General features: G+C 75.3%; 50 protein-coding genes (2 of these 50 only partly in view). 23 read left to right on the top strand and 27 right to left on the bottom strand.

Annotated features, from left to right (window positions below):
* The 4 genes from ACFVVU_RS01195 to ACFVVU_RS01180 form a co-directional block, all read left to right on the top strand.
* Nucleotides 1-245, top strand: partial view of a TerD family protein gene (locus ACFVVU_RS01195; RefSeq protein WP_387787728.1) — the 3' portion only. Its footprint begins 1,855 nt before the window's first position; the window shows 245 of its 2,100 coding nt (coding positions 1,856-2,100); its start codon lies beyond the left edge, outside the window; its stop codon occupies nucleotides 243-245.
* A gap of 168 nt (nucleotides 246-413) precedes the next feature.
* The gene (locus tag ACFVVU_RS01190) at nucleotides 414-596 is read left to right on the top strand and encodes a hypothetical protein (RefSeq protein ID WP_380683727.1); all 183 of its coding nucleotides are present in this window, start codon (nucleotides 414-416) and stop codon (nucleotides 594-596) included.
* On the top strand, nucleotides 593-2,977 hold the full coding sequence (locus ACFVVU_RS01185) for a heavy metal translocating P-type ATPase (RefSeq protein ID WP_387787467.1): 2,385 nt from the start codon (nucleotides 593-595) through the stop codon (nucleotides 2,975-2,977). Before ACFVVU_RS01190 ends, ACFVVU_RS01185 begins: the two co-directional genes overlap by 4 nt.
* On the top strand, nucleotides 2,974-3,525 hold the full coding sequence (locus ACFVVU_RS01180) for a copper chaperone PCu(A)C (protein WP_387787464.1): 552 nt from the start codon (nucleotides 2,974-2,976) through the stop codon (nucleotides 3,523-3,525). The genes ACFVVU_RS01185 and ACFVVU_RS01180 overlap by 4 nt, the downstream gene beginning before the upstream one ends.
* Nucleotides 3,526-3,669: 144 nt before the next feature.
* Here ACFVVU_RS01180 and ACFVVU_RS01175 read toward each other — a convergent pair whose 3' ends face one another.
* The 3 genes from ACFVVU_RS01175 to ACFVVU_RS01165 form a co-directional block, all read right to left on the bottom strand.
* Nucleotides 3,670-4,452: a VOC family protein gene (locus ACFVVU_RS01175; protein WP_380687859.1), complete on the bottom strand. Its 783-nt coding sequence runs from the start codon at nucleotides 4,450-4,452 to the stop codon at nucleotides 3,670-3,672.
* Nucleotides 4,453-4,622: 170 nt separating this feature from the next.
* A complete protein-coding gene (locus ACFVVU_RS01170) occupies nucleotides 4,623-5,654 on the bottom strand; it encodes an Acg family FMN-binding oxidoreductase (protein ID WP_387787461.1) in 1,032 nt (343 codons plus the stop codon).
* An 843-nt stretch (nucleotides 5,655-6,497) separates the two neighbouring features.
* On the bottom strand, nucleotides 6,498-7,370 hold the full coding sequence (locus tag ACFVVU_RS01165) for a universal stress protein (RefSeq protein WP_387787459.1): 873 nt from the start codon (nucleotides 7,368-7,370) through the stop codon (nucleotides 6,498-6,500).
* Between the two features lie 586 nt (nucleotides 7,371-7,956).
* Between ACFVVU_RS01165 and ACFVVU_RS01160 the strand changes: the two genes are divergently transcribed.
* Nucleotides 7,957-9,681, top strand: a complete 1,725-nt coding sequence (locus ACFVVU_RS01160) for a GAF domain-containing protein (RefSeq protein WP_380687865.1) — start codon at nucleotides 7,957-7,959, stop codon at nucleotides 9,679-9,681.
* 49 nt (nucleotides 9,682-9,730) lie between these two features.
* Here ACFVVU_RS01160 and ACFVVU_RS01155 read toward each other — a convergent pair whose 3' ends face one another.
* From ACFVVU_RS01155 to ACFVVU_RS01125, 7 genes are all read right to left on the bottom strand, one after another.
* Nucleotides 9,731-10,153: a pyridoxamine 5'-phosphate oxidase family protein gene (locus ACFVVU_RS01155; RefSeq protein WP_380714822.1), complete on the bottom strand. Its 423-nt coding sequence runs from the start codon at nucleotides 10,151-10,153 to the stop codon at nucleotides 9,731-9,733.
* A gap of 266 nt (nucleotides 10,154-10,419) precedes the next feature.
* Nucleotides 10,420-11,154, bottom strand: a complete 735-nt coding sequence (locus ACFVVU_RS01150; protein ID WP_380714824.1) for a response regulator — start codon at nucleotides 11,152-11,154, stop codon at nucleotides 10,420-10,422.
* A 114-nt stretch (nucleotides 11,155-11,268) separates the two neighbouring features.
* On the bottom strand, nucleotides 11,269-11,733 hold the full coding sequence (locus ACFVVU_RS01145) for a nuclear transport factor 2 family protein (protein WP_387787456.1): 465 nt from the start codon (nucleotides 11,731-11,733) through the stop codon (nucleotides 11,269-11,271).
* A 105-nt stretch (nucleotides 11,734-11,838) separates the two neighbouring features.
* Entirely contained in the window at nucleotides 11,839-12,372 is a 534-nt protein-coding gene (locus ACFVVU_RS01140) for a hypothetical protein (protein ID WP_355371756.1), read from the bottom strand.
* Between the two features lie 178 nt (nucleotides 12,373-12,550).
* A complete protein-coding gene (ctaD, locus tag ACFVVU_RS01135; RefSeq protein WP_387787451.1) occupies nucleotides 12,551-14,356 on the bottom strand; it encodes a cytochrome c oxidase subunit I in 1,806 nt (601 codons plus the stop codon).
* A gap of 385 nt (nucleotides 14,357-14,741) precedes the next feature.
* Complete coding sequence (locus ACFVVU_RS01130; RefSeq protein WP_380684619.1) at nucleotides 14,742-15,233, bottom strand: pyridoxamine 5'-phosphate oxidase family protein; 492 nt, start codon at nucleotides 15,231-15,233, stop codon at nucleotides 14,742-14,744.
* A 44-nt stretch (nucleotides 15,234-15,277) separates the two neighbouring features.
* On the bottom strand, nucleotides 15,278-16,132 hold the full coding sequence (locus tag ACFVVU_RS01125; protein WP_387787449.1) for a sigma 54 modulation/S30EA ribosomal C-terminal domain-containing protein: 855 nt from the start codon (nucleotides 16,130-16,132) through the stop codon (nucleotides 15,278-15,280).
* 209 nt (nucleotides 16,133-16,341) lie between these two features.
* Here ACFVVU_RS01125 and ACFVVU_RS01120 point away from each other — a divergent pair, with 209 nt between their 5' ends.
* The 4 genes from ACFVVU_RS01120 to ACFVVU_RS01105 all read left to right on the top strand — a co-directional run bounded on the left by ACFVVU_RS01120 (nucleotide 16,342) and on the right by ACFVVU_RS01105 (nucleotide 24,165).
* Entirely contained in the window at nucleotides 16,342-16,986 is a 645-nt protein-coding gene (locus ACFVVU_RS01120) for a class I SAM-dependent methyltransferase (protein ID WP_387787446.1), read from the top strand.
* A 571-nt stretch (nucleotides 16,987-17,557) separates the two neighbouring features.
* Nucleotides 17,558-20,512: a type 2 lanthipeptide synthetase LanM family protein gene (locus tag ACFVVU_RS01115; RefSeq protein WP_387787444.1), complete on the top strand. Its 2,955-nt coding sequence runs from the start codon at nucleotides 17,558-17,560 to the stop codon at nucleotides 20,510-20,512.
* 197 nt (nucleotides 20,513-20,709) lie between these two features.
* On the top strand, nucleotides 20,710-20,901 hold the full coding sequence (locus tag ACFVVU_RS01110) for a hypothetical protein (RefSeq protein ID WP_380684615.1): 192 nt from the start codon (nucleotides 20,710-20,712) through the stop codon (nucleotides 20,899-20,901).
* A 249-nt stretch (nucleotides 20,902-21,150) separates the two neighbouring features.
* A complete protein-coding gene (locus ACFVVU_RS01105) occupies nucleotides 21,151-24,165 on the top strand; it encodes an AAA family ATPase (protein ID WP_387787441.1) in 3,015 nt (1,004 codons plus the stop codon).
* 34 nt (nucleotides 24,166-24,199) lie between these two features.
* Here ACFVVU_RS01105 and ACFVVU_RS01100 read toward each other — a convergent pair whose 3' ends face one another.
* Nucleotides 24,200-25,453, bottom strand: a complete 1,254-nt coding sequence (locus tag ACFVVU_RS01100; RefSeq protein WP_387787439.1) for an MFS transporter — start codon at nucleotides 25,451-25,453, stop codon at nucleotides 24,200-24,202.
* A 54-nt stretch (nucleotides 25,454-25,507) separates the two neighbouring features.
* Between ACFVVU_RS01100 and ACFVVU_RS01095 the strand changes: the two genes are divergently transcribed.
* The gene (locus ACFVVU_RS01095; protein ID WP_387787437.1) at nucleotides 25,508-26,254 is read left to right on the top strand and encodes an AraC family transcriptional regulator; all 747 of its coding nucleotides are present in this window, start codon (nucleotides 25,508-25,510) and stop codon (nucleotides 26,252-26,254) included.
* Between the two features lie 8 nt (nucleotides 26,255-26,262).
* On the opposite strand, the gene ACFVVU_RS01090 is transcribed toward ACFVVU_RS01095, so the two are convergent.
* From ACFVVU_RS01090 to ACFVVU_RS01055, 8 genes are all read right to left on the bottom strand, one after another.
* Nucleotides 26,263-27,135, bottom strand: a complete 873-nt coding sequence (locus ACFVVU_RS01090) for a virginiamycin B lyase (protein WP_387787435.1) — start codon at nucleotides 27,133-27,135, stop codon at nucleotides 26,263-26,265.
* Nucleotides 27,136-27,394: 259 nt separating this feature from the next.
* Nucleotides 27,395-28,543, bottom strand: a complete 1,149-nt coding sequence (locus ACFVVU_RS01085) for an AI-2E family transporter (protein WP_387787433.1) — start codon at nucleotides 28,541-28,543, stop codon at nucleotides 27,395-27,397.
* Nucleotides 28,544-28,677: 134 nt separating this feature from the next.
* A complete protein-coding gene (locus ACFVVU_RS01080) occupies nucleotides 28,678-29,109 on the bottom strand; it encodes a hypothetical protein (protein ID WP_387787430.1) in 432 nt (143 codons plus the stop codon).
* Between the two features lie 126 nt (nucleotides 29,110-29,235).
* Nucleotides 29,236-30,360: a winged helix DNA-binding domain-containing protein gene (locus ACFVVU_RS01075; RefSeq protein ID WP_387787428.1), complete on the bottom strand. Its 1,125-nt coding sequence runs from the start codon at nucleotides 30,358-30,360 to the stop codon at nucleotides 29,236-29,238.
* Complete coding sequence (locus ACFVVU_RS01070) at nucleotides 30,357-31,088, bottom strand: glycerophosphodiester phosphodiesterase (protein WP_387787426.1); 732 nt, start codon at nucleotides 31,086-31,088, stop codon at nucleotides 30,357-30,359. Before ACFVVU_RS01070 ends, ACFVVU_RS01075 begins: the two co-directional genes overlap by 4 nt.
* 101 nt (nucleotides 31,089-31,189) lie before the next feature.
* Nucleotides 31,190-31,624 carry a hypothetical protein gene (locus ACFVVU_RS01065; RefSeq protein WP_387787424.1) on the bottom strand — a complete coding sequence of 145 codons (435 nt, stop codon included), beginning with the start codon at nucleotides 31,622-31,624 and terminating at the stop codon, nucleotides 31,190-31,192.
* Between the two features lie 23 nt (nucleotides 31,625-31,647).
* On the bottom strand, nucleotides 31,648-32,064 hold the full coding sequence (locus tag ACFVVU_RS01060) for a molybdopterin-binding protein (protein WP_380688157.1): 417 nt from the start codon (nucleotides 32,062-32,064) through the stop codon (nucleotides 31,648-31,650).
* A 221-nt stretch (nucleotides 32,065-32,285) separates the two neighbouring features.
* The gene (locus ACFVVU_RS01055; protein ID WP_380714828.1) at nucleotides 32,286-33,494 is read right to left on the bottom strand and encodes an ROK family transcriptional regulator; all 1,209 of its coding nucleotides are present in this window, start codon (nucleotides 33,492-33,494) and stop codon (nucleotides 32,286-32,288) included.
* Nucleotides 33,495-33,646: 152 nt separating this feature from the next.
* Between ACFVVU_RS01055 and ACFVVU_RS01050 the strand changes: the two genes are divergently transcribed.
* The 12 genes from ACFVVU_RS01050 (at nucleotide 33,647) to ACFVVU_RS00995 (ending at nucleotide 43,179) form a co-directional block, all read left to right on the top strand.
* Nucleotides 33,647-34,906 (top strand): MFS transporter, encoded by a 1,260-nt coding sequence (locus tag ACFVVU_RS01050; protein ID WP_387787421.1) that lies wholly within the window; start codon nucleotides 33,647-33,649, stop codon nucleotides 34,904-34,906.
* Nucleotides 34,907-34,999: 93 nt separating this feature from the next.
* Entirely contained in the window at nucleotides 35,000-35,797 is a 798-nt protein-coding gene (locus ACFVVU_RS01045) for a dienelactone hydrolase family protein (protein WP_387787418.1), read from the top strand.
* On the top strand, nucleotides 35,794-36,345 hold the full coding sequence (locus tag ACFVVU_RS01040; protein WP_380690111.1) for an RICIN domain-containing protein: 552 nt from the start codon (nucleotides 35,794-35,796) through the stop codon (nucleotides 36,343-36,345). Before ACFVVU_RS01045 ends, ACFVVU_RS01040 begins: the two co-directional genes overlap by 4 nt.
* 77 nt (nucleotides 36,346-36,422) lie before the next feature.
* Nucleotides 36,423-36,986 carry an RICIN domain-containing protein gene (locus ACFVVU_RS01035; RefSeq protein ID WP_380690109.1) on the top strand — a complete coding sequence of 188 codons (564 nt, stop codon included), beginning with the start codon at nucleotides 36,423-36,425 and terminating at the stop codon, nucleotides 36,984-36,986.
* A gap of 67 nt (nucleotides 36,987-37,053) precedes the next feature.
* Nucleotides 37,054-37,590, top strand: a complete 537-nt coding sequence (locus tag ACFVVU_RS01030) for an RICIN domain-containing protein (RefSeq protein ID WP_387787414.1) — start codon at nucleotides 37,054-37,056, stop codon at nucleotides 37,588-37,590.
* Nucleotides 37,591-37,648: 58 nt separating this feature from the next.
* A complete protein-coding gene (locus tag ACFVVU_RS01025) occupies nucleotides 37,649-38,191 on the top strand; it encodes an RICIN domain-containing protein (RefSeq protein WP_380689273.1) in 543 nt (180 codons plus the stop codon).
* Nucleotides 38,192-38,247: 56 nt separating this feature from the next.
* A complete protein-coding gene (locus ACFVVU_RS01020; RefSeq protein ID WP_380689275.1) occupies nucleotides 38,248-38,787 on the top strand; it encodes an RICIN domain-containing protein in 540 nt (179 codons plus the stop codon).
* Between the two features lie 17 nt (nucleotides 38,788-38,804).
* Complete coding sequence (locus ACFVVU_RS01015; protein WP_380689276.1) at nucleotides 38,805-39,314, top strand: RICIN domain-containing protein; 510 nt, start codon at nucleotides 38,805-38,807, stop codon at nucleotides 39,312-39,314.
* 74 nt (nucleotides 39,315-39,388) lie between these two features.
* Complete coding sequence (locus ACFVVU_RS01010) at nucleotides 39,389-40,102, top strand: TVP38/TMEM64 family protein (RefSeq protein ID WP_380689277.1); 714 nt, start codon at nucleotides 39,389-39,391, stop codon at nucleotides 40,100-40,102.
* A 353-nt stretch (nucleotides 40,103-40,455) separates the two neighbouring features.
* Complete coding sequence (locus ACFVVU_RS01005) at nucleotides 40,456-40,848, top strand: cell division protein SepF (RefSeq protein ID WP_380689280.1); 393 nt, start codon at nucleotides 40,456-40,458, stop codon at nucleotides 40,846-40,848.
* A gap of 147 nt (nucleotides 40,849-40,995) precedes the next feature.
* The gene (locus tag ACFVVU_RS01000; RefSeq protein ID WP_380681020.1) at nucleotides 40,996-41,550 is read left to right on the top strand and encodes a TetR/AcrR family transcriptional regulator; all 555 of its coding nucleotides are present in this window, start codon (nucleotides 40,996-40,998) and stop codon (nucleotides 41,548-41,550) included.
* 51 nt (nucleotides 41,551-41,601) lie between these two features.
* A complete protein-coding gene (locus tag ACFVVU_RS00995) occupies nucleotides 41,602-43,179 on the top strand; it encodes an MFS transporter (RefSeq protein WP_380681017.1) in 1,578 nt (525 codons plus the stop codon).
* A 90-nt stretch (nucleotides 43,180-43,269) separates the two neighbouring features.
* Here the strand turns inward: ACFVVU_RS00995 and ACFVVU_RS00990 are convergent, their stop codons facing one another.
* The 8 genes from ACFVVU_RS00990 to ACFVVU_RS00955 form a co-directional block, all read right to left on the bottom strand.
* Nucleotides 43,270-45,735 (bottom strand): SpoIIE family protein phosphatase, encoded by a 2,466-nt coding sequence (locus ACFVVU_RS00990; RefSeq protein ID WP_387787407.1) that lies wholly within the window; start codon nucleotides 45,733-45,735, stop codon nucleotides 43,270-43,272.
* Between the two features lie 145 nt (nucleotides 45,736-45,880).
* A complete protein-coding gene (locus ACFVVU_RS00985) occupies nucleotides 45,881-46,504 on the bottom strand; it encodes a TetR/AcrR family transcriptional regulator (RefSeq protein ID WP_387787404.1) in 624 nt (207 codons plus the stop codon).
* A gap of 130 nt (nucleotides 46,505-46,634) precedes the next feature.
* Complete coding sequence (locus ACFVVU_RS00980) at nucleotides 46,635-48,227, bottom strand: 4-coumarate--CoA ligase family protein (protein WP_387787403.1); 1,593 nt, start codon at nucleotides 48,225-48,227, stop codon at nucleotides 46,635-46,637.
* A 340-nt stretch (nucleotides 48,228-48,567) separates the two neighbouring features.
* A complete protein-coding gene (locus ACFVVU_RS00975; protein ID WP_387787400.1) occupies nucleotides 48,568-49,740 on the bottom strand; it encodes an acyl-CoA dehydrogenase family protein in 1,173 nt (390 codons plus the stop codon).
* 13 nt (nucleotides 49,741-49,753) lie between these two features.
* Nucleotides 49,754-51,745: an acetyl/propionyl/methylcrotonyl-CoA carboxylase subunit alpha gene (locus ACFVVU_RS00970; RefSeq protein ID WP_387787398.1), complete on the bottom strand. Its 1,992-nt coding sequence runs from the start codon at nucleotides 51,743-51,745 to the stop codon at nucleotides 49,754-49,756.
* 11 nt (nucleotides 51,746-51,756) lie between these two features.
* A complete protein-coding gene (locus ACFVVU_RS00965) occupies nucleotides 51,757-53,355 on the bottom strand; it encodes an acyl-CoA carboxylase subunit beta (RefSeq protein ID WP_380680999.1) in 1,599 nt (532 codons plus the stop codon).
* Nucleotides 53,352-55,022 (bottom strand): acyclic terpene utilization AtuA family protein, encoded by a 1,671-nt coding sequence (locus ACFVVU_RS00960; protein WP_387787720.1) that lies wholly within the window; start codon nucleotides 55,020-55,022, stop codon nucleotides 53,352-53,354. The genes ACFVVU_RS00965 and ACFVVU_RS00960 overlap by 4 nt, the downstream gene beginning before the upstream one ends.
* A gap of 206 nt (nucleotides 55,023-55,228) precedes the next feature.
* Nucleotides 55,229-56,047, bottom strand: a complete 819-nt coding sequence (locus ACFVVU_RS00955; protein WP_380680996.1) for a hypothetical protein — start codon at nucleotides 56,045-56,047, stop codon at nucleotides 55,229-55,231.
* A gap of 271 nt (nucleotides 56,048-56,318) precedes the next feature.
* Here ACFVVU_RS00955 and ACFVVU_RS00950 point away from each other — a divergent pair, with 271 nt between their 5' ends.
* On the top strand, nucleotides 56,319-56,818 hold the start of the coding sequence (locus tag ACFVVU_RS00950; protein ID WP_380680993.1) for a hypothetical protein. It continues 745 nt past the right edge of the window; the window shows 500 of its 1,245 coding nt (coding positions 1-500); its start codon is at nucleotides 56,319-56,321; its stop codon lies beyond the right edge, outside the window.

Below are 56,818 nucleotides of genomic sequence, written 5' to 3'. Positions count from 1 at the left end.
TCACCGACGGCGAGGCGGCCGGTCCCCGCGGCACCCTGGAGAAGCTGCGGCCCGAGCCGGGCGACCTGCTGCCGAAGGACTCCTCGCGGATCACCGGCTTCCGGCTCTCGCTGTCCAAGAGCATGGGCAGCACCCGGGGCAACGCCGAGAGCGGGTTCATCCGCAGTGTGGACGCCGCCGTCGAGCGCTTCCACTCGGGTGTCCTGGTCCACCTCGACCAGCGGACCAGCCGACGGGCGCAGTGAGCCGGTAGGCGGAGGTCCTCGACGGGCCGGGGCGGGTGCGGGAGACCGTGCCCGCCCCGGCCCTTGCCGTGTCCGCGACGGCACGGGGTGGGGGTATGTGATTCGGGTCATACAGGGGTGTTCGGGAACTCCACGGGTCGGCGGGACGACTGGTGGGGGGTGAGTGGGATGTCGTCGCCGGGTAGCCGGCCGTTGAGTGTGCTGGCGGGGTTCGCCCTGCTGCTGGTGGTGGTGTTCGTGGTGGCCTTCGCGGTGGGGCGCGGGGCCGGGCCGGTGACGCCCGGGCTGACGCCCGGCGGCGGAGGCGGCGCCAAGCCCGGGATGGGCCACGACATGGGGGCGGGCCGATGACGTCCGTGACGGAGAGTGCAGGGAGCGGGGCGGGCAGCGGGGACACCGGCGCCCTCGTGAGCACCGATCTGGCGGTCGGCGGGATGACCTGCGCCGCCTGTGTCAGCCGGGTGGAGAAGCGGCTGGCCCGGATCGAGGGCGTGAGCGCCGGGGTGAACCTGGCCACCGGGCGGGCGCGGGTGCTGCACCCGGCCGCGGTGGGCCTGGACGAACTGGTCGCGGCGGTCGAACGGGCCGGGTACACCGCCGAGTTGGCCCCCGACGGGGTGCCGCCGTCCGGCCCGGAGGCGGAGGACGCCGGGGACCGCCGGCGGCTGCTGGTGACGGCCCTGCTGGCCGTGCCGGTCGTGGTGCTGTCGATGGTGCCCTCGCTGCAGTTCCCGGCCTGGCAGTGGGTCTGCTTCGGGCTGGCGCTGCCGGTGGTGAGCTGGGGCTCCGCCCCGTTCCACCGCCGGGCCTGGCAGGGCCTGCGGCACGCCGCGGCGACCATGGACACCCTGGTGAGCCTCGGGGTGGTCGCCTCGTTCGGCTGGTCCGCGTACGCGCTGCTGTTCGGCGGGGCGGGCGAGATCGGCATGCGGATGCCGTTCTCGCTGACCGCGGACGGCGGCGGCACCGCGCACGTCTACCTGGAGGCGGCCGTCGGGGTCCCGCTGTTCGTGCTCGCCGGGCGGCTGCTGGAGGGCCGGGTGCGGCGGCGCAGCGGTTCGGCGCTGCGGGCGCTGGCCGAGCTGGGCGCGAAGGAGGTCTGCGTCCGGGATCCGCGCAGCGGCGAGGAGCGGCTGCTGCCGATCGAACGGCTGCTGCCCGGGCAGGAGTTCGTGGTCCGGCCGGGCGAGCGGGTGGCCACCGACGGGGTGGTCGTGGAGGGCGGCTCGGCGCTGGACCTGAGCCTGCTGACCGGCGAGTCGGTGCCGGTGGAGGTCGGGCCGGGCGACCAGGTCGCGGGCGCCACGGTGAACGTCGGCGGCGCGCTGGTGGTGCGGGCGACGGCCGTCGGCGCGGACACCCAACTGGCCCGGATCACCGCCCTGGTGGCGGACGCCCAGGCCGGCAAGGCGCGGGCGCAGCGGCTCGCGGACACGGTCGCCGGGGTGTTCGTGCCCTGTGTGCTGACGGTGGCGGTCTGCGTGCTGGGCTTCTGGCTGGGCGCGGGCGCCGACCCGCAGGCGGCGGTGACGGCCGCGGTCGCCGTGCTGGTGGTGGCCTGCCCGTGCGCGCTGGGCCTGGCCACTCCGACCGCGCTGCTGGCGGCGACCGGGCGCGGCGCCGAGCTGGGCGTGCTGGTGCGCGGCCCGGAGGTGCTGGAGAGCCTGCGCCGGGTCGACACCGTGGTGCTGGACAAGACCGGCACGCTGACCACCGGCCGGATGGAGCTGGCGGCGGTGGCCGTGGCCGTCGGCGCCGGGGTCGACGAGGACCGGGTGCTGCGGCTCGCGGGAGCCGTCGAGCACCGGTCGGAGCACCCGATCGGGCGAGCCGTCGTGGGGGCGGCCCGGGCCCGGTGCGGCTCCGAGCCCCTCCCGGCGGTGGCCGGTTTCGCGGCCACCGCCGGAGTCGGGGTGTCCGGCGAGGTCGAGGGCCACCAGGTGCGGGTGGTCCGGCCGGACGACGCCGACGGGCCGCTGCCGGAGGAGCTGGAGCGGGCACTGGCGGACGCCTCGGCGGCGGGCCGCACGCCCGTGCTGGTCGAGCTGGACGGGCGGCCGGCGGCCGTCCTGGCCGTCGGCGACACGCTGCGCTCGGGCAGCTGGCGCGCGCTGCACCGGCTGCGCGGCATGGGCCTGGAGCCGGTGCTGCTGACCGGGGACGGCCCCGGCGCGGCGCGGGCGGTGGCGGCGGAGCTGGGCATCGAGCGGGTGCACGCCTCGGCCTCGCCAGAGCGCAAGGCCGAGGTGGTCGCGGAGCTGCGGGCCGCCGGGCGGACCACGGCGGTGGTCGGCGACGGTGTCAACGACGCCGTCGCGCTGGCCTCGGCGGACCTCGGGGTGGCGCTCGCCTCGGGCAGTGACGCGGCGATCGGCGCGGCCGGGCTGACGCTGGTGCGCGGGGACATCGAGGCGGTGGTGGACGCGGTCCGGCTGGCCCGGCGCACCCTGGCCACGATCCGGGTCAACCTGCTCTGGGCGTTCGGGTACAACGTGGTGCTGATCCCGCTGGCGGCGGTGGGGCTGCTGAACCCGATGCTGGCGGCGGTGGCGATGTCGCTGAGTTCACTGCTGGTGGTGGGCAACAGCCTGCGGCTGCGGACGTGGCGGCCCGGGCGGGGTGCCACGGACGGGCGCGGCGGCGGGGCGGGTGACGGCGGTCCCGGCGGCGGCCCGGCGGGCACGGCGCGGCGGCCGGCCCGGGCGCGGCGTTCGGCGGGTGCGGCGTGGTGAGCGGGCGGACGCCGGGGCGGCTGCGGACGTCGGAGCGGCTGCGGGCAGCGGGGCGGTCGGGGACGGCCGAGCGGCTGCGGGTGGTCGGGCCCCCGGTGGCGGCCGCCGTGGTGGCGCTCGCGCTGCTCTCGGGCTGGACGGCGATCGGCGGGGCCGGCACGGCCCGCCCGGTCGAGGTGGAGCCGGGCTGGCTGCTGCTGCCCTCGGCGGGCGGGGCACCGGCCACCGCCGCCTTCTTCACGGTCCGCAACCCCGGCGACATACCCGACGAACTCACCGCGGCGAGCTGGGAGTTCGGCGGCAAGGTGACGCTGAAGCGGCATCTGCACCAGGGCGCCTCGGGCCGCTGGGCGCCGGCCGCGACCCTGCCGGTGCCGGAGCGCGGAGAGCTGGCGATGTCCCCGGAGGACGCCGATCTGATGATCACCAACCCACCCCCGCTGAAGGTCGGGCAGTGGGTGGAGTTCACCCTCAGCTTCCGCAACAGCCCGCAACTGCGGGTCAAGGCGGAGGTCCTGCCGCCCGGCGGGCGACGCGGCAGCCGCTGAGCCGCCCGCCGGGCCGGCGGCCCGGGCGGGGCGCCGGTCACTGCTCGACCGGCGCCCCGCCCCGGAGCACGCTGTCGCCGCCGTCGTTGCCGTGGCCGTGGCCGGACGCGATCGGCGCCGGCCCTCAACGGGCCGCCGGACGGGCTACCCAGCGGCCTTGATCACCGCGAAGACGGCGCCCTGCGGGTCCTGGACGATGGCGATCCGGCCCGCGGCGTGGTCGAACGGCGGAACGAGCACGGTGCCGTGCGCCTTCACCAGCGCGTCCACCGTGCTGTCGGTGTCGTCCACCGCGAAGTAGGTGAGCCAGTGCGAGGGCACCCCGGGCGGAGCGCCCTCCAGGGTGGTCATGCCGCCGACCGGGCGATCGGCGACGCTGAGCACGTAGTAGTTGTCCGTGCCCTCCATCGGGGCGGAGCCGACGCCCAGGGCCTGCTGGTAGAAGCGAGCGGCCTCCGGGATGTCCGAGGTGTGCAGCTCGTTCCAGGTCAGCGCGCCGGGCTCGTTGACCACCTGGGCGCCGTAGAAGTCGACCGGCTGCCAGACTCCGAAGACGCCGCCGGTCGGGTCCGCCGCCACCAGCATCCGGCCGACGGTCAGCACGTCCATCACCGGGAACATCACCGTGCCCCCGGCCGCCGTGATCGCGGCCTGGGTGGCGTCCGCGCCGGCACTGGCCAGGTAGGTGGTCCACACCGTGGGCGGGGTCGGGTCCCCCTCCTTCATCGGCTGGGCCGCCATGATCCCAGCCACCGCCTTGCCGTTCAGGGTGCACATCGCGTACCCGCCGGTCTCGGGCGGGCCGATCTCGCCCTGCCAGCCGAACAGGTCCTTGTAGAAGTCGATGGCGGCCTGCTGGTCAGGGGCCATCAGATCGACCCAGCACGGCGTACCGGGCTGGTAGTGCTCAGCGGTCACATCAGGCATCTGCGGTCTCTCCCGTGCGGTACCGCCCCGGCTGCCCGGGGCGTGCGGTGGGCCCCCAAGGACTCACCATCACCGCCCCGGGCGGAGCCCGCCACCCGAACGGTCCCCGGGTAGCGTACGGGCTCCGCAGGGTCACGGAGCGTCACCCGCGTCGTGCTCTTCCCGGCTCCTCAGGGTCCGGCCGGGCCGAAGGGCGCCGACAGGTCCAGGACGTCCGCCGGCGGCCGGCGCGGAGTGGCGGCACCGGGCGGGCCGTAGCCCACCCGCAGCACCAGCTGGACGTGACCGGGCCCCTCGGCGGGGTCACGCAGGCGCCAGCGCAGATCGGGCCACTCGACCGCCTGGTGCAGCACCGTCAGCCGCAGCCCGTGCACGGTCGCCAGCAGCCAGACCCGCTCCAGCGCCTGACCGGTGCGCAGCCAGTCGGCCGGGCCGTCGCCGGTGGTCGCGAGCGTGCACAGCTGGGGCAGCGCCTCGAAGCGTTGGGACTGCTGCGGCGGGCCCTCGTGGAGCGGCGGGCGCCCGGCGAACTCGCGCATCGGCACCCGGGCGTCGTGGTCCTGCGGGCCGAGTACGGCGTACGGCAGACCGTCCGAGGCCTCGCCGTCGTCCGGCCGCAGCCAGGAGCGGGTCTCGACCTGCCGGGCGGGGTCGTGGGCGATCCGGTCCTCGGCCTCGGCGGTCACCTCCATCACCCGGCGCACGCCCTCCTCCTCCAGCACCGCGAGCGCCACGCCCTCGTCCCGCGCGGCCTCGATCAGCTCCGCGGCGACCGCCTCGGGGACGTCCCGGTTGGTGAACGGCAGGCGGCTGGAATGGCGCTCGGCGATCGCCGGGTAGAGGTCCCGTCCGAACGGACCGGGCCCCGGGGCCAGGGGCGCGGCGGCGGGGCTCGCGAGGTCGAGGACGGCGAGCAGGTGCGGGTCGGCCGGGTCGGGGAGCAGCCGGACGGAACCCTCCCGCCCCAACCTGGCGGCCGCGACCCGGAGGTTGAACAGGGCGGCGCCCGCCGCGATGTGCAGCGCGGCACCGTTGGCGTCCGCCAGCGGCACGGACCGCTCCGGGTCGGCCAGTACCTCCAGCCCGCCCCCGTCCGGGGTCGGGCGGAACCGCCAGGGCTGGCTGTTGTGCAGCGAGGGCGCCGCACCGCCGGCGGCGGCGAGCAGCCGCAGGTCGGCCGGTGTGAGGGCTGACTGGGACATGGTGATCCTCTCCTTGCCTCGACGCCCGGCACCGGTCACCCCGCCCGGCACGGCCGCGACTCCCGGTACTCCTGGTACTCCCGAGGGTGCGCCGGGCCTGCGGCCGGCGACAGGGTCCAACGACCCGGATGCCACGGGCGATCGGTCCCGCCCCGCCGCGCTGCCCGCGGCCGGCCGTCGGCGCCCGCGGCAGGCCGCCCCGGCCGCCCCCGGCCCGTGTCGTGCGGCACCTCGGCCGCGCGGCGCAGCCGTCCTCGGTGGGAAGTCGAACCACGCAAACGGCCGGCCCACCCGGCGAAGCCGCACCAGCGCGCGCACAGGATCATCACGAGCACGCCCCGGGTACGGCGAATTCCAGCCACCCGCCAACCGGCCGGGCCGCAACCGGGGACGGACGGGCGCAAGGCCCCGGGCATCGCGGCGGACGATCCGCCCCCGGCAGCACCACCACCCGCACCCCCCCATGTGGCACGAGGGCCGGCCTGACAGCGGCACAGGGCCGCGCCAGGGGCTCGGGGCAACATCAGCACCCGCACGCCCGACGCGGCGCGGCCCGGCCGTGCGGCGACGACCGACACCACCGCGCCGGGAGACACAACCGCACCCACGGCACGGCGTGATCCACTCAGCCGTGCGGAGCGACCGCCACCGGGGCCCGGGCGTGGTGAAGGACGGCGCGCGCAGTGCGGCCGCGCCGGGAGGCGCTACCGAACGCCCGGCCCGGCGAGACCCCGTCAGCCGTGCGGGACAACCACCACCGGGGCGTGAGCGTCGTGAAGGGCCACGCGGGTGACACCGCCGCGCCGGGAGGCGTCACCGCACCCCGGACGCGGCAAGACCCGGTCAGTCGTGCGGGACGACCGCCACCGGGGCCTGGGCGTGGTGGAGGACGGCGTGGGCGACGCGGCCCAGGCGGGGGCCGAGGTCGCGCGGGCGGCGCCGGCGGCCGACCACGACCAGGGCGGCGCCGGCGGAGTCCTCGACCAGGGTGCGGGCGGCGCCGAGGCGGACCCGCTCGACGACCTCGGTCGCCGGGTGGCGCTCGCGGTGGGCGGCGAGGGCGGCGGCCAGCGACTTCTCCTCCGCCGCCTGGAGCTGGGCCATCTCCACACCGGACGGCAGGAAGCCGACGACCGCGAAGGCGGGCGGCAGGTCCCAGCCGTGGACGGCGCGGACCCGGGCTCCGCGCAGGGCGGCCTCCTGGAAGGCGAAGTCGAGCACCGCGTCGTCGGGCGCGGTGGCGTCGACGCCGACCAGCACCTCCGGAACCTCCGGCTCGTCCGCCGGCCCGGCGTCCGCTTCCGTCGGCCGGACGACCACCACGGGCACGGCCGCGCGCCCGGCGACCGCCATGCTCACCGAGCCGACCAGCAGCCCGGTGAAGCCGCCCAGGCCGCGCGAGCCGAGCACCAGCAGGCCGGCGTCCTCGGCGGCGGCGACCATGCCGTCCACGGCGGCGTCCAGCACGACGTCGGTCCGGACGGTCAGGTCGGGGTACCGGGTCCGGACGTCCTCGGCGGCGGCGGCCAGCATCCGCTGGGCGGCGACCGGCAGCTCCTCGGGGTCGGCGTAGGCGGCGCGGCCGTCGGTGAGCCACGGCCAGGCGTGCAGCAGCCGCAGCGGGGCCCCGCGCCGCAGTGCCTCCTCGGCGGCCCAGTGGGCGGCGGCGGTGCTCTCGGGCGATCCGTCGACTCCGGCCAGGACTGCGGGCGTCATGGGAGGTTTCCTTCCGCTGCGGGTCCGCCGGTACGGGGCGGGCCTCGGTGGCTGCCGGTGGGGGCGGCCGGTCCGCGCTGACGCGCCGTCGGCCCCCTGACACCACCCTGGTCCCACGGCGGTCGGGCGGCCAGAGGCCGCAGGGCCCCTCGGGTGAGGGCCGTAGGTCCCGCGAACCGTCGAGTCGAATCGTCCGCGGGGGCGGCGCATCCGGCGCGCGAAAGGCGCGCGAGTGGCCGATTGCACCCCGTCCGGCGCGTTCATGACCGACCCCGGCGTTCCGCGCACATGCCCGCGGCACTAACGTGAATCCGACAATCCGACCGGTCGGACGACCGAGCTCGGGCCGGACCAGCAGCACGGAAACACAAGGAGGACGCCGGTGGGCGGCGCGGAGAACACGCGGGCGGACACCGACGGAGACCAGCGCGGACAGGCGGACGGCACCCCGCCGCCCGGCTGCCCGGCCCACACCGGAGCGGCACCGGCCGCGCCGGCCCCGTCCGCGACGGCACCGTCCGCGACGGCACCGAGCACGACGGCACCGAGCACGACGGTCCCGGCCGCCGCCCCGCGCGCCCGGGTCGTGAACGCCGCCCCCGGTGGGCCGCGGCTGCCGCAGCTGCGCCTGGACGAGCTGCTGGAGGAGCTCCAGTGGCGGATCGACGCGGCGCGCGGCACCCGTGACCGGGTGCACAGCCTGCTGGAGGCGGTGCTGGCGGTCGGCCGCGAGCTGGACCTCTCCCAGGCCCTGCACCGCATCGTCGAGGCCGCCGCCGACCTGGTCGACGCCCGCTACGCGGCGCTCGGCGTGATCGGCGCGGACGGCTACTCGCTGTCGCAGTTCCTGACCGTCGGGCTCAGCCAGGAGGAGATCGACGCGATCGGCCCGCCGCCGACCGGACAGGGCATCCTCGGCGAGCTGATCCGCGACCCGCAGCCGCTGCGCTGCCCGGTGCTCTCCGAGCACCCGGCCTCGGTGGGCTTCCCGCCGAACCACCCCCCGATGCACACCTTCCTCGGGGTGCCGGTGCGGGTGCGCGGCGAGGTGTTCGGCAACCTCTACCTGACCGACAAGCGCGGCGGCCTGGACTTCGACGCGGACGACGAGGCGGTCATCTCGACGCTGGCGGTCGCCGCCGGGGTCGCGATCGACAACGCCCGGCTGTACGAGGAGGCGCAGCGCCAGCACCGGTGGCTGCGGGCGAGCGCCGAGATCACCCGCAGCCTGCTGTCGGGCGCGCCGCGACTGGAGGTCGTGGAGCTGATCGCGCGCCGGGCGCGGGAGATCGCCGGCGCCGAGCTGGCCGACGTGTCCGTGGTGCTGTCCGATCCGGGCGAGCGGGCCGCCGAGCTGACCGTGGAGGTGGCGCTCGGCGGCCGGCCGGAGGGCCGCCTCGGGGTGACGGTGCCGGTGGACGGCACGCTCTCCGGTGCCGCGTACGCCTCGGGCTCGCCGGTGACCAGTGACGAGCTGGAGGGCGACGAGCGGTTCCCGGCCGGGCCGCCCGGGCGGTTCACGGGGCTGGGACCGGCCGTGGCGGTGCCGCTGGCCACCGGCGAGGGGTTCGGGCGCGGTGTGCTGCTGCTGGCCCGGGAGGTCGGACGCCCGCCGTTCACGGCCGAGGAGACGGGCCCGCTGCTCGGCTTCGCCGACCAGGCCGCGCTCGCCCTGGAGCTGGCCGAGCGGCGGCGGGACGCCGAGCAGCTGACCCTCCTGGAGGACCGCGACCGGATCGCCCGCGATCTGCACGATCTGGCCATCCAGCGGCTGTTCGCGACCGGTATGACGCTGCAGAGCGCGGGCCGGCTGATCGAGAGCCAGAGCGCGGCCGACCGGGTGAGCCGGGCGGTCGCCGACCTGGACGAGACCATCAAGATCATCCGCTCGACCATCTTCGGCCTGCGCGCGCACAGCGAGCCGGACCGGGGGCTGCGGGCCCGCGCGACCAGGGTCGTCGGCGAGGCGCAGGCCACCCTCGGCTTCGCGCCGCGGCTCAGCATGGAGGGTCTGCTGGACACCGACGTACCGCAGGAACTGGCCGAGCACGTGATGGCGGTGCTCGGCGAGGCGCTCAGCAACGCGGCGCGGCACGCCAAGGCGAGCCGCGTCGAGGTGGCGCTGCGCGCGGCCGGCGGGAACGTGACGCTCACCGTGACCGACGACGGCGTGGGTGTGCCCTCCGGCGGGCGCCGCAGCGGCCTGCGCAACCTCGCCGAACGCGCCGACCGGGCGGGCGGGAGCTTCGAGCTGCTCGCGGCCGACGGCGGCGGCACCCGGCTGGTCTGGCAGGCCCCGCTCGGCGTGTGACCTTCGCGGCAGCCGGGCCGTCGTGCGCCCGGCTGCCGCGAAGGGCGGCTCAGCAGGAGTCGGGTGCCAGGTGGCGTCCGACGACCAGTTCGGGGGCTATCCGGATCTCCACCCGGCTGCCGGGCGTCTGGGGCGGGTGGCGCAGTTCGGCGTGGCCGAGGACGGTGACGCACCAGCCGGTGCCGTCGGTGTCGTCGACCTCGTCGGCCTCGAAGGCGATCACCGCGCCGGCCACGGCCCGCGCCAGTTCGGATTCGGCCGCCGTGGAGAGCAGGACGCCACCGAGCGCGTCCAGCCGGAAGCGGATGGGGAGGACGGCGGGCAGGGCGCCCACGGTGTAGACCACGCGGCCCACCCCGGTGCGGCCCAGCAGCTCCAGCGCCCGGGTCTCGTCGAGTTCCCGCGTGTGGCGGTGCTGCGGCCGGACCCGTGGCTCGACCTGCACGGACGCGGCTTCAGGATCGGCGTTCATACCAGCGATGGTCGCCCCTGGGGCCGGGACGGGACGAGGGCCGATGGTCCCGCCGAGAGTCCCGCCCGGCCCATGGCGGACCCCGGCGAACGTCCCGAGGCCCGGTGAACGCCCCGAGGCCCGGCGCCCGGCCGAGCCGACGCACGGCCGAGCCGACGCACGACCGGATCGGGAGCCGACGGGAAGGGGGCCGTCCGGGCCCGGACGGCCGACGGCCCCGGTCACCGCGGGCGGGCGACCGGGGCCGGGTACGGGGGCCTGCGGCGTCAGCCGCGCGGGCCGTGGCCGAGCACGCGCGGCTGGTGGGCCGAGCGGTCGGCGGCGGCCGACTGGCGCAGCTCGGTGGCGATCAGCGCCGCCTGCACCCGCCGCTCGACGCCGAGCTTGGCGAGCAGCCGGGAGACGTGGTTCTTGACCGTCTTCTCGGCGAGGAAGAGCCGCTCGCCGATCTGCCGGTTGGTCAGCCCCTCGCCGATCAGCGCGAGCACCTCCTGCTCCCGCGCGGTCAGCTCCGGGCCGCCGCCGGTCGGCTGCGCCGGCTCGGCCTCGCTGCGCAGCCGGTTGAGCAGGCGGGTCGCGGCGCCGGGGTCGAGCATCGAACGCCCGGAGGCGACGGTGCGCACGGCGGCGATCAGGTCGGTGCCGCTGATCTGCTTGAGCACGTAGCCGGCGGCGCCCGCCATCACGGCGTCCAGCAGCGCCTCCTCGTCGTCGAAGGAGGTGAGCATCAGGCAGGCCAGGTCCGGCATCCGGGAGCGCAGTTCGCGGCAGACGGCCACGCCGTCGCCGTCACCGAGGCGCACGTCCAGGACGGCGACGTCCGGGCGCAGCGCGGGGATGCGCACCAGCGCCTGCTCGGCGGTGCCGGCCTCGCCGACCACCTCCAGGTCGGGCTCGCCGTCCAGCAGGTCGTGCACGCCGCGGCGCACCACCTCGTGGTCGTCCAGCAGGAACACCCGGACCGGTGCCGGCGTCTCGGTCCCGGTCGTCTCGCTCGCCATGTCGTGGCTCCACCTTCTCCTCGCCCGGCACACCACACACCGGGTCCACCGCATCATGCCGTACCAACGGCGCCGCGCCCAGGGTCGAACGGCCCCATTCCGGCCACATCCGGGTCACGCCGGAGGCTGCCGCGCCTCCGCGTTCCCGGTGAGGGAGGAGAGCACCCGCTCGACGGCGCCGAAGGCGACCGCGCTGTCCAGCGGGTTGGAGTAGGTGCGCGACCAGGTGATCAGTCCGCCGCGGACCCGCGCGAACACCACCATGTCGAGGGTGAAGCGCTTGCCTGTGGCCAGCACCTCGCCGTGCAGCCGGTACTCGGCGACGGCGAGTTCGGGGTCGCTGGTGCCGTGCACGCTGACCCGGTCCACCGCGTCGAAGCGCTGCATCGCCGCGCCTCGCCGCAGGTGTTCCACGAAGGCCTCCCGGCCGGGCCGCTGCGGGGGCACGCCGGGGAGCAGGTAGGGCAGTTCGAAGGCGGCGTCGGCGGTGACCAGGTCGGCCACCGCCTCGTCGGGGCCCTCGCCCATCAGCTGGACGAACTGCCGGAGCACATCGCTCGGCGTGGCGGTGGCGGTCATCGGACGCTCCTCTCGACGGTCCGGGGCGGTGCCCCGGGTCGCCTGATTGATATCCGGACCGGCCGCGGCTCAGCAAGGGTTCCACGGAAGAACAGTGACGATCGGTCAGATCCGGTGTCGACGGGCGTTGCCGAGACCGATGAGCAGGAAGGCGGTGGAGACCGCGACGGCGCTGCCCGCGGCGGCGGCCAGGCGCGGGGCGAGCGGGCCGCCGCCGGAGAGCAGGATGGAGGCGGCGCCGAGCGAGGCGACGGCCAGGCCGACGAGCAGCCAGCCGAGCAGGGCCCGCGGCGAGGGGCGCACCGGAAGGGGCGCGGGGTTCGGGTCGAGCAGGGCCCAGCGCACGGTGTCCTCGCGCTGTTCGGTCCGGCTCTGGAGGTGGGCGCGGATCCGCAGCAGGACGCCGGCGACCAGGCCGGCCAGCGCGATCTGGGCGGCGGGCTGCCAGGCGGGGACGGCCAGCAGCAGACCGCCGGCCAGGGCCAGGCAGGCCCACCAGGTCACGCAGGCGGCCGCGGCGGTGCGGGCCGAGCGGGGGCGGTCCTCGCCGGCCTGGAGGTCGGCGATGGCGGGCAGGTACCAGACGCAGCCGGACGCGGTGATCGCGGCGGTGCCGATGGCCAGGACGATGTGGGACACGGTGCCGTGCACTCCTCAGGTCTCGGGCGGTTCGGAGGGGGCCGCTCCCGCCCGCCCGGGGCGACGCGCGGGCGGGAGCGGCGTTGGTGGGGCCGGGCCGTCAGGGCCCGGGACCGGCGGCCGTCAGCCGACGGTCGTCACACGGCGGTGGTCCGCCGGCGGTGGTCAGCCGGCGGTGTCAGCCGTCGCCGTCCGGCCGGCCGGAGGGGGCGCCGCCGTCGAGCGCGCGGGCGCGGCGCGGCCTGGGCACGTCGTACTCGGCCGGGATGACCCCGGCCAGGTGCTTGGCGCGCTCGCCGCTGTGCTCCAGGTAGTCGCGAGCGGCGATCTCCGGGTGGTGCAGGTCGAACGCCGGGGACTCGGTGCGGATCCGCGGCAGCTTGGTGAAGTTGTGCCGCGGCGGCGGGCAGGAGGTGGCCCACTCCAGGGAGCGGCCCCAGCCCCACGGGTCGTCGGAGGTGACCTTCTCGCCGTACTTGGCGGTCTTCCACACGTTGTAGAGGAACGGCAGGATCGACAGGCCCAGCAGGAAGGAGCCGATGGTGGACACCGTGTTGAGCGTGGTGAAGCCGTCGGAGGCTAGGTAGTCGGCGTAGCGGCGGGGCATGCCCTCGGCGCCGAGCCAGTGCTGCACCAGGAAGGTGGTGTGGAAGCCGATGGTGAGCGTCCAGAAGCAGATCCGGCCGAGCCGCTCGTCGAGCATCTTGCCGGTCATCTTGGGCCACCAGAAGTGGAAGCCGGCGAACATCGCGTACACCACGGTGCCGAACAGCGTGTAGTGGAAGTGCGCGACCACGAAGTACGAGTCGGAGACGTGGAAGTCCAGCGGCGGGGCGGCCAGCAGCACGCCGGTCAGGCCGCCGAAGAGGAAGGTGACCAGGAAGCCGACCGTCCACAGCATCGGTGTCTCGAAGCTCAGTGAGCCCTTCCACATGGTGCCGACCCAGTTGAAGAACTTCACGCCGGTGGGCACCGCGATCAGGAAGGTCATGAAGGAGAAGAACGGCAGCAGCACTTGTCCGGTGACGTACATGTGGTGCGCCCACACCGTCACCGAGAGGCCGGCGATGGCCACGGTCGCCGCGATCAGGCCGCCGTAGCCGAACATCGGCTTGCGGCTGAACACCGGGATGACCTCGGAGACGATGCCGAAGAACGGTAGCGCCAGGATGTACACCTCGGGATGGCCGAAGAACCAGAACAGGTGTTGCCAGAGCATCGCCCCGCCGTTGGCCGGGTCGAAGACGTGCGAGCCGAACTTGCGGTCGCACTCCAGGGCCAGCAGCGCGGCGGCCAGCACCGGGAAGACCAGCAGCACCAGGACCGAGGTGAGCAGCACGTTCCAGCAGAAGATGGACATCCGGAACATGGTGAGGCCGGGGGCCCGCATGCAGATGATCGTGGTGATGAAGTTGACCGCGCCGAGGATGGAGCCGAAGCCGGAGAGCGTCACACCCATGATCCACATGTCGGCGCCGACGCCGGGCGAGTGGATCGCGTCGGACAGCGGCGCGTAGAGGAACCAGCCGAAGTCGGCGGCGCCCTGCGGGGTCGCGAAGCCGGCGGCGGCGATCAGCGAGCCGAACATGAACAGCCAGTAGGCCAGCATGTTCAGGCGCGGGAAGGCGACGTCCGGGGCGCCGATCTGCAGCGGCATGATCCAGTTGGCGAAGCCGGTGAACAGGGGCATCGCGAAGAGCAGCAGCATCACCGAACCGTGCATGGTGAACGCCTGGTTGAACTGCTCGTTGGAGAGGATCTGCGTCCCCGGCCGGGCGAGTTCGGCGCGCATGACCAGGGCGAGGATGCCCCCGATCAGGAAGAACCCGAACGACGACACCAGGTACATGGTGCCGATCGTCTTGTGGTCTGTGGTCGTCAGCAGCCGGACCACGGACGACCCGGGTCGTTTGACCCGTGCCTGTCCCGGTCGGGCGGCGGACGGCGGCAGCGCGCTGTCGCCCTGTGCCTCGATGGCGCTCAAGGACGCACTCCTTCGAAACTTCTGCGGATGGATGGCGATCCATGATCGGAACGCGCCACCCGTGCGCCCTAGGGCCGTTGGACCCAGCGGCCCGGGGCCGGTGGGCCTCTGATCAGGGCCTCCGGGCGGGACCACTGTCCGCCCGGCCGTCCGGCACCGCGGGCCCGTCCCGGGGTACGACGAAAGGCCGGCGCGGCCGGGAGAGTTGACGTTCTCCCGGCCGCGCCGGACGGGCGCGGAGCCGTTCCTCCGCGCCGGGGTCCCGGTGGACCGCACGCCCCGTCCGGGAAGGGGGGCGTGCGGGGACCGGGACCCCCGGTAGGGGCCCGCGTCGGGGCGGATCGCGGGCCCGGGGCTCAGGTGTCCAGTTGTCCGCGAGCGGGCTCTACGAGGCGGCGGCGGTGCCCGCGATGAGCCGGTAGCCCGCCACCAGGTCGGGCTGGATGGCCACCGTGTGGTCCATCGAGGCGTTCACCCAGGGGCTCAACAGGGCGCGGTAGCGTGCCAGTCGGGCGGGGTCGGTGACCGGCCGGGCGAAGCCGGTGACCACCACGCTCCAGCCGAGCCGGGTCACCGGGTCGATCGCGTCCGCCTCGTAGGCGACCACCACACCGGTGTCCTCGCTGCCCGCCGCGGCGGCGGTCAGCGCGGCGCCGTCGTGCGTGCGGATCACGATGGTGTCGTCGACCAGCAGGTGGTTGACCGGGCGGATCGCGGGCAGCGCGCGGACCGTGAACACGATCCGGCCGAACGGCGCGCCGCCCAGCAGCCGCAGGGCCTCGGCCCGTTCGAGCGGCACCAGTTCGCGCGGCGGCGCCTCGGCGGGCGGTCGGGGCCGCACCACCGAACCGGCGCGGCGGGCCGGCTGCCGCGGCACGGCGGAGCGGCGCCGCTCGCGCAGCCGGCGGCGGAAGTCCTCGCTCACGAGGCGGCCGCGATCAGGCCGAGGCCGCCGTCGAAGCGCCGGTAGAGCACCCGGCCGCGTCCCGAACCGGGATGGGCGAAGAACAGGTAGGGCAGTTCGGCGGCGGTCAGCCGCTCGACGGCCTGGTCCTCCGTCAGCTCCGGTGCGCCGCACGGACTGAGGGTCAGCGGCACGGCCGGGTGACTGGGCGGTCCGGCGGCCACCGTCCGGGCCAGCCGGTAGCCGGTCGGACCGACCCGGTAGACCACCGCGTCGGTCTCGGTGGCCGGGTCGGTGAACAGGTGGATGTCGTAGTCCATCGCGTCCATGGTGCGGGCGGCGGCGTCCGGCGAGCACCACACCAGCTGGGCCTGCTTGCGCCGGACGATGGGCTGCGGCCCGACCGGGTGCGGGAGCGCGGCGCGCGTGGCGCCGGCGACCGGGCCGACGGCGTGCGGGAGAGCGACGGCGCGCGCGGCGGCCACGGTGGCCGGGGCCGCGGACGCGGCGGCGGTCAGCGGCATCCGTGAGCGGATCCGGCGCGGCCACGGCCTGGGCGTCCAGCCCGAGGCGACGGCGGCCATCCGGACGCGAAGCCCTTCGGTGATCCGGTCCAGCGCCTCGCCGAGGTCGGCGGCGGCCTCCTGGACGCGGATCCGCCGGCCGTCCACCTCGGCGTTGACCTGGGTCAGCACGCCCGCCGGGTCCGCCCCGCCCGGGGAGGCCGCCGCGCCGATCGTCCCGACCCGCACCCGCAGCGACTCCACCAGGGCGTCCGCCCCGCCCACCACGGCCGCGATCCGGGCCCTCGCATCGGCCGCGAAGCCCCGCGAAATCCCCTCGCACAACCGCACCGTGACCAACTCGCCCACCTCAGGCCTCTTCCCGTTCCGCCACACTCTGGTCCTGCCGCGCCGACCCGCCCCCGGCGGCCCCGCACTGCGGCGCGGCGATCACCATCCCTCCCCGGCACCCCGCTCACAAGGGCCGAACGGCCCCATCGGCCCGCGCCCACCGGCCCCGCCGCCGCCCGCCGCACCCCGGGCGCACCACACCCGTTCACCCGTGGCATCATCGGCCCATGACGGCCCCTGACGACCAGTCCGCGTACTGGAACTCGACCGGAACCACCAAGACCTTCGGCCATCCCCCGCACCCGGACTGGACGGCCCGCCTCGACCGGGACGCCGTCCTGCTCGACTACGGCTGCGGCTACGGGCGGCTCGCGGGCGAGCTCGCCGCGCTGGGCTTCAGCGACGTCGAGGGCGTGGACGTGGCGCCCGAACTCGTCGCCCGCGCCCGCGCCGAGCAGCCCGCCGCCCGCTTCTCGGTCCTGACCGACCCGCCGCGGCTCGAGCGCCCGGACGGCGCCTACGACGCGGCCTTCCTGTTCGCCGTGCTCACCTGCGTCCCGGACGACGCGGCGCAGGAGGCGCTGGTCGCCGAACTGCACCGGGTGCTGCGCCCCGGCGGCCTGCTGCTGGTCAGCGACTACCTGCTCCAGCCGGACGAGCGCAACCAGGAGCGCTACCGCCGGTCCGAGGCCGGCTACGGCCGCTTCGGGGTGTTCAGGACGAGCGACGGCGCGGTCTGCCGCCACCACACCCGGGAGCGGTTGGACGGGCTGTTCACGGCGTTCGAAACGGTCGAGGAGCGCGAACTCCCGGTGCTCACCATGAACGGCCGGCCGGCGGTGGCCACCCAGCTGCTGCTCGCCCGCCCCTAGAGCCGGCCCCTGGCCACAAGTCGGGGTCCCGCCCCCTCCGAAAGTAGGGGGTGCGGAGGATCGTGCGGGCGCCCCGTCACAAAGATGGGGGCCGGTCCCCCATGCCCCGACGGCCACCGCAACGACAGGATCAGCAACGAGGGCAGCGCCTTCGACGGCAGCGCGGCCCTCTCCCGGCATCGGAGGTGCGGTGGTGGCAGAGGTGGACGCCGTGCGCAGCACGCGCCTCGACGGGGGCGCCGGACCGGTTCAGGGCCCGGTCGCAACGGCGGTCCCCTCGGCCACACCGTTCCCGCACACTCCGATGCCCGGCGACTTCCCCGTACCACCGACAGCAGCACCGACCGCAGCAACACCCGCACCGCCCGCGGGATCCGCCCGCCCCGGACCGCCCGGTCCGCCGTCGGCCCCGCCCCCGATCCGTCCCGCCCTCCCCCAGACTCCCCGCTCCCACCCCGGTCGGCTCCGGTCCCCCCGTGCCGGCGGCCCCTCGTGGTGGGAGCGGGGCCTGACGCCGGGCCGGCCGGTCCCCGCCGCCCGCCCGGACTGGGCCGCCTTCACCGAGGCGGCCGTGGCCGCCGCACCGGTGCGCCCGGTGGTGCCGCGCGCCGCCTACCCGGGCCTGAGCGGCTTCGCGCTCGTCCTGCAGCCCTTCGCCGACCGCGCGCAGGTGCGGCTGCTGACCGCGCTCTCCCCCGCCGTGCGCGCCGCCGACCAGCAGGGCCGGATCGACCTGCCCGCGCTGCGCGCCGAGTTCACCGCGCGGCTCACCGAGCGGCTGGCCCGGATCGCCGCGCGCACCCTGGTCCTGGAGCTGCACACCGCGCGCGCCGCCGGGCGGCTGGCCGGCGGCACCCCGCAGGAGCGGTTCCGCTCGTTCCTCGCGCTCACCGCCCGCCGGGAGGGCCTGGCCGCGCTGCTGCGCGACTACCCCGTGCTGGCCCGGCTGCTCGCCCGCGCCTGCCTGGACGCCGCCGACGCGCACGCCGAGCTGCTCGACCGGTTCGCCGCCGACCGGGCCCCGCTGGTGACCGGTCTGCTGCGCGGCCGCGACCCGGGCGCGCTGGTCGCCGTCGAGGCCGACGCGGGCGACCGCCACCGGCACGGCCGGGCCGTCGCCGTGCTGCACTTCGCCAACGGCGCCGCCGTCGTCCACCGGCCCCGGCCGCCCGCCGCGCACCGGCACTTCAACACGCTGCTCGGCTGGTACGGCGGACGGCCCGGCGTCCCCCGGCTGCGCGCGCTGGGCCTGCTCGACCGGGGGTCCCACGGCTGGACCGAGTACGCCGAGGCCCGCCCCTGCCTGACCCGCTACGACGTCGAGCGCTTCTACCGCCGCCAGGGCGCGCTGCTCGCCCTGCTGCACGTGCTGGACGGCACCGACCTGCACTTCGAGAACCTGATCGCCTGCGGGGACCAGCCGGTGCTGGTGGACGTCGAGACGCTGTTCCACCCGCCGGCGGGCGGCCCGGCCCCCGAACCCGGCCTCGCCGGGGACCCGGCGGCCCGCGCCCTCGCCGAGTCCGTCCACCGGGTCGGCCTGCTGCCGCAGCTGCTGATCGGCGACGACGGCGCCGTGGACGTCTCCGGCATCGGCGGCGGCTGCACGGGGCGGCGGCTGTCCCCGGTCGACGGCGTGGACTGGGCGGGCGCCGGCACCGACGAGATGCGCCTGGTGCGCCGCCCCCGGCCGTTCGGCGAGGCCCACAACCGGCCCCGGCTGGGCGGCGCGCCCGTCGAACCCGCCGAGCACACCGAGGCGCTGCTGGCCGGCTTCCGCGCCGGCTACACCGCGCTCGCCGACGGCCGGGACGAACTCACCGGCCCGCGCGGGCTGCTGCGCTGCTTCGCGGACGCCGAGGTGCGGGTGGTGCCCCGGGCCACCCGGGTCTACGCCCGGCTGCTCGACGAGTCCACCCACCCGGACGTGCTGCGCGAGGCCGGCGCCCGGCAGGCCGTGCTCGACCTGCTGCGCACCGACGCGGTCGACGACCCGGGCCGCCCCGGGCTGGCCGACCACGAGATCGCCGACCTGTGGACCGGCGACGTCCCGTTCTTCACCACCCGGCCCGGCTCGCGCGACCTGTGGACCAGCGACGGGCGCCGACTGGTCGGCGAGCTGGCCGAGTCGGGGCTGGCCCGGGTCGAGGTCAAGCTCGCCACGCTCGGCGCCGTCGACCGCAAGGACCAGGAGTGGATCGTCCGCGCGGCCATGGCGGGTGCCGCCGACACCCCCGCGCACCGGCCCGGCCGGCCGGGACCGGAGAACGTCTGGGCGACCGCCCCCGAACCCGAACGGCTGCTGGCCGCCGCCCGGGGCCTCGGCGACCAGCTCGTCGCCGCCGCCTACCAGGGCCGCTCACGCACCAACTGGCTGGGGCTGGAACTGCTCGCCGACCGCTACTGGCGGGTGCGCCCGCTCGGCGCCGACCTGGCCGGCGGCTACACCGGCACGGCGCTGTTCCTCGCCCAGCTCGCCGCGCTCACCGGGACCGACCGCTACGCCGAGGTCGCCCGCCGGGCCCTCGCGCCCGTCCCCGGGCTGCTCGACTCGCTCGCCGCCCACCCCGACCACCCGGCGGCCGTCGGTTCCGGCGCCTTCGCCGGGCTCGGCGGCATCGCCTACGCGCTCACCGAACTCGCCCGGCTGCTGGGCGATCCGCTGGTCGGGGCGTGGAGCGGCCCGGCCGTGGCACTCACCGCGGCCGCCGCCGAGCGCGAGGACGACCCCGGTGTGCACAGCGGCACCGCCGGCGGGCTCGCCGCGCTGCTCGCCGTGCACGCGGCGGGCGGCGGCGGACCGGCCGGAGCCGGGGCCGGGGCCGGAACAGCGGGCGCCGGACCGGGGGGCGCCGTCGATCCGGTCGCCTCCGCCGCACTGGCCGCCGCCGGCCGCAGCGCCGAACGGCTGGCCGGCCGTCCCCTCCCCGCCGGCACCGGCTTCGCCCACGGCTCGGCCGGTGTCGGCTGGGCCCTGCTGCGCTACGCCGAGGCGGTCGGCGAACCCCCCGACGGCCCGCGCCACCGGGCCGGGCTGGCCGCCCTGCACGCCGCCACCGCGGTCCGCTCGCGCGAGGGCTCCTGGTGCCGGGGCCGCCCCGGCGTCGCGCTCGCCGTCGTGGACAGCCCGCTCGCGCTCGCCGACCGCCGGCTCGCCGAATGGGCCCAGCGCGCCGTGCGGAACACCGCCCGCGCCGCGCCACTCGGCGACCACAGCCTCTGCCACGGCGAGTTGGGCGTGCTCGAACTGCTCGGCCGGCACGGTCCCTCCGCCGGGCGCACCCCGTGGGTCCGGCGGGCCGGGGCGCTGCTGGCCGCCGTCGACCAGGACGGCGCGCGCTCGGGCACCCCCGACCAGGTCGCGCACCCCGGGCTGCTCACCGGCCTGGCCGGAATCGGGCACGGTCTGCTGCGGCTCGGCTTCCCGGACCAGGTGCCGCCCGCCCTGCTGCTGCGTCCCCGGGTCCCGGCGACCGGGGCCGACCAGCGCGCGAACACCGGTCCGCGCGCCGCCGTTCGCGCCTAGCGCCCCCATGCGCGCGCGTTCGCACCATCGCGCGCGAACGTGCGTTCCGCACCACCCGCACCACCGGCCCCTGCCGTCCGACCGAACCGGCGCGACCCGTGCGACGTCCTCTCCACCGGGCATCGTCCCGACCCGACGTCCGTACCGTCCACACCATCAGAACCGTCCATCCGCAACCACGAACGGAGCTCCGGACCATGACCAACCACGACGAGCGTCTGACCCCGCCTCAGTCCGCCGTCCGCCCCGGCGAGACGGCCGAGCACCCGGCCGGCGAGATCCGGTTGCGCCCGGGCCACGGCCTGGGCCTGCGCTCCCGGCTGCTCGCCGGAACCGGCGGCGCCATCCCGCCGATCGTCGAGTTCCCGACCATGACCACGCCCTTCTGAGAACCGCCCGTGCCACCGCACCACCCCCGGTCCTGAGCGACCGGACCGTCCGCCGCCGGGGAACGGGCAGCCCCCCGGCGGCGGACCCGCGCGGACTCACGCCGACCCGTGCGAGTCCGCGGCACCGGCCGCGCGGGCACCGCGCTCCGCATGTGGTCGTACGGTAACCACCCGGTGGTGCCGCCGTGTCCGCTCCGTGACCGACCCACCACTCTTCAGAACCGATACCCCGTCAAGTAGCCTGCGGCCATGCGGACCACGTCGTCGATCACCGTCGGCCGCGCGACCGAGCTGGCGATGCTCGGCGACGCGCTGGCCACCGCCCGCCAACAGGGCGGCGGAGCGGTCTTCCTGCTCGGCGAGGCCGGCATCGGCAAATCCCGGCTGGCCGGCGAATGCGCCTACCAGGCGTACGGGCTGGGCCTGCCGGTGCTGCGCGGGCGGGGCAGCTCGACCGGCACGGTGACACCGTTCCGGCCGCTGATCGAGGCGCTCTCCTCCCGCTTCCGGGCCGCCGGACCGCCCACCGACCCCGAACTCGCGCCCTACCGGCCCGCACTGGCCCGGCTGGTCCCGGAGTGGCGGGACCCTGCGGCGGCCGGCGCGGGCGTCTATCCGGAGAGCGTGGTCGAGCTGGCCGAGGCGCTGCTGCGACTGCTCGCGGTGCTCGGCCGCGACCAGGGCTGCGTCCTGCTGCTGGAGGACCTGCACGACACCGACGCGGAGACCGTCGCCGTCCTGGAGTACCTGGTCGACAACCTGGCCGGCCTGCCGGTCCTGCTGCTCGCCACGCTGCGCGCCGAACCCGGCCCCGCCCTGGAGCTGGTGCGCGCCGCCGAGCGCCGCCGCGCCGCCACCGTCACCGAACTGCGGCCACTGCCGCCCGCCGAGGTGGCCGCGCTGGCCGCCGCGATCCTGGAGGGCGAGAGCGCCGACCTGCCGGAGGCGCTGATCGGGCACCTCACCGCGCGCGCCGACGGCTGCCCCTACCTGGTCGAGGAGTTGCTGGCCGATCTGCTGGACTCCGGCACGCTGTGCCGGGCCGAGAACGGCCGCTGGGCCTTCGCCGACGGGTCGCGCCCCGGCGTGCCCAGCACCATTGTCCGCAGCTGGGGCCACCGGATCGACCAACTCGACCCGCAGGTAAGGGACCTGCTGCTGACCGCGGCCACCCTCGGCAGCCGCTTCTCGGTGACCACCGTGCAGCTGATCACCGGGTACGACGACCGCACCCTGTTCAGCCACCTGCGCTCGGCCTGCGAGGCCAACGTGATCGTGCCGGACGGCGCCGCCCCGGACCGCTACGCCTTCCGGCACGCGCTGACCGCCGACGCGGTGACGGCCGCCCTGGCTCCCGCCGAACGCGCCGCACTGGCCCGCCGGGCGGCCCGTGCGATCCTCCGCGCCGACCCCGACCTCGTTGAGGAACGACGCCAGTTGGTCGCCTCACTGCTGCTCGCCGGCGGGGACCGGGCCGGTGCGGCGGTGCACTTCGCGGAGGCCGGCCGACGGGTGCTGGAGGCGGGCGCGGCCGGGTCCGCGGTGGTCCTGCTGGAGCGCGCGCACGAGCTCGCCGGGGACGCCGAACGGGCCGGCGTCACCGAGCGGCTGCTGCCGGCGCTGGCCGAGGCCGGACAGCTGGACCGGGCCTTCGAGCTGGTCCGGACCCTGCCGCCGGTCCCGCCCGCGCCACCCGCCGGCGCCGTCCCGGCCGTCGAGCGCCGGATCGACCTGCACACCCGGCTCGCCTGGGCGGCCGTGATGGCCGAACGCGGCGCCGACGCCCTCGACCAGGTGGCCGCCGCACGCACCCTCACCGCGGGGCGGCCCCGCCCCGAGCAGGACGCCGCGCTGGCCGTCGTCGAGGGCCACCTCGCGCTGCTGCCGGACGGCGGGTCGCCGGGCCCGGACGGCGCCCCCGGTGGCGCCCCGGACGAGCCGCCGAGCACCCCGTCCCAGGCCCCGGACGCGGCGGACCGACTCGCCGAGGCCGAGTCGCGCGCCCGCCGCGCCGCCGAGGTGGCCGAGCGCTCCGGCCTGCCGGTGGTCGCCTGCCAGGCCTGGCAGCTGCTCGCCCTGCTCGCCCGCGAACGCGGCTTCGACGCCGCCGACGCCTGCCTGGAGCGGATGCTGACCGTCGCCGAGGCGCACGCCCTGCCCGTCTGGCGGGTCGAGGCGATGCTGCGGCTGGGCGCCAACGCCTTCATGCGCACCGGCGACGGCACCCGGCTGGAGCGCGCCCGGGAGGCCGCCGCCGGGCTCGGCGCGATCGTGCTGACCCAGACCCTGGACGGCCTGCTCGCGATGAACGCCGTGATGCGCGGCGAGTGGAGCACCGCCCGCGCCACCGTCGACCGCTGCCTGGACGCCACCGCCCGCCTGCACAACCTCGCCGCCCACCGCTACCTGCTGCTCTCCTCCGCCACCCTGGCGGCCCACCTCGGCCGGACCCGGGAGATGGAGAGCGAACTGGCCCGGTTCCGGCAGGCCGGCGGCGACGAGTCCTTCCTGACCCCGCTGCGCTACGGGCTCTGCCGCGCGGTCGGCGCGCTGCTCGCCGAGGACCGCGCGGGGGCGCGCGCCGAACTGGACGCCGGGCTCGCCTGGGAGGAGCGCCACCCCAGCGTCTTCTACCTGGCCGGACGGCACGGCCTGCACCCGCTGCTGGAGGTGGCCGAGGGCCGCTGGGGCCGCGCCGAACTCGACCCGGCCACCGCCGCGCCCGCCGCCGAACTCGCCTGGAACCGCCAGTTCCTGCGCTTCGCCGACGCGGTTCTGCTGGGCCGCGAGGGCCGGCCCGAACAGGCCGCCCGCGCCCTCGCCGAGGCCCGGCCGACCGCCGCGGCCTTCCCGCTCGCGCACCACCTGGCACTGCGGATCGCCGCCGAGGCCGCGCTCGCCGACGGCTGGGGCGAGCCGGTGGCCTGGCTGCGCACCGCCGAGGAGTACTTCCACCAGTTGGAGATCCAGCCGGTGGCCGCCGCCTGCCGCACCCTGCTGCGGCGGGCGGGGGCGAGCGTCGCCCAGCACCGCGGCGGGCGCGACGCCGTGCCGGCGGACCTGCGCACCTGCGGGGTGACGGTCCGCGAGTACGAGGTGCTGGTGCTGCTCGCCGACCGGCCCGGCAACCAGGAGCTGGCCCGCAAACTGTCCATCTCCCCGCGCACGGTGGAGAAGCACCTGGCCAACCTGATCGCCAAGACCGGCCGCCGCGACCGCGCCGCGCTCTGCGCGCTCGCCACCGAGCTCCGCACCGCCCCCTGAGCGCCCGCCGCCCTTGGCACACCGCCGGTCGGGCTCAGGGCCGCCCCGCCCGCCCGCCGTTCCCGGCCTCCTGCCACGGCACGGCCTTCGGCGGCTGCGGCGCGGCCGGCTCGCGCGGGGCCCCGTCCGGCTCGGGCAGCCGGCGGGCGAGCGCCCAGGCCAGCGCGCACAGCACGGCCAGCGGCGCGAGCGCGGTGCGCAGCCCGGTGTGGTCGGCGAGCAGGCCGATGGCCGGGCCGGCGAGGCCTCCGACGCTGACGGCGAGGCCGAGGGTCACCCCGCTGGCGGTGCCGATCCGGCTCGGCAGGTAGTCCTGACCGAGCGTCACCTGGAGCGAGAACGGCACGTACAGGGCCAGCGAGATCAGCGCGGCGAAGCCGTACAGGGCGACCGGTCCGGGCACCAGCAGCAGTCCGGCGACCGCCGGGACGGCGGCCGCGTAGGAGAGTCGGACCGTGCGCACCCGGCCCCAGCGGGCGGCGCACCAGCCGCCGAGCACCGTGCCGACCGCGCCGCCGGCGAACAGCGTGAAGAGCGCCACGGTCCCCGTCCCGGAGTCGCCCCGGCCGAGCCGCTGCTGGGCGTAGAGGGCCACGAAGGAACTCAGCCCGACGAAGACCACCGAGCGGCAGCCGATCACCCCCGAGAGCCACAGGAACGCGGGCCGGTCGTCACGCCGGGCGTCGCCGGTGCCGCCGGCAGCGGGCCCGGCGGCACCGGCGGCCAGGGTGCGGACCACCGGTGCGGTGAGCAGCGCCGCGGCCAGCGCGGGCACCGCCAGCCAGGGGGTCGCGCCGAGGCCGCCGGCCGCCAGGACCGGGCCGACCATCAGCGGGGCGAGCGCGAAGCCGATGTTGCCGCCGAGCGAGAACCAGCCCATCCGGGTGTGGCTGTCGCCGCTCGCGGCGCGGGCCAGCCGCGCGGACTCGGGGTGGTAGGCGGCGACCCCGACGCCGGAGAGCGCGACCGCCGCACAGAGCAGCGCGTAGGGGCCGAACAGCCCGGCCAGGCCGACGCCGGTCCCGGCGGCCGCGGTGGCGGCCGGGATCAGCCAGGGCATCGCCCAGCGGTCGGTGAGCGCGCCGAACAGCGGCTGCACGATCGAGGAGAGCAGGGTCGCCGCCAGCACGACCCCGGCGGCGGAACCGTAGTCGAGGCCGCGCTCGGCGACCAGGAAGGGGACGAGGGCGGGCACCACGCCCTGGTAGAGGTCGACGGCGGCATGGCCCGCCGCCAGGACCGCGATCGGGGCGGCGCCGGACGGGACACGGGATCGGAGAGTGGTCACGGAGCGATCCTCGGCCCGGCACGTGGTGGCGGACTTCCGATAAAGTGCCGGACGATGCCGAATTCCCGCCAACCCGACGATTCATCCGATCTGACGGTCACCCGACCGCTGGCCGCCGGCTCGACCGTCTCCGAGCACCGGCACGAGGTGCACCAGATCGTCTACGCGGGCAGGGGCGTGCTCGCGGTGACCACCGCCGCGGGCACCTGGGTCGCCCCGGCGACCCGGGCGCTGTGGATCCCCGCCGGGACCGGCCACCGGCACCGCGCCTACGGACCCACCGTGCTCCACACCGTGGGCCTGCCGCTGGGGCACAATCCACTGCGGCTGACCCGCCCGGCGGTGCTGGCGGTGGGCCCGCTGCTGCGCGAACTGCTGATCGCCTACAGCAGTCCGGGCACCGAGGGCACTCCCGAGGGACGCCGGATGCTGGCCGTCCTGCTGGACCAGCTGCGCCGCGCCCCCGAGCAGCCGCTGCACCTGCCGGTGCCGCGCGACCCGCGGCTCGCGGCGGTCGCCGCGGTGCTCGACGCCGATCCGGCCGACGGCCGCGCCCTCGGCGAACTCGGCCGGGCGGCCGGGGCCGGTGAGCGCACGCTGAGCCGGCTCTGCCGCGAGGAACTGGGCATGACCTTCCCGCAGTGGCGCACCCAGCTGCGGCTGCACCACGCCCTGCGCCTGCTGGCCGAGGACGTCCCGGTCACCGCGGTGGCGCACCGCTGCGGCTGGGCCTCGGCCAGCGCGTTCATCGACGTCTTCCGCCGCACCTTCGGCCACACCCCGGCCGCCCACCACCGCTGACGGACGCCCTACGGTGCCAGCCTGACGATCTCCCCGATCTCCAGGGCCGCGTGGACGGCGCCGTCCCGGGTGACGGCTATGCCGTGCGGCTCGGCGCCCTCGACCGGCAGCGGGTGGCCCGCGTAGCGGCCGTCGGGGGTGAGGGAGCCGATCCGGCCGGCTCCCCACTCGGTGAACCAGAGCCGACCGTCCGGCCCTGCGGCGATGGCGTGCGGGCGGGCGGCGCGGTCGGGCAGCGGATGCTCCGTCACCTCGCCCGCCACGGTGATCCGGCCGATCCGGCCGGCGCCGATCTCGACGAACCAGAGCGCGTCGCCGCCCCGGGCGATGCCGACCGGGGCGGCGCCCTCGGTGGGCAGCGGGTGCAGGGTGACCTCGCCGTCCACGGTGATCCGGCCGACGGCCCCGCCCTGGTTGAGGGTGAACCAGAGGGCGCCGTCCGGCCCGGCCGTGATCATCGACGGGTAGCCGCCGGAGACCGGCAGCGGATGCTCCGTCACCTCGCCGTCCACGGTGATCCGCCCGATCCGGTCGGCGTTCAGCTCGGTGAACCAGAGCGCCCCGTCCGGCCCGGCCGCGATCCCGTACGGACCGCCCTCGGCGGGCAGCGGGTAGCTGCGGGTCTGGCCGTCGACGGTGATCCGGCCGATCCGGTGGTCGCCCGTCCGGGTGAACCAGAGTGCCCCGTCGGGGCCCGCCGTGATCACCGCGGGCGCGCAGCCGGGCGCGTCCAGCCCGTAGCGGGTGACGGTCCCGTCGGCCGCCAACCGCCCGACCTCCCCGGCGTGCACCAGGGTGAACCACAGCGCGCCGTCCGGCCCGACGGTGAGCCCGTACGGTCCGGCCGCCCCGTCCGACACCACGATCCGTTCCACCGTCATCTCCCCCACCGTCATCCTCCGACCAGCGCCTCTCCTCGGCCGTCCGGCGATCCCTCCGCCCCGGCCACGGCACTCTGCCCCACCCGTCCGGCACCGGCAACCGGAATTCCGCGGCGGCGGGCCACTGGTCCGACCGGCGGGCGCGGGCCGCGGCCGCCGGCTCCCCGGGTCCGTGGACGGCGGACCCGGACATCGTCCTCCACGCGGCGCTCTTCGTGCGCGCCGCCGAGTAGACGCTGCGGCGTGGCCGTCCGCTCGCCTACTCCCGAGGCTCCTGAACCGGGTCCGCGAGGGGTTCGGTCCCTCCGCCGTTCCGCTCCCCGCGCCGCCTGCGGCCGGGGTCGCCGCGCAGGACGGAGACGACCCCGAGCCCGGCGGCGCAGACCGGGACGGCCAGCAGGGCGCCGATGATGCCCGCGATCCCGGAGCCCGCCACCACGGCGACCATGATGGTGGCCGGGTGCAGCTCCACCGTCCGGCTCTGGATCAGCGGCTGGAGGACGTTGCCCTCGACGACCTGGACGGCGAGCACCACGCCGAGCGCCCAGAGCCCCGTGCCCACGCCACCGTCGGCGAGGGCGACCAGCACCGCCACCGTGCCGGAGAGGAAGGCGCCGACAAACGGGATGTAGGCGCCCATGAAGACCAGCGCGCCGAGGCCGGGCGCGCCGGGGACTCCGAGGACGAGCAGTCCGACGGTGATGAAGAAGGCGTCGATGAGGGCGATCAGAGTGGTGCCGCGCATGAAGCCGGCCATCGCCTCGAAGGCCCGCTCACCGCAGGCCACCACCGTCTCGGCGGTGCGGTCGGGCAGGTAGGCGCGGATGGTCTCACCAGTGCGGTGGCCGTCGCGCAGGAAGAAGAAGACCAGGGCGAGCGCGAGCACGCCACCGGTGGCGACCTGGGTGGCGAGGCCGAGGCCGGTGAGCACGCTGTCGGTCAGGGTCGTGACGAGCGTGCTGGTCTCACCCTTGGCGTTGTCCAGCACGTGCCGGATCTTCTCGCCGAAGGGGCCGAGCCATTCGGCGAGCCGGTCGCCGGCCTCCTGGAGGGCGGTGGCGATCTGCGGGGCGCTGTGCACCAGGGAGTTGACCAGCAGGGCGATGACCGTGCTGACGGCGGCCACCAGCACGGCGCAGGTGAGTCCGGCGGCGAGGGAGCGGCTGACGCCGCGTCGGACCATCCACGGCATCACTGGCTGGAGCAGCGAGGTGCCGAGCAGCGCCAGGATCACCGGCACGGTGGCGGCACGCAGTTCGACGAGGGCGAAGACGACGAGCGAGGCGACGGTGATCAGCAGCACCAGCGCCGCGGACCAGGCGGCGGCCGCCCGGACCGGGGCCGGCAGCATCAGATAGGGGCGCCGGTGGTCGGCGGGTGGCCGTTCGGACGGAGTCTGCCCCGACATCCGTTCCTCCGTCCGGTCGATCGGTCCAGGTCTGCCCCATCTCAGCAGATGATCCGATCATGCGCCTGTTTTATCCCTTTTGGACGGCGCCCGCCCCGGCGGTCACCTCACGACCGGGGCGGGCGCGCCGGCGCTCAGTCGCGGGACTCGAACAGCCAGGCCTGCCGCTGCTCCTGGACCTCCAGCGGCCGCAGTGCGGTGCGCGGCGGGAAGATGTCCAGCACGCTCAGGTCCAGCGCCAGCTCCTGGCCGTCGACCGGACCTCCGGGGACGACGACGTGGAAGGAGGACCGCTCGGCGGCCTGGTAGAGCGCCCATTCGAACGCCTCCTCGGTTCCCCGGACCTGCTGGTTCACCTCCGGCGGACCGTCCAGGCCGACGTAGTCGCCGTGCCGGAGGTTCCTGATGACGATGTTTCCGTTGTCGAGGCCGGCCACCTCCCACTCCTGCTCCCCGGGCTCACCGGTCGAATTCAGGACGACCACGAACTCCTTGGAGGCCTGGAGGGTGAGCAGCTGCTCGGTGGGCTTGGCGATCGCGTAGACGCCATTGTGCACAGGGGCCACGGCCGACTCCACTTCGGTAGGGGTGGGTCGATTCAAGCCAGTCGAACCGGTACGGACACGGAGCACCGCCGCCGACCCACTCCAATGAGTCACGGCGCCCGCACCTGCGTCCGACCGTCGAACGCGCTAGCCGGCCTCCTCGAAGCGCACCGGACCGTCGCCGCCCGCGAAGGCGAGCACCCGTTCGGCCTCGGCCAGTGCCGCGTCGCGGTCGGCCCGGCCGAGCGGCGTGAACGGGCGGACCGTCACCGACCGGGCCCCGGCGCCCTCCTCCGACAGCTGCCAGCTCCCGGCAACCAGGCCGTCCACCAGCAGGGTGCCGAGCACGATGCCGTTCTGGGTCATCACCCGCGGCCGGTACTCCTCGGGCAGCACCCGGGTGCGGTCGGCGTGCGAGAGCAGCAGGTTGTCGAACGGAGCGACCAGCCGGACCGCGGCGGGGGTGTCCGGATCGGGGCGGGGCGCCTCGGGCAGGTCGTACAGCAGCCGGCCCTGCTCGTCGCGGAAGGTGACCAGGCCCGGGGCGAGCCGCTTCAGCACCGGGGCGAGCCGGCTGAGGCCGCACCACTTCTGCAGGTCGGCGGCGGTGGCCGGGCCGAAGGCGGCGAGGTAGCGCAGCGCGAGGGCGTCCGGCGGGGGCACCGGGTCGAGCGGCCGGCCGAGCCAGGCCTCGGCGGTGGTGTGCGCCGCGGGACCGCCACGACCCCACAGACCGCGCGGCGGGACCTGCACCAGCGGCAGCAGGCAGCGCGCGGCCTGGGCGAGCGCGGCCGGATCGCGGTCGGGGCGGGTGGCGGCCAGTTCGGTGCCCAGCCGCAGGAAGGTGCGGGGCTCCGCCTCGACGAGGGCGCGCGCCTCGACGGCCAGCGCGTCGAGGTCGAGGCCGGTCAGCCGCTTGCCGTAGGTGGTGCGCAACTGCTGTTCCAGCAGCGGCTGCAGCAGGGGCCGCAGGGTCAGGCAGTCCTCGGCGGTGACCAGGTGGATGGTGCCGCGCTGGAGGGCGATCCGCACGACCCGTCGGGTCTCGATCAGCCCGGTCAGCGCCTCGGGGGTGAAGCCGTCGAGGCGGGCGAGCAGACCGAGGTAGGGCGGTTGCGGGGCGGCCTGGGCCTGGAGGCCGCCGAGGTGTTCGATCATGTCCGCCGGGGTGGCGGCGCTGCGCTCCAGCAGGTGCTGACGGGCCAGCAGCGCGCGGCCGAGCGCCCGCGGGCCCAGCACCCCGCCGTCGTCCCCCCGCGGACCCCCGGTCACCGGCGGCCGTCCAGGACGGAGCGCAGCAGGGCGATCCGGTTGCTGGTGATCGAGTCCACGCCGGCCTCGGTCAGCTTGCGCATGGTGCGGCGCAGGTCGGCGGTCCAGGTGGAGACGGCGAGGCCGGCCTGGTGGGCGGCGGCGGTGAAGGCGGGGGTGGCCAGGCCGAACGGCGGGTTGATGTACCGCGGGCGCAGGTCGTCGAGCAGGGCGCGCACGGGCAGCCGGGGCTGCTTCCAGGTGAGCGCGATCTCGGCGTCGGGGGCGAGCGCCCGGACGGCCAGCATCGCGGCGGTGGGGCCGCAGAAGCCGACCCGCTGCTCGGCGCCGAGGTCGGTGACGACCTCCCAGGTGGCGGCGGCCGGGCCCGCGTCGTCGAGGTCGATGAGGAGCTTGGCGCCGGGCGCGGCGGCGGTGGTGGCCTTGAGCGCCTCGGCGAGGGCGGGCACGCGGTACCGGCCGTCGTCGAAGGCGTCGAGCTGTTCGGCGGTGAGCCGGGCGAGCGGGCGCGGGTCGCCCCAGAGGCGTTCGAGGGTGGCGTCGTGCAGCAGGACCGGGACCCGGTCGCGGGTCAGCCGGACGTCCACTTCGACGGCGTCGGCTCCGGCGGCGAACGCGGACTCGACGGAGGGCAGGGTGTTCTCGCGGTGGCGGTACGGGTCGCCGCGGTGGGCGACGGCGAGGACGGGGCGGCGGCGGGCGGCGGAGGCGGTCATCGGTCCGTTCATCGATCCGTTCTTCGGTCCGGTCATCGGTCGAGCGGCGGTCTCGGCGGGCGGCGGTCTCGGCGGGCGGCGGTCTCGGCGAGTGGGCCGGGCGGCGGCCGGGGTCAGCGGAGCTTGCGCGCCAGCCACGGGGTCAGGGTGTACAGGGTGACGGCCTCACGGTAGCTCCGCTCGCCCGGCACGGTGACGATCATGGTGCAGGAGGGCGGGAAGACCCGTTGCTTGAGGTGGACCAGGCCGGTCCAGACCGAGTTCAGGAAGGCCGGGACGCCGTCCCGCGGCACGTCGAAGGCGATGGTGTCGACGGTGACCACGGCCTCGTCGTGGACGAAGAGGCGGACGGTCACCTCGGGCGGTCCGGTGATCTCGACCAGCGCCTCGTGCGGGATCCCGCCCGGTTCGTCGGCGCCGACCAGGCCGGCGAAGGTCTGGTCGCGGCCGATGTCATGGCTGGTCCGCACCGAGTGGCCGTGCCGGGCGGCCATCACCTCGATGGCGAAGACCGCGCTCTGGGTGGACGGCAGCGCTTCGTGGGGCATCGGTGGTCCCTTCCTCTGGGCGCTCAGCGTCGTTCGATCATCACATTGGTGGACTTGATGACTGCCGTGGCCGCCGCTCCCGGCACCAGCTCCAGCTCCTCCGCCGACTCCCGGCTGATCAGCGACACCACCCGGAACGGCCCGGCCTGAATCTCCACCTGGGCCGCGACGTCGCCGAGCACCACGTCGGTGACGATGCCCGGGAAGCGGTTGCGGGCCGAGGAGGGCCGGCCCTCCTCGGCGGCCGTCTCCGGGCGGGCCAGTTCCCGGGCGAAGGCGGCCAGCTCGGCGCCGGCGATGATGCGGTGGCCGTGCCCGTCGCGCTCGGCGGAAATCCGGCCGGCGTCCACCCAGCGGCGCATGGTGTCGGCGCTCACGCCGAGCAGCGCGGCGGCCTCGCCGATGCGGTACGGGTTGGCCGGTGCCCCGGGCTGGCCCATGGTTGCGACTCCTGACGGTGGTGCGGACGGTCGGCCGGCAAGCGGGAGTCCCTGGTCCGCCCCCGCCCGGTCCCGGCCCGCGGCCCATCCTGCCGTACCGGCCGACCGCCGGTGCACACCCCCGTAGGGGCCTCCTTCGAACTCCCGCCCACCGAGCCGCGTCCCGGCACGCACTCCCCCGGCTCGCCGTCCGGGCCGGGGCGGGAGTTCGACGACGGCGCCTACGGTTCGCCGAAGAGGTCCCGGCGGACGGCGTCGCCGGCGGTGAGCACGGCGCCGCCGAGCACCGCGCCGCCGCCCGCCTCGCCGGGGCGGACCTCGGTGCGCAGCGGGGAGAGCCCGGCGAGCCGCCGCTCCACCCGAGCGGCGAGTTCGGCGCCGCCGGCCCGGCCGATCTCGCCGCCGAGCACGACGCAGCCGGGGTCGAGCACCACGCAGACCGCGGAGACGCCGAGGGCGATCCGCTCGGCGAGCTCGTCCAGGAACGGCCCGCCCGGCAGCCCGTCGCCGAGGGCGTCGAGGGCCGCGCGGACGGCGGTCTCGGCGGCCGCGGCGTCGTCGGCCGGCCCGGCGGGCAGCCCGTGGGCGCGGGCCAGCGCGCAGACGGCGGCGCTGCCGGCGACGCTGTGGAAGCCGCCCTCGCAGCTGGTCGCGGAGGGCAGGGAGACGGTGCCGGGGACGGGCAGGAAGCAGATCTCACCGGTGCCGCCGCCCGCGCCGCGGCGCAGCTTGCCGTTCAGGACGACGGCCGCGCCCACGCTGTGGCCGAGCCAGACGAGCACGAAGTCGTCCCGGCCGCGGGCGGCGCCGATCCGGTACTCGGCGCGGCCGGCGAGGTTGACCTCGTTCTCCAGGATCACATCGGTGCCGGGCAGCTCGCGCAGGGCGGCGAGCAGGTCGACGTGCCAGGCGGGCAGCACTCCGGTGGACTGCAGCCGGCCGGTGGCCGGGTCGACCAGGCCGGGGGCGCCGACGGCGACGGTGTGCAGGTGCTCGACGCCGGCCCGGCGGGCGGCGTCGAGCAGGGCGGCGACGATCCGGTCGGCGGCGGCGCGGTGGGCGGCGGCGTCCGGCCCCGGCTCGGCGACGGCGACTTCGGCGCCGGCCAGCGTCTGCCCGGCCAGGTCGGCGACCACCAGGGTGACGCCGCCGGAGCGGACGTCGACGGCCCCGAGGTGGGCGCGGGAGGCGACCAGGGCGTAGAGCCGGGCGTTGGGGCCGCGGCGCTGCTCGCCGCGTTCGCCGACGACGGCGACCAGCCCGGTCCGCTGGAGCCGGTCGAGCAGGTCGGCGACCGTGGGGCGGGAGAGCCCGGTGAGATCGCGCAGCTCGGTCGCGGTGAGTGGTCCCTGGTCGAGCAGCAGGTTGAGCGCCAAGCGGTCGTTGATCGCCCGGGCGGTGCTCGGCGTGGCCGTGCGCGCGGTGGTCATGGCCGGACATCCTTCCAGAGTGTTTCTATCAGGGTCCCTTCCTGATAATTTATCGAACCGTCGCCGCACTGCCACGTCGACGGGCACCACCGCACCCCCACACCACCCCCAGGGCACCGCCGCGCCGCGCGCGGCCGGGAGGGAAGAACCGGATGACCACCAGCCCGACCACAGGACCACTCTTCGACGACCGGGGCACCGCACGCCGGGCCCGCATCGCCGTCGCCCTCGTCTTCGCCGTGCACGGCGCCGTCGGCGGCACCTTCGCGAGCCGGATCCCGTGGCTCAAGGACCACCTCGACCTCTCCCCCGGCCAGCTCGGGCTGGCCCTGGTGATGCCGGCCATCGGCTCGTCCCTCGCGATGCCGCTGGCCGGCCGGATCGTGCACCGCTACGGCGGACGGGCCGCGGTGGGCGGACTGCTGGCGCTCTGCTGCCTGATCCTCCCACTGCCCTCACTGGCCCCCTCACTGCCGGTGCTCTGTCTGTTCCTGCTGACCTACGGCGCGGCGGCGGGCATGTCGGACGTCGCGATGAACGCGCAGGGCGTGGAGATCGAGCAGCGGCTCGGCCGCTCCATCATGTCCGGGCTGCACGGGATGTGGAGCGCGGGCTGCCTGGTGGCGGCCGGCGTCGGCATCCTGGCCGCCCATCAGGACTTCGACCCCCGGGTGCAGATCGCCGTCACCGCCGTCGTCCTGCTCGCCCTCACCCAACCGGCCTGCCGCGCGCTGCCGGACCTGCGGGCGCCCGAACAGGCCGAGGCGCCACCGCGGTTCGCGCTGCCGCCGCGCAGTTCCCTGGTGATCGGACTGGTCGGCTTCTGCGCGGTGTTCGCCGAGGGCGCCTCGATGGACTGGAGCGGCGTCTACCTGCGCGACGTCACCGGCGCCTCACCCGCCGTGGCGGCGGCCGCCTACACCGCGTTCTCGCTCACCATGGCGGTCAGCCGGCTGGCCGGTGACGCGGTGATCCGCCGGCTGGGCGCCGTCCGGGCCACCCGGCTGAGCGGTGCGATCGCCACCGCCGGCGGGCTGCTGGTGGTCGCGGCCGACCGCCCCGCGCTCGCCGTCCCCGGCTTCGCCCTGATCGGGATCGGCGTCGCCGTGGTGGTCCCGCTGGCCTTCGCCGCGGCCGGCCGGAGCGGTGGCAACCCCAGCCAGGCCATCGCCGGCGTCGCCACCGTCACCTACACCTCGAGCCTGATCGCCCCGGCGATCGTCGGCGGACTCGCCCAGGCCACCTCGCTGACCGCCTCCTTCGGCGTGGTCACCGCGCTCTCCGTGGCCCTGCTGCTGAGCGCGGGGGCGCTGCGCCGGGCCGAGGGGCAGGCCGCGGACGGCCCCGGCCCGGAAAGCGTGATCACTCCGGAATCAAAGAACGCTTTCGAAAAAAATACCCCTGCGATATGATGGGAAATTCCTCGGGGAATTCTCGCTAGCATCTCGAACCGCCGGGCACGCGCACCGCGTGCCCGGCGGTTCCGCTGTTGCGAAGGATTTCCCATGTGCTACGAGGCCGATGCCGCCCCGCCCGTCTTCACCCCCGCCACCCACGCCCTCGCCGAGACCGCCGACCTCACTCTGACCTCGGCCGACGGCATGGCGCTCGGCGCCTTCCTGGCCCGCCCGGAGCACCCGGCCGGGCCGGGCGTGCTCGTGCTGCCGGACAACAAGGGCCTTTCCGATTTCTACCGGCGGACCGCCGTCCGACTCGCCGAGCAGGGATTCCCGGCGCTCGTCGTCGACTATTACGGCCGCACCGCCGGAGCCGAGCCGAAGGATCGCGCGCCGGAATTCGGCGAGCTGCCGAACCTGCTGCCGCACCTGCTCGCCCTCACGCCCGAGGGCCTCGACGCCGACCTCGCCGCGGGCATCGACCGGCTGCGCGCGCTGGGCGCCGCCGAGGTCGTCGCGCTCGGCTTCTGCTTCGGCGGCCGCCAGGCCTTCCGCACCGCCGCACCGCGCTTCGGCCTGGCCGGCGCGGTCGGCTTCTACGGCTACCCCGACACCATCAACGGCGCCCCGGGGCCGACCCAGCTCGCCGCCGGACTGAGCGCGCCGATCCTCGCCTTCTGGGGCGGCGCCGACGAGCACATCCCGCCGAGCGCGGTCGCCGCCTTCGACGCCGCGCTCACCGGAGCCGGCTGTGAACACGAGTTCATGACTTTTCCTCAGGCTCCGCACAACTATTTCGAACTGACGGCTGTCCAACACCGCGACGCCGCAAGGGAGTCCTGGATCCGACTCCTCGGCTTCCTGTCCGAGCGCACCACCCGTCGCACCTCAGGAGGACAACCGTGACCGAAGACGCCCCCGCCCGAAGACGCCGCCTCGGCGCGGCCCTCGGCGCACTCGCCACCGCCGCCGCGGCCGCGCTGGTCTCACCCGGCGCCGCCCATGCCGAGCAGATCCCCCGCTACACCCTGTACTTCGAGCTCCGCAACGCGGCGACCGGCAAGTGCCTGGAGGTCGCCGACTGGCGCAAGGACGACGGCGCCCCCGTCCGCCAGTGGACCTGCCACGGCGGCGCCAACCAGCTGTGGACCGCCAACAGCAACGGCCAGCTCCTCAACGCGGGAAGCAGCTCGTGCCTGGACGTGCCCGGCTCCAGCACCGTGCTGGGTACCCAGCTGGTCATCTGGGGATGCCACTTCCGGCCCTCGGCCGACAACCAGCTCTGGTCCGTCCCCCACGTCAACCGGCCCTCGCCCGACTACGTGGGCAGCGCCTTCGGGGTCCTCGACGTCTACGGCTTCGACCCCTCCGACGGTGCCCCGGTCGTCACCTGGGGGCCCAACGGCGGCGCCAACCAGATCTGGACGGGCCTGGAGACCCGGGTCAACTTCTGACGCCGAACCCTGCCCGATCCCGGTTCCGGCGCCTACGCCGACGACCGGCGACCCCACCAGTAGAGGAGAACCGCACCGTGTCCACCCGCACCACCTCCCCCACCCGCCGTCTCGGCGCCGCGCTCGGCGCGTTCGTCGCCGCGGCGGCGGCCGTCCTGGTCTCACCCGGTGCCGCCCACGCCGGGCGGGTCCACAGATTCTCGCCCTACTTCGAGATCCGCAACGTGGCCACGGGCAAATGCCTTGAGGTCGCCGACTGGAGCACCGCCGACCGCGCGCCCGTCCGCCAGTGGACCTGCACCGGCGGTGCCAACCAGCAGTGGAGCAACAGCAACTACGGCCTCCTGACGAACCTGCACAGCGGCAAGTGCCTGGACGTCCCGTGGGACTCCACCGCGTGGGGCACCCAGCTGATGCAGTGGCCCTGCATCGAACTCGGAACCCCTTACGGCCAGTCCTGGCGGACCCCCGGCGTCGGCCGGCCCTCGCCCAACACCGTGCCCACCCCCCTCGGGCTGGTCCTAGACGTGTACGGCTACGACACCTCCGACGGCGCCCCGGTGGTCACCTGGGGGGCCAACGGGGGCGACAACCAGCTCTGGATCGGGATCGACCCCCAGATCACCCTGCCTTCCTTCTGACAGCGGGTCCCGGTGCCGGGACGCGTCGCCGTCCCGGCACCGGGACCGATCACCCCCGAGGAGTCCCATGTCCATCCGCCCCGCCGCCGTCCTGCTCACCCTCACCGCCGCCCTCGCCCTCGCCGCGCCCGCCGCGCAGGCCGACACCTCCAACCCCACCCCGCCCACCGACCCGTTCGCCATCACGAACCTCGACTCCGGCAAGTGCCTGGAGGTGGCCGACTGGCGCACCGACGACGGCGCCCCCGTCCGCCAGTGGACCTGCACCGGCGGCGCCAACCAGAAGTGGTTCCGGGCCGCCGGCGGCCTGCTGGTCAACGTGAACAGCGGAACGTGCCTGGACATCCCCGGCTACAGCACCGAGCCCGGCACCCAGCCCGTGGTGTGGCGCTGCAACGGCGGCACCAACCAGCAGTGGTCCGAGCAGCTGATGCACTCCGGGACGCGCCGCTACGCCAACGTGAACAGCGCGCTCGTCCTCGACGTCGCCTTCGGCAGCAAGGCCGACGGCGCGCCCGTCATCCAGTGGAACCCGATCGACGTGCCCGTCGCCTACAACCAGATCTGGATCCCCTCGAACTTCACCCCGGGCCCGACCGCCTGACCACCCGCACCCGGCCAGGCCCCGGCCAGGGCCCGCCCACCGACCCGCAGGAGGAACCGTGAGCACCCCTCTCCGCACCCGCGCGGCCCGTCTCGGCGCCGCCACCGCCCTCGCCGCCGCCCTCGCCGCGACGCTGCCCGCCGCACCGGCGGCGGCGGAGGAGAACAGCCCGCAGATCGCGCTCCTCAACGTCGCCAGCGGCAAGTGCCTGGAGATCGCCGACTGGCGCACCGACGACGGCGCCCCCGGCCGCCAGTGGACCTGCACCGGCTACGCCAACCAGAAGTGGCACTGGACCGACGCCGGCCAGCTGGTCAACGTGAACAGCGGCAGATGCCTGGAGATCCCCAAGGCCTCGACCGTCTGGGGCGTCCAGGTCGAGCAGCGGACCTGCAACGGCAACCCCGAGCAGCGGTGGAGCGACGCCAACCGCCTGCCCGACGGCACCCGCCTGATCGTCAACCTCAACAGCGGGCTCCTACTCGACCTGGCCGGCGGCAGCGCCGCCAACGGAGCCAGGGTCGTCCAGTGGGCCTGGAACGGCGGCAACAACCAGAAGTGGAGCTACGACACGCTCCCCTGGACCGGCCCGCACAGCTGACCGCGCGACCGACCGCGCGGCGATCTTCCCGTCCCGTACGCATCGAGGGGATTCCCATGATCCGTCGTCGCACCACCCGCCGCCTCGGCGCGGCGGCCGCCGTCCTCACCGCCGCCGGAACACTCGGCCTCGTCACCCCGACCACCGCGCAGGCCGGACCCGACGAGCCGTTCGCACTGATCACCGCCAACCACTCGCCCGTCGAGCAGTGCCTGGACGTCACCGGCCAACGGACCGACCCCGGCGCGCCCGTCGAGCAGTGGCCCTGCAACGGCGGCGACAACCAGAAGTGGTACTGGACCGCCGACCACGAGCTGATCAGCGTGCAGAGCGGCAAGTGCCTGGACATCCCCTTCAGCAGCACCGAGGAGGGCGTGCAGGCCATCATCTGGCCGTGCAACGGCGGCAACAACCAGAAGTGGAGCACCAGCCTGGTCCACCACGTCGGCCTGTACACCCTGACCAACGTCAACAGCGGGCTGCTGCTGGACGTCCGCGCCGAGGACCCGACGCCCGGCACACCGGTGATCCAGTGGCACGGGAACTACGGGCTCAACCAGAAGTGGTTCTACTCGCCCAGGCCGGCCGGCTTCTAGTCACCCGGGAGATCACCGTGCGCACCCACCGCACCACCCCTCGGCGTCTGAGCGCGGCCGCCGCCGTGCTCACCGCCGCCGGCGCGCTCGTCCTCGCCGCGCCCACCGGAGCCCACGCCGAATCGGCCCCGACGACGATCAGCAACATGGCCGGCCGCAAATGCATGGAGGTCGCCGACTGGCGGACCGACGACGGCGCCCCCGTCCGCCAGTGGAGCTGTCACAGCGGCGCCAACCAGCAGTGGATCAGAACCGACTACGGAGAGATCGTCAACGTCCACAGCGGTAAGTGCCTGGACATCCCCAACTACAGCACCACCCCGGGCACCCAGGCCGTCCAGTGGACCTGCAACCGCGGCCTCAACCAGGCGTGGCACGTCTACCCTCGCGGGTGGAAGCCGGAGTTCTACGTGTCGAACCTGTACAGCGGGCTCCACCTCGACCTCTTCGAGGGAAGCACCGCCGACGGCACGCCTATCGGCCAGTGGAAGCTGAACGCCGACCCCAACCAGCGCTGGTACTTCTGACCGGCCCCTCCCCGCGCCCGGTCCGCCCCGCACCCGTGTGCTGGGCGGGCCGGGCGCCCGGTTAGGCTCGGGCCGTGCCCGAACCCGTGACCTCCCCGCCTCCGCCCGGTCCCGCCCCGGCCGACCCGCCGGAGCGTTCGCCGTGGCCGCGGTTCGCCCTGCTGGTGGCGATCCTCGGCGCGGCGACGGCCTCGCTGCTGCTGTGGAGCCCGACCGCCCTGTTCGACGGCAGCCTGTTCACCGGGGCGCCCTGGTACTGGCGCGTTCCGCTGTTCACCGCGGTGTACGCGGTCGGTACGGTGGCCTTCTTCCCCCGGCCGGCCCTGAACGCGGCCGCCGGACTGCTGCTCGGCGTGCAGCAGGGGCTGCTGCTGGCCGTGCTGGGCACCACGCTCGGGGCTGCGGTCGCCTTCGGCCTGGCCCGCTGGCTGGGGCAGGACGCGCTCCGGCGCTTCCTGCGCGGGCGGATGCTGCTGGCGCTCGACCGGCGCTTCACCGACCAGGGGTTCCGCAGCGTCCTGCTGCTCCGGCTCCTCCCCGGCCTGCCGTTCCAGGCGGCCACCTACGGCGCGGCCGTCTCCGGGGTCCGCTTCCCGGCGTTCATCCTCGCGACCGCGCTCGGGGTGGTCCCGGTCACGGCGGTCTACGTCGCCGCGGCGGCCACCGCGCGCGAGCCGGGGTCGACCGGCTTCCTGCTCTCGGCCGGGCTGGTCGGGCTGATCGGCGTCGCGGGCCTGGTCCCGGTGGTCCGGGCGGCCGTCCGGCGGCGGCGCGCGGTCCAGGCCTGAGCGCGGGGCGCCCGGGGCGGCGCGCCGGGCGCGGGACACGCCGATGCGCTCGGCCGGACGGGGCCGTTGTCGGTCCCGTGTGAAATCGTTCCCGCATTGTTGACAGAAGGTCAATTGCCCGGTGGACCCGACCGATATCTTCTACGCGCGCAACCGTACGTCCCTCCGCCGCGTCGCTTCTGGTGCCCGGGTCCGCCCGGGCCGTCGGCACGGCGCGACTCGTACGGACGGCGCGAGCGGGCACGACACCGGTGATCAGTGCGATACTCGGACAGTTCCGACGAGTGGATGACGTGTCAAAAGGGCACGCGCACCGGGGGACCTGTATCGGAACAGAGGCAGGGAGGCGCGGCATGGGAGCACTTCGCGACGAGCACCACAACGGGTGGCTGATGCCCTCCGGGAGCTACCCGGCCGCGGTGTACGAGGACGAGTGGGTCGAGCAGGAGACGGTACCGTCCTCCCCCGCCCCCACGAAGATCGTCTCCCTGCGGCCGACCGGATTCGAGGCGGCCCGCACGGTCGGCGAGCACATCCGGGCGAGCACCCCGGTGGTCATGGACCTCACCGAGATGGAGGAGGCCGAGGCCAAGCGCATGGTCGACTTCGCCTCCGGTCTGATCTTCGGCACCCGCGGCGGCATCGAGCGGATCGCCCGCCGGGTGTTCCTGCTCACCCCGGCGGACGTCGAGGTGATGGTGATCGACCGCCCGCTCGACGACACCGGCTTCTACAACCAGAGCTGACCGGCCGGGACGGGCCGGGACGAGAACCAGGGACGGCAGGCGCCGTCCCCGGTTCTTTGTCGTCCGGCCCCGGTACGGACACGCCTCGAACGAGACGTCCGAATTAATTCTGAGACATCAGCGTCTCATTCGACGTACACTCGTTCCATGGCCACCGACCGTGACTCCGTGCTCGAAGCCGCCGTCGGCGTGCTCTCCCGCCGCCCGACCGCCCACCTCGACGAGATCGCCCGCGCCGCGGGCATCAGCCGCGCCACCCTGCACCGGCTCTTCCCGGGGCGGGAGGCGCTGATCCGCGAGGTCGGCATGCTCGCACTGCAGCGCCTCGCCTCGGCTTTCGACACCGCCGCCGTCGAGGAGGGCGACGCGCACGACGCGCTGCGCCGGCTCACCGAGGCGGTCGTCCCGGACGCCATGCTCTGCGCCTACCTGACCGGCGAGAGCCAGCTCTACGACGACGAGGCCGTCAACGAGCTCTGGGAGGTCCAGGTCGCCCGGCTGCACGCGCTCTTCCTGCGCGGACAGCAGCAGGGCGTGTTCCGCATCGAGCTCTCCGCGGCCTGGCTCAGCGAGGCGTTCCTGGACCTGCTCGCCGGGATCGGCTGGGCCGTCCAGGACGGCCGGCTGGCCCCGCGCGACGCCACCTTCTCGCTGGCCGAGCTCTTCCTCGGCGGCGCCCTGCGCACCCCGCGCCCGCACTGATCCCCACCCCCGTCCACCGCACCGCGGACCGGAAACCGGATACCGATACCCATGAGCAGCACCGTCCACCTCCAGCCCCGCCAGCGCTGGACCGGCCTCGCCGTCCTCGTCCTGGCCGTCACCCTGGTCGCCGTCGACGCGACCGTCCTGTCGCTGGCCATCCCCTCGATCAGTGAGACCCTGCGCCCCAGCGGCACCCAGCTGCTCTGGATCGGCGACGCCTACTCCTTCGTCCTGGCCGGCCTGCTGGTCTCGATGGGCTCGCTCAGCGACCGGATCGGCCGCAAGCGGCTGCTGCTGGCCGGTGCCACCGCGTTCGGCGCCGCCTCGCTGCTCGCCGCGTACGCGCCCAGCGCCGGCTGGCTGATCCTGGCCCGGGTGCTGCTCGGCGTGGCCGGGGCGACCATCATGCCGTCCACCCTCTCGCTGATCCGCACGCTCTTCCCGGACGACCGCGAGCGGGCCACCGCGATCGGCATCTGGGGCGCCGCCGCGTCCGCCGGTGCCGCGCTCGGTCCGGTGGTCGGCGGCGTGCTGCTGGAGCACTTCTGGTGGGGTTCGGTGTTCCTGCTGAACATCCCGGTGCTGGCGCTGCTGCTGGTCTTCGGCGCCTGGCTGCTGCCGGAGTCCAAGGACCCGAAGCCGGGCCGCTGGGACGTGCTGAGCGTGCTGCTGTCGCTGGCCGGGGTGATCGGTGTGGTCTACGCGATCAAGGAGGCCGCGGCGCACGGTGTCGCCCGCTGGGACGTGCCGGTCGCGGGCCTGCTGGGCGCGCTGGCGCTGATCGTCTTCGTCCGGCGTCAGCTGCGGCTGGAGACCCCGCTGCTGGACGTCCGGCTCTTCCGCAACCGGCGCTTCACGGCCGCCGTGCTGGCCTCGCTGATCGCGCTGGTCGGGCTCTCCGGGGTGGTCTTCGTGACCTCCCAGTACCTCCAGCTGGTCCGTGGTTACCCGCCGCTGAAGGCGGGGCTGGCCGAGCTGCCCGCCTTCGCCGGTGCGATGGCCGGCGGTCTGCTGACCGCCTGGCTGGTGCGCCGCACCGGGGCCCGGGCGGCGCTCACCCTCGGCCTGCTGGTGATGGGCGCCGGGATCGGCATCCTCGGCTGGGTCCAGCAGGACACCACCTACCTGGTGATGGCCGTCGCCTTCCTGCTGGTCGGCACCGCTGAGGGCGTGGTCTACACGCTCGGCGCGGACCTGGTGCTCGGCGCCGCCCCCGCCGACAAGGCGGGCGCCGCCTCGGCGGTCTCCGAGACCGCCTACGAGCTGGGCACCGCACTCGGCATCGCCCTGGTCGGCTCGCTGGTCGGCGCGCTGTACGTGGACCGGCTGGTCGTCCCGGCCGGGACGGACCCGGCGGCGGCCGCGCAGGCCGGGCACTCGCTGGGCGGCGCGGTGGAGGCCGCGCACGGGCTGCCGGACACCCTGGCCGGGCCGCTGCTGGCGAGCGCCAAGGAGTCCTTCGTGCACGGCCTCAACACGGCCGGGATCGTGGCGGGCGTGATGCTGCTGGGCGCGGCGGCACTGGCCTGGCGGCTGCTGCGCGGGCTGAGCGGCGGCACGGCGGCGGAGTCGTCGCAGGAGACGGCCGCGGTCCGGGAGCAGACACCGGAGAAGGCGAGCGCCTGAGACATGACGGTTCCCCGTACCCCCACCGACCGGGGGTGCGGGGAACCGTCATGTCCGCCGGGGCTCGAACGGGTGGCCCGGACGGGCGGCTCAGACGGTGCCGAAGGGCAGTTCCAGCTCCGCCCAGACCACCTTGCCGTCCCGGGTCAGCCGGCTGCCCCAGCGCTGGGCGAGTTCGCTGACCAGGAACATGCCCCGGCCGCCCTCGTCCTGCTCGGCGAAGGGGCGCAGCTGGGGCGTCTGGCCGCCGGCGTCGGCGACCTCCAGGGTGAGCACCCGGTCGCGGAAGAGCCGCAGCCGGCGCGGGGCGTCGGCGTGCAGCAGGGCGTTCGTGACCAGTTCGCTGACCAGCAGCTCGGCGTAGTCGCAGAGCGCGCTCAGGCCCCAGGCGTCGAGCGTGGCGCGGGTGAAGCGGCGGGCCTGGCCGGGCAGCCGGCCGCCGCCGGTGAGCGGGAGGGTGGCGACCCGGTCGGCGGGCAGCGGCAGCACCCTGGCCATGATCATCGCGATGTCGTCGTCACTGCCGCCGCTGACCAGCGCGCCGAGCACGGCGTCGCAGTTCTCCTCCAGGGTCCGGCCGGAGCCGGACAGGGTGCGGGCGAGCAGGTCGATGCCGTCGTCGAGGTCCTGCCCGCGCCGTTCGACCAGGCCGTCGGTGTAGAGGGCGACCATGCCGCCCTCGGGGAGCGCGAACTCGATCGACTCGAAGGCCACCCCGCCGACGCCGAGCGGCACGCCGGGCGGCATCTCGACCCGGCGGGGCGTGCCGTCCGGGGCGACCCAGACGGGCGGCAGGTGGCCGGCCGAGGCGACCTGGAGGGTGCGTTCCAGCGGGTCGTAGACGGCGCAGATACAGGTCGCGAACTGGCCCTCGCCGATGCCCGAGGCGGTCTCGTCCAGCCGGGTGAGCACCTGCTCGGGCGGCATGTCGAGGGTGGCCAGGGTGCGGGCGACGGTGCGCAGCTGGCCCATCGTGGCGGCGGCCCGGATGCCGTGGCCCATGACGTCGCCGACGACCAGCGCGACCCGGCCGCAGGAGAGCGGGACCACGTCGAACCAGTCGCCGCCGACCTCGCTGGTGACGCTGGAGGGCAGGTAGCGGTAGGCGATCTCCAGGCCGAGGGTGCGGTGGATCTCCTGGGGCAGCAGGCTGCGCTGGAGGGTGAGCGCGGTCTCCCGCTCGCGCCGGTAGAGGCGGGCGTTGTCGATGGCGAGGGCGGTGCGGGCGACGAGCTCCTCGGCGAGGGCGACGTCGGCGGAGGTGAACGGCTCGGGGTTGCGCATGCGGATGAACTCGGCGCCGCCGAGCACCATGCCCCGGGCGGTGACCGGCAGCATCAGGTAGGAGTGGATGCCCGCCGCGAGGCCGGGGGCGACCCGGTCCGGGCTGGCGACCAGTCCGCGCAGCACCTCGGCGTCGACGCGGGCGCGCAGCAGCGGCCGGCCGCTGCGCAGGCACTGGTTGTAGCTGCGTTCGGGGGCGTACTCGGAGACCTCGCCGACGACGTCGACGGCGTTCGCGAGCCCGGTCTCGTAGGCCTCGCCGACGGCGAGGGCGCGCAGCTGGACGGGGCGGTCCTCCGGGACGGGGGTGGGTTCGGCGCCGCGCAGCACCGTCTCCAGCAGGTCGACGGTGGCGAAGTCGGCGAACCGGGGGACGACGGCCTCGATGAGCTCCTCGGCGGTGCGCTGGAGGTCGAGGGTGGTGCCGATCCGGGCGGTGGCCTCGGCGATGGTGGCGAGGCGTTCCTGGGCGCGGGCGGCGCGGGCCTCGGCCTGGAAGCGCTCGGTGACGTCGATGATCGAGGAGCAGACGCCGAAGACCCGGCCGGCGGAGTCCTCCAGCCGGAAGTAGGAGGCGGACCAGGCCCGGTCGCGGCGCGGGTCGCCGGGGACGCGGCCGTGCGAGCGGGCGTCGACCACGGGCCGGCCGGTGGTCAGCACCTGCTTCATGAGCTGTTCTATCTCGGTGCTGTTGATGCCGGGCAGGATGCTGCTGATCCGCCGGCCGAGGTGGTCGGCGACGGGCAGGCCGTTCATCCGGGCCAGGGACTCGTTGAGCCGGACGTAGCGCAGCTCGGTGTCGTAGACGGCCATGCCGATCGGGGACTGGCCGAAGATGCCGTCGAGGACGGCGAGGTCGGCCTCGACCCGGTGCAGGGCCGCGGTGTCGGAGGCGGTGGCGAGCACCAGCAGGGTGCCGCCGGGGCCGGCGATCGGGTACGTGCGGAACTCCAGCTCGACGGTGTGGCCGTCGCGGTGGCGCAGCGGGTGGATGCCGGACCAGCCCTTGCCGCCGAGGATGCGCGCGAAGAGTTCGAGGACCTCGGGGCGGCTGTCGTCCTCGGTGAGCAGCCGGGCGGCGTGGCTGCCGACGGCCTCCTCGGCGGTCCAGCCGAGCAGGGCCTCGGCGTCCTCACTCCAGTGCAGGATGCGGCCGTCGTCCTGGAGCAGGGCGGTGGCGAGCGGAAGGAGGCGATGGCCGTCCAGGCGTGCGGGCGTGGCGCCGGCTCCGGGGCCGGTGGCGTTGGTGGCGTCCCACTCGTCTCTCCGCATGATCAGGCTGTACCCCGGTTCGGCTCGTGCCCGGCCGGACGGACCTCGTGGGTCCGTGCGGTCGGGGTTCTTCTCCAGACTGCACGGACATCGGCCGCCCGGCGACCCCTTGGTGAGGGGCGCGGGTCGTCCAGGTGTACGGGCGTCATGGGCCTACCGGCCGCAGCGTACTCTCCAGAAGGCCCGCCCACTGCCGGATCACTCCGGATCGTCGGGCGCTGTCGTCCGTGAGCAGATTGGCGAGGCCGAGGCCGCGGGCCATGTCGAGGGTGGCCTGCACGGTTTCGCGCACACCGGGGTGCGTCTCGTCGGCCCCGAGGAACTCGACGGCGGCGCGGTGGGCCTCGCGGCCGAGATGACCTTCCAGGCCGATGATCCGCTCGCGCAGCGGTTCCTCGGTGGCGGCGGCGACCCACAGGTGGAGGGCGGCGCGGAACAGCGGGCCGGTGTAGAGGCGGACGATCATGTCGACGACCGCTTCGGTGCGGGCCGGGCCGGCGGCGGGAAGTGCGTCGGCGTGGGCCCGGACGGCGGCCAGCCGTTCGGCGGTGACGTGTTCGACGGCCGCGGTGAAGAGGTCCTCGCGGGTCGGGAAGTGGTGCTGGGCCGCGCCCCGGGAGACGCCGGCGCGCTCGGCGACGACGGCGACGGTGGAGCCGTTCCAGCCGAGCTCGGCGAGGCAGTCGACCGCCGCGGCGAGCAGCCGGGCCCGGGTGGCGCGGCTGCGGTCCTGCCGGGGGGTGCGGGCGGCGCCCGGGTGGGTGGTCATCGGCGGCGGCGGTTCCTGTCCGTGCGGGGGTGTCGGCCGGTCGATCCTCGCAGACGGTGGCCCCGCGGACGCTGGTGAGGGGCGGTGCGGCCGGTGGGACGGCCGCACCGGGAGTCGCCGGGCGGCCGGTTCAGCGGGCGGCGGCCGCCTCGCGCTCGCGCAGCTCGCGGCGCAGGATCTTGCCGGCCGCGGACTTCGGCACGGCGTCCAGGAACTCCACCGACCGCACCTTCTTGTACGGCGCGACCTGGCCGGCCACGAAGGCGGTGACCTCCTGCTCGGTGAGGGCGCTGCCGGGGGCGCGGACCACGAAGGCCTTGGGGCTCTCGGTGCCCTCGGCGTCGCGCACCCCGATCACGGCGGCGTCGGCGATCTGCGGGTGGCTGAGCAGCAGCGCCTCCAGTTCGGCGGGGGCGACCTGGTAGCCCTTGTACTTGATCAGCTCCTTGACCCGGTCGACGATGTACAGGTAGCCGCGCTCGTCGACGAACCCGATGTCGCCGGTGTGCAGCCAGCCGTCGTCGTCGACGGTGGCGGCGGTGTCGGAGGGGCGGCCGAAGTAGCCCTTCATCACCTGCGGGCCGCGGATCAGCAGCTCGCCGTGCTCGCCGGTGCCGAGGTCGGCGCCGGTGCCGTCGAGGGCGGTGACCCGCAGTTCGGTGGAGGGCACCATCCGGCCGACCGAGCCCGGGGAGGGGTCCGGGTCGGTCGGGTCCATCACGTGGCAGACCGGGGAGAGCTCGGTCATGCCGTAGCCCTGGAGGATGTGCGACAGCCCGAGCCGGCGGGCGCAGGCTTCGGCGAGTTCGCCGTCCAGCGGGGCGGCCGCGCACAGCAGGTACTCCACGGAGGAGAGGTCGTACTGCTCGACGACCGGGTGCTTGGCGAGGGCGAGCACGATCGGCGGGGCGGCGAGCACGGACTGCACCCGGTGGTCCTGGACGGTTCGGCAGAACTGCTCCAGGTCGAAGCGGGGCAGGACGACGACGGTGGCGCCGCAGCGCAGCGGCTGGTGGAGCAGGGCGGCGAGGCCGTAGATGTGGAAGAAGGGCAGGACCGCGAGGAGGCGCTCGCCGGGCTTGGGGCGGAAGACGGCGTCGGTCTGGGCGAGGTTGGTGGCGATCGAGCGGTGGGTGAGCATCACGCCCTTGGGCAGGCCGGTGGTGCCGCTGGAGTAGGGCAGGACGGCGATGGACTCGGCCGGGTCGAGGGCGATTTCGGGCTCGGGGCCGGTGGCGGCGAGCAGGTCGGCGAGTGAGAGGTGGCCCTCGGCGCCGTCCAGGACGACGATCCCGGCCAGCGGACGGCCCTCGGCGGCGATCCGGTCGGCGGCGGCGCGGGCGGTGGGCAGGAACGGCGAGACGGTGATCAGCCAGCGGGCGCCGCTGTCGGCGAGCTGGACGGCGAGTTCGCCGTGGGTGGTGAGCGAGGAGACCGGGGTGACGGTGGCACCGGCCCGGGTGGCTCCGAAGAACGCCATCGGGTAGCGGATGCTGTTGGGGCTGAACAGGGCCACCACGTCGCCCGGGCGGACGCCCGCCTCGGCGAGTCCGGCGGCCACCCGCCGGACGGCATGCGCGAGTTGTGCGTAGCTGACGGTCTCGCCGGTGATCCCGTCGATGAGGGCGGGCCGGTCGCCGTGCCGCTCGGCCTCGCCGAGGACGGCGTCGTGCAGGGCGAGGTCGACGATGCCGACGTCCGGGAACTCGCTGTGGAACACCAAGGCGTGCCTCCTGTGCGGTTGTTGGCGCGGGGCGGGACGGCCGGCTGGAGGTCGTTGCGACCGGCCGTGCGGCGTGCGGACAGGAGCATACGGACAGTGGGCGCCCGGTGCGCCCCAGTGACGGACGTTTGGCGGAGCGCGCGGGGCGCGGGGGTGGCGCGGTATGGCGAATTCCGAGGTGGGGGCAGGTCCAGGGGGTTCCCGTGCGGGGGATTCGGTCAGATGTCAGAACGATGATGCGACGATCCGTTCGAGAATCCGGGCCCCGGCCGACCCGCCGGTTCCCGTGGAGGGCTTCGACAGGACCTCGGTAGGACCTCAGCAGGACCTCAGTAGGACCTCAGTAGGACCTCGGCAGGCCGAGGGTGTGCTGGGCCACGTAGTTGAGGACCATCTCGCGGCTGACCGGGGCGACCCGGCCGACCCGGGTGGCGGCGAGCAGCGCGGCGAGCCCGTACTCCTGGGTGAGGCCGTTGCCGCCGAGGGTCTGCACGGCCTGGTCGACGGTGCGGGCGGCGGCCTCGCCGGCCGCGTACTTGGCCATGTTGGCGGCCTCCCCGGCGGCGGCGTCCTCGCCCGCGTCGTAGAGCAGGGCGGCCTTCTGGGTCATCAGCCGGGCCAGTTCGATCTCCACCGCGCACTGGGCGAGCGGGTGCGCGAGGCCCTGGTGGGCGCCGATCGGGGTGGACCAGACGGTGCGGGTGCGGGCGTACTCGACGGCCTTGCCGAGCGCCTGGCGGGCGAGGCCCAGCGAGAACGCGGCGGTCATGATCCGCTCGGCGTTGAGGCCGGCGAACAGCTGGAGCAGTCCGGCGTCCTCGTCGCCGACCAGCGCGTCGGCCGGCAGCCGGACGTCGTCCAGGAAGACCTGGAACTGCCGTTCGGGGGCGACGAGTTCCATCGCGATGGGCCGGTACTCGAAGCCGGGCGTGTCGCGCGGGACGACAAACAGCGCGGGCTTCAGCCGCCCGGTGCGGGCGTCCTCGGTGCGGGCGACGAACAGCACGGCGTCGCAGTGGTCGATGCCGGAGACGAACACCTTGCGGCCGGTCAGCAGCCAGTCCACGCCGTCGCGCCGGGCCACGGTGGAGATCCGGTGGGAGTTGGAGCCGGCGTCCGGTTCGGTGATGCCGAAGGCCATCCGGCGGCTGCCGTCGGCGAGGCCGGGCAGCCAGTGGCGCTTCTGCTCCTCGGTGCCGTAGCGGGCGATCACGGTGCCGCAGATCGCCGGGGAGACGATCAGCAGCAGCAACGGGCAGCCGGCGGTGCCGAGTTCCTCCAGGACGATCGCGAGGTCGCCGATCCCGCCGCCGCCCCCGCCGTACTCGGCGGGGAGGTTGACGCCGAGGTAGCCGGCCTTGCCGGCCTCGGACCAGAGTTCCTCGGCGGGTTCGTGGGCCCGGGCCCGGGCGAGGTAGTAGGCGGACCCGAAGCGGGCGCCGAGGGCGGCGACGGCGCCGCGCAGGGCGCGGCGTTCGGGGGTTTCGAGGAGCTGGCTGCCGATGGCGGACATGCGCGGTCCTTCCTCAGACCTCTTCGGGGGACGGTGCGAGGGGCTGCACGGGAGACGGTCCGGGGGACGGTGCGGGGGACGGTGCGGGGGGCTTCACGACGGCGAGCAGGGTGCCGGTCTCGACCTGCCGGCCCGGGGCGGCGCGCAGTTCGACCAGGATCCCGTCGGCCGGGGCGGCGATCCGGTGCTCCATCTTCATCGCCTCCAGCACGAGCAGCGACTGGCCGGCGGTGACGGCGTCCCCGACGGCGGCGGTGGTGCGCACCACGGTGCCGGGCATCGGGGCGAGCAGCTCGCCGGGGTCGGTGCGCACCGGGGCTTCGGCGAAGCGCGGCAGGGCGGTGAGCGCGGTGGCGCCGGCGGGCGTGTCGATGTGCACCCGGTCCCCGTAACGGGCGACCCGGTAGGCGCGCCGCACCCCGCCCTCGCGCAGTACGACCAGGTCGGGCGCGGCGTCGAGCAGTTCGACGTCCGGGTGGCCCTCGGCCCGCAGCCCGGTGCGGGTGAGCCGGTAGCGGACCTCCCGCTCGGCGCCGTCCTCCGACCGGTAGCGCTTGAGCTGCGGCTGGGAGGGCAGGTTGCGCCAGCCGGAGGGCAGCGCGGTGCGGCGGGCGGCGGCGTCGGCGAGCGCCGCTGCCAGGGCGGCGAGCCGCTCGGCGTGCGGGTCGGGCGGGGCGGTCAGGGCGTCGGCGTGCTCGGCCAGGAAGCCGGTGTGCAACCGCCCGGCCAGGAACGCCGGGTGACGCAGGGCGCGGACCAGTGACGCCCGGTTGGTGGCGGGCCCGTGGATCCGGGCGCGGGCGAGCGCGTCCGCCAGCCGCCGGGCGGCGGCGGCCCGGGTCGGCGCCCAGGCGATCACCTTGGCGAGCAGCGCGTCGTAGTGCGGGGTGATCGCGCAGCCGTCCCCGACGCCGGAGTCCAGCCGGACCCCTCGACCGGTGAACTCCTCGTGCGGGACGGTGAGTTCGATGCGGTGCAGGGTGCCGGTGGCGGGCCGCCAGTCGTGTGCCGGGTCCTCGGCGTAGAGCCGGGCCTCGATCGCGTGGCCGGTGATCGGCGGGGCGGTCGGACCCGGCAGCGCCCGGCCCTCGGCCACCGCGAGCTGCAGGGCGACCAGGTCGAGGCCGGTGACCGCCTCGGTGACCGGGTGCTCGACCTGCAGCCGGGTGTTCATCTCCAGGAACCAGCAGCGGCCGTCCGGTCCGAGCAGGAACTCGGCCGTCCCGGCGCCGGTGTAGCCGATCGCCTTGGCGGCGGTCACCGCGGCCTCGTTCAGGGCTGCGCGCACCGCCGGGTCGAGCCCGGGCGCGGGGGCCTCCTCGACGACCTTCTGGTGGCGCCGCTGGAGCGAGCAGTCCCGGTCCCCGACCGCCCAGACCGTGCCGTGCGCGTCCGCGAGCAGCTGCACCTCGACGTGCCGGCCGGCGGGCAGGTAGCGCTCGCAGAACACCTCGTCCGAGCCGAAGGCCTGGGCGGCCTCGGCGCGGGCGGCGGCGAGTTCGCCCGGCAGGTCGGCGAGGGCCCGCACCACACGCATACCGCGCCCGCCGCCGCCGGCCGCCGCCTTGACCAGCAGCGGCAGGTCGGCCTCGGTGGGTGCGTCCAGCGCGTCGAGCACGGGTACCCCTGCGGCGGCCATCAGGCGCTTGGCAGCGGTCTTGGAGCCCATCGCCTCGATCGCCGCCGGTTCCGGGCCGACCCAGACCAGCCCGGCCGCCCGCACGGCCCGCGCGAAACCGGCGTCCTCGGAGAGGAAGCCGTAGCCCGGGTGCACGGCGTCGGCGCCGGCGGCGAGCGCGGCCTCGACGATCAGCGCTCCCCCCAGGTAGGTGTCGGCGGGCGCCGCGCCGGGCAGCCGGACGGCGGCGTCAGCCTCCCGGACGTGCGGCGCCCCGGCGTCCGGGTCCGCGTACACCGCGGTGGTGGCGATGCCGAGGTCGCGGCAGGTGCGGAAGATCCGGCGGGCGATCTCGCCGCGGTTGGCGACCAGCAGGTTGGTGATCATGTGGTTCTCCCCTACATCCGGAAGACGCCGTAGCCGGCGGCGCCCTCGACCGGCGCGTTGTGGATCGCGGAGAGGCAGAGCCCGAGCACGGTGCGGGTGTCGCGCGGGTCGATCACCCCGTCGTCGTAGAGCCGCCCGGAGAGGAAGGCGGGCAGCGACTCGGCCTCGATCCGCTGCTCCACCACGGCCCGTACGGCGGCGTCCGCCTCCTCGTCGTAGGGGCGCCCCTTGGCCGCCGCGGACTGCCGGGCGACGATCGACAACACCCCGGCGAGCTGCTGCGCGCCCATCACGGCCGACTTGGCGCTCGGCCAGGCGAACAGGAACCGCGGCTCGAAGGCCCGCCCGCACATGCCGTAGTGGCCGGCGCCGTAGGAGGCGCCCATCAGCACGGACAGGTGCGGGACGGTGGAGTTGGCGACGGCGTTGATCATCATCGCGCCGTGCTTGATGATGCCGCCCTGCTCGTAGTCCCGGCCGACCATGTAGCCGGTGGTGTTGTGCAGGAACAGCAGCGGCGTCGCGCGCTGGTTGGCGAGCTGGATGAACTGGGCGGCCTTCTGGGACTCCTGGCTGAACAGCACGCCCTGCGCGTTGGCCAGCACGCCGACCGGGTAGCCGTGCAGCCGGGCCCAGCCGGTGGCGAGGCTGGTGCCGTAGCGCGGCTTGAACTCGTCGAAGTCGGAGGCGTCGACGATCCGGGCGATCACCTCGCGCGGGTCGAACGGCACCTTGAGGTCGCCGGGGACGATGCCGAGCAGCTCCTCCTCGGGGTACTCCGGCGGCTCGGCGGCGGGGTCGGGGCCCGGTCCCGGCTTGCGGTGGTCGAGCCGGGCGACGATCCGGCGGGCCAGCCGCAGCGCGTCCGGCTCGTCGAGCGCGAAGTGGTCGGCCAGGCCGGAGACCCTGGCGTGCATGTCGGCGCCGCCGAGCGACTCGTCGTCGGACTCCTCGCCGGTGGCCATCCGCACCAGCGGCGGCCCGCCGAGGAACACCTTGGCCCGCTCGGCGACCATCACCGTGTGGTCCGACATGCCGGGCACGTAGGCGCCGCCGGCCGTCGAGTTGCCGAACACCACGGCGACGGTGGGGATCCCGGCGGCGGACAGCCGGGTGAGGTCGCGGAAGAGCGCGCCGCCGGGGATGAAGATCTCCTTCTGGCTGGGCAGGTCGGCGCCGCCGGACTCGACCAGGTTGACCAGTGGGAGGCGGTTGACCAGGGCGATCTCGTTGGCGCGCAGCGCCTTGCGCAGGGTCCACGGGTTGGACGCCCCGCCGCGCACGGTCGGGTCGTTGGCGGTGATCACGCACTCGACGCCCTCGACGGTGCCGATGCCGGTGACCAGCGCGGCACCGACCGGGTACTCGCTGCCCCAGGCGGCGAGCGGGGAGAGCTCCAGGAACGGCGAGTCCTCGTCGATCAGCAGCTCGATCCGCTCGCGGGCGAGCAGCTTGCCGCGACCGCGGTGGCGTTCGACGTAACCGGGGCCGCCGCCGGCCAGCGCCTTGGCCTGCTCGGCGTCCAGGTCGGCGAGCCTGGCGAGCATCGCCTCCCGGTGGGCGGCGTACTCGGCGCCGCCCGGGTCCAGGCGGGTGGGCAGCACGGTCACAGCAGGGCCTCCGGGATGTCGAGGTGGCGCGAGCGCAGCCACTCCCCCAGCGCCTTGGCCTGCGGGTCGAACCGGTGCTGGGCGGCGACGCCCTCGCCGAGCAGGCCGGTGATGGTGAAGTTGAGCGCGCGGAGGTTCGGCAGCTGGTGCCGGGTGATCGGCAACCCGGCCGTCTCCGGGAGGAGTTCGCGCAGCCGGTCGGTGGTGAGGGTGCGGACGAGCCAGCGCCGGCCGGGTTCGTCGCGGGCCCAGACGCCGAGGTTGGCGTCGCCGCCCTTGTCGCCGCTGCGGGCGCCGGCCACCAGGCCGAGCGGGGCGCGGCGGGTGGGGCCGAGGTCCTCGGCTCCGCCCGCCGGCTCCTCCACGGGCGCCGGCTCCGGCGCGATGACGGGCGGCGTGACCGGCGTCGTGACGGGCGTCGTGACCGGCGCGGGCGGGATGCCCACCCGCCGCCCGTCCGGCAGCACGGCGGTGTGCTCGACGGCCGCCGGGTCGACGTACGCTGCCTCGAACACCCCGTACGGCGCGCCCGGTCCCGGTGGCGCGGTGAGGTGGAAGCCCGGGTACCCGGCCAGCCCCAACTCCACGGCCACCCGGCCCAGTTCCCGGCCCACCCGGTCGGGGTCGCGGTCCCTGGCGGTGAGCCGCAGCAGCGCGGAGGCGGCCTCCTCGGTGGCGGCGTCGACGTGGTCGGTCCGGGCCAGGGTCCAGCGCAGCTCGGCGGGCCGGCGCACCAGCGCGTCCTCGAACTGCCGCCGGACGAGTGCCGCCTTCGCCTCGACGTCGAGTCCGGTGAGCACGAACACCACCTCGTTGCGGTGGCCGCCGAGCCGGTTCAGCCCGGCCTTGAGGGTGGCCGGCGGCGCCTCGCCGCGCACCCCGTCGATCCGCACCCGGTCCGGCCCCTGCCCGGTGAGCCGGACGGTGTCCAGACGGGCCGTGACGTCCGGCCCGAGGTAGCGCGGACCGGCGGTCTCGTAGAGGAGTTGGGCGGTGACGGTGCCGATGGTCACGGCGCCGCCGGTCCCCGGGTGCTTGGTGATGACGCTGGAGCCGTCCGGGTGCAGCTCGGCCAGCGGGAAGCCCGGCCGGGTGACGTCGTGCTCGCGGAAGAACGCGTAGTTCCCCCCGGTGGCCTGCGCCCCGCACTCCAGCACGTGCCCGGCCACCGTTGCGCCCGCGAGCGCGTCCAGGTCCCCCGCGCCCCAGCCGAACCGCGCGATCGCCGGCCCCACGACCAGCGACGCGTCGGTGACCCGCCCGGTCACCACCACGTCCGCCCCGGCCCGCAGGCACTCCGCGACACCGAACGCCCCCAGATAGGCGTTGGCGGCCAACAGCCCCTCGGGCAGGCCAAGTTCCGACCGGCGCGGCAGCAGGTCGTCGCCCTCGACGTGCCCGACCGCCGCGTCCAGCCCGAGGCCCTTCGCCAACTCCCGTACCGCGTCCGCCAGTCGCGCCGGACTGAGCCCGCCCGCGTTGACCACGATCCGCACCCCGCGCTCCAGCGCCAGCCCGAGGCACTCCTCCAATTGCCGCAGGAACGTCCTGGCGTACCCGAGCGAGGGATCCTTCAGCCGGTCCCGCGCCAGGATGAGCATGGTCAGCTCGGCCAGGTAGTCCCCGGTGAGCACGTCCAGCGGCCCGCCGGTGAGCATCTCGCGCATCGCCGAGAACCGGTCCCCGTAGAACCCCGACGCGTTCCCGACCCGCAGCACCGGTTCCCCGCCCACCGCCCGCACCCGCGACCCCACGTGCACGCCTACCCCCACAGGTGGCCCAACGTTCGCCGTCGGTCAGCAGGTTGACACTCCGCGCGAGAGAAAGCAATCATGCGTGCTTGTTTTTGCCCCCACCCCGGCCGCCGCGACGGTCAGCGACGGTCGGCCGTCACCGACGGCTTCAGCTGCCGCAGGCGCGCGGCCTGCTGGTTGAGCGCGGTGACGCTGAACTCCGGCAGGCCCGCCGCCTGCAGGGTGGCCGCGATCCGGTCGATGGTGTCCGGGAGGCCCGTGGAGCGGACCTCCCGTTCGTCCGGCGTCACGGCCAGCCCGAACTGCTCGGCGCGCCCGACGATGTAGTTGGCGATGGCCTGGGCCGTGGTCGTGATGCCCACGAGCGGGTTCGCGTAGCTTCCGTTACTGGGGACGGTGGTCTCGACGAAGCGCAGGATCGTCCGTACCTCGATCCAGTAGGCGAAGGGCTCGCCCTGGTGCTTCGGATCCGCCAGCCCCAGCAACGCATGACCCATCTCGTGCAACGGGACCATCGCCGAACGGAAGTTGACCTCGGCGTCCTGGAGGTCGTCCAGCCAGCTCGGCGGGCACCTCACCAGGATCACGGGCAGGTGGAACCGTGGCGGTGCCCCCGAAGGCGGGTCCGACTGCGAGCCCGGCTCGTACAGCAGGTACTCCGGCATCGGGTATTCCGGAGGAGGGCCGTAGGTCTCGTTGTAGTCGTTCATGCACTTCTGGATGCTCTGCGCCTGCATCCGGCCGCGGGGCCTGTCCGGCAGGTACAGGGCGTAGTTCGCCTGGCCGAGGTTGACGGCGGCATCCGGGCCGAAACAGAGGATCCTGACGTTCTCCAGGCTCGCCGGTTTCGGGTACAACACGTCGGCCACCTGGGCGTTCCGGGCGTACCACTCCCTCAGTCGCGCGTACCGGTCGATGATCATCTGTGGCAGAGGCATCGTCCACCTCACCTCGCGACGCCTGCACGCCTCGCCGGCCGAGGGGCCGACAGGCTCCTCCTTCCATCTACGCACCGGTGGCGGGCGCCCGCATCTCGACGCCGGAGCGACCGGCCAGAACGTCAACTCCTCGCTCCGCGCAGCCAGTCGAGGGCCCTGCGGATGCGTCGGCCACCGGACGGGCGCACCCTGGAAGTGACATGAGGGCAGTTGCACGCACCTGCGGCAGCGAGTCGGTGACCGCACCTGTGCCGACGGAAGGGACGGGGACGTGAGAAGGCAGGCCGAGAAGGTCTACAGCATCATCGAGGTGGCCCAGCAGGACGGGACGTGGGGGTACTCCGACATCAACTTCTCCGAGCGGCGCCCGGCCGGTTCCCCCGGGTCCGGCACCGGGCCGGAGTGGCGGCAGGTCAGTCCGTTGCCGCTCGCGGGCAGCGGTCTGGCGGCCGCGGGTTCGGAGGACGACCGGCGGCGCGTCCACTACCAGGAGCAGGACCGGGGTGTGGTCGGCACGGCGTACGAACCGTCGTCGCCGGACGGACGCTGGACCGGGTACCGCGTCCTCACCAGGGAGACCGGCGCCCCGGCCGCCCACGCGGGCGGCGCGGTGGCGGTGACGGGCCGGATCGGGGAGCTGCGGGTCTACTACCTCGACGGCGGGCAGGGCGAGGAGGGCCTGCGTCCGGTGCGGCTGGCGGAACGGGGAGCGGAGTGGACCTACGCGGCGTGCGACGAGGCCCCGCGCGGTTCCCCGATCAGCCCGCTGGC

The organism is Kitasatospora sp. NPDC057965 (assembly GCF_042887135.1).
Classification (GTDB): domain Bacteria; phylum Actinomycetota; class Actinomycetes; order Streptomycetales; family Streptomycetaceae; genus Kitasatospora.
Note: the sequence above shows the minus strand (reverse complement) of the source record. Positions and strands in the feature narration are given on the sequence as shown.

Bases quoted from the DNA above. Each gene is read 5' to 3' on its own strand.
- ACFVVU_RS01190 (WP_380683727.1), top strand. From the start codon at position 414: ATGTCGTCGCCGGGTAGCCGGCCGTTGAGTGTGCTGGCGGGGTTCGCC.
- ACFVVU_RS01185 (WP_387787467.1), top strand. From the start codon at position 593: ATGACGTCCGTGACGGAGAGTGCAGGGAGCGGGGCGGGCAGCGGGGAC.
- ACFVVU_RS01175 (WP_380687859.1), bottom strand. From the start codon at position 4,452: ATGCCTGATGTGACCGCTGAGCACTACCAGCCCGGTACGCCGTGCTGG.
- ACFVVU_RS01170 (WP_387787461.1), bottom strand. From the start codon at position 5,654: ATGTCCCAGTCAGCCCTCACACCGGCCGACCTGCGGCTGCTCGCCGCC.
- ACFVVU_RS01165 (WP_387787459.1), bottom strand. From the start codon at position 7,370: ATGACGCCCGCAGTCCTGGCCGGAGTCGACGGATCGCCCGAGAGCACC.
- ACFVVU_RS01155 (WP_380714822.1), bottom strand. From the start codon at position 10,153: ATGAACGCCGATCCTGAAGCCGCGTCCGTGCAGGTCGAGCCACGGGTC.
- ACFVVU_RS01150 (WP_380714824.1), bottom strand. From the start codon at position 11,154: ATGGCGAGCGAGACGACCGGGACCGAGACGCCGGCACCGGTCCGGGTG.
- ACFVVU_RS01145 (WP_387787456.1), bottom strand. From the start codon at position 11,733: ATGACCGCCACCGCCACGCCGAGCGATGTGCTCCGGCAGTTCGTCCAG.
- ACFVVU_RS01120 (WP_387787446.1), top strand. From the start codon at position 16,342: ATGACGGCCCCTGACGACCAGTCCGCGTACTGGAACTCGACCGGAACC.
- ACFVVU_RS01110 (WP_380684615.1), top strand. From the start codon at position 20,710: ATGACCAACCACGACGAGCGTCTGACCCCGCCTCAGTCCGCCGTCCGC.
- ACFVVU_RS01105 (WP_387787441.1), top strand. From the start codon at position 21,151: ATGCGGACCACGTCGTCGATCACCGTCGGCCGCGCGACCGAGCTGGCG.
- ACFVVU_RS01095 (WP_387787437.1), top strand. From the start codon at position 25,508: ATGCCGAATTCCCGCCAACCCGACGATTCATCCGATCTGACGGTCACC.
- ACFVVU_RS01090 (WP_387787435.1), bottom strand. From the start codon at position 27,135: ATGACGGTGGAACGGATCGTGGTGTCGGACGGGGCGGCCGGACCGTAC.
- ACFVVU_RS01085 (WP_387787433.1), bottom strand. From the start codon at position 28,543: ATGTCGGGGCAGACTCCGTCCGAACGGCCACCCGCCGACCACCGGCGC.
- ACFVVU_RS01070 (WP_387787426.1), bottom strand. From the start codon at position 31,088: ATGAACGGACCGATGACCGCCTCCGCCGCCCGCCGCCGCCCCGTCCTC.
- ACFVVU_RS01065 (WP_387787424.1), bottom strand. From the start codon at position 31,624: ATGCCCCACGAAGCGCTGCCGTCCACCCAGAGCGCGGTCTTCGCCATC.
- ACFVVU_RS01060 (WP_380688157.1), bottom strand. From the start codon at position 32,064: ATGGGCCAGCCCGGGGCACCGGCCAACCCGTACCGCATCGGCGAGGCC.
- ACFVVU_RS01055 (WP_380714828.1), bottom strand. From the start codon at position 33,494: ATGACCACCGCGCGCACGGCCACGCCGAGCACCGCCCGGGCGATCAAC.
- ACFVVU_RS01050 (WP_387787421.1), top strand. From the start codon at position 33,647: ATGACCACCAGCCCGACCACAGGACCACTCTTCGACGACCGGGGCACC.
- ACFVVU_RS01045 (WP_387787418.1), top strand. From the start codon at position 35,000: ATGTGCTACGAGGCCGATGCCGCCCCGCCCGTCTTCACCCCCGCCACC.
- ACFVVU_RS01030 (WP_387787414.1), top strand. From the start codon at position 37,054: ATGTCCATCCGCCCCGCCGCCGTCCTGCTCACCCTCACCGCCGCCCTC.
- ACFVVU_RS01020 (WP_380689275.1), top strand. From the start codon at position 38,248: ATGATCCGTCGTCGCACCACCCGCCGCCTCGGCGCGGCGGCCGCCGTC.
- ACFVVU_RS01005 (WP_380689280.1), top strand. From the start codon at position 40,456: ATGGGAGCACTTCGCGACGAGCACCACAACGGGTGGCTGATGCCCTCC.
- ACFVVU_RS01000 (WP_380681020.1), top strand. From the start codon at position 40,996: ATGGCCACCGACCGTGACTCCGTGCTCGAAGCCGCCGTCGGCGTGCTC.
- ACFVVU_RS00995 (WP_380681017.1), top strand. From the start codon at position 41,602: ATGAGCAGCACCGTCCACCTCCAGCCCCGCCAGCGCTGGACCGGCCTC.
- ACFVVU_RS00990 (WP_387787407.1), bottom strand. From the start codon at position 45,735: ATGCGGAGAGACGAGTGGGACGCCACCAACGCCACCGGCCCCGGAGCC.
- ACFVVU_RS00985 (WP_387787404.1), bottom strand. From the start codon at position 46,504: ATGACCACCCACCCGGGCGCCGCCCGCACCCCCCGGCAGGACCGCAGC.
- ACFVVU_RS00975 (WP_387787400.1), bottom strand. From the start codon at position 49,740: ATGTCCGCCATCGGCAGCCAGCTCCTCGAAACCCCCGAACGCCGCGCC.
- ACFVVU_RS00970 (WP_387787398.1), bottom strand. From the start codon at position 51,745: ATGATCACCAACCTGCTGGTCGCCAACCGCGGCGAGATCGCCCGCCGG.
- ACFVVU_RS00960 (WP_387787720.1), bottom strand. From the start codon at position 55,022: ATGCGCGAGATGCTCACCGGCGGGCCGCTGGACGTGCTCACCGGGGAC.
- ACFVVU_RS00955 (WP_380680996.1), bottom strand. From the start codon at position 56,047: ATGCCTCTGCCACAGATGATCATCGACCGGTACGCGCGACTGAGGGAG.